Here is a 57,671-nt window from a genome sequence, read left to right on the forward strand (position 1 = left end):
ATCGTTTATTTTAGTAAACAGTAACAATAATGACGATTAAATCTATTTTTAAAGGATTAACAAAGCGTTGAACGTTAGTGGCTTTTGTTAATTTTTTTTGTTAAAATAAACATGGACGTGAATTTCACATAAAATAGTTGGAGCTAAACATGCCAGAACCTAAATTGAAACTTTTTTCATTAAGCTCAAATGAGCCACTTGCAAAAAAAATTGCTGAATCAGTTGGCGTGCCTTTGAGCGAGATATCTGTCAAGCGATTTGCTGATGGTGAAGTACAGATTAACATTGAAGAGAGTATTCGTGGCGATAACGTTTTCGTTATCCAATCGACTTCTGCTCCTGTCAATGATAACTTGATGGAGCTGTTGATTATGATTGATGCGTTGCGTCGTGCATCTGCCAATCAAATTAACGTCGTCTTGCCATATTATGGCTACGCACGTCAAGACCGCAAGGCGCGATCACGTGAGCCGATCACAGCAAAGCTTGTTGCCAATATGTTGGAACGCGCAGGAACAACTCGTGTTTTGGCACTAGATTTGCATGCTGCGCAAATTCAAGGTTTCTTTGATATTCCAATGGACCATCTGCAAGCTGCGCCATTGCTGGCTGACTATTTGATCGAGTCGGGTATTGCGGATAAGCATAACTCAGTTATTGTTTCCCCAGATCATGGTGGTATGACTCGCGCACGTAATTTAAATAATATGCTATCATTGGAGTCACCTGTTGCTGTTATTGACAAGCGCCGACCAAAACCAAATGTTGCTGAAATTGGTAGTATTGTTGGTGATGTTCAAGGTAAAACAGCGATTATGATTGATGATATGATTGACACTGCTGGGACGATCACGCAAGGTGCTGAATTAATTATGGCTCATGGTGCTAAAGAAGTATATGTTGTTGCCTCGCATGCCGTATTTTCAGGACCTGCTGTTGAGCGCCTGCAAAATTCTGTTTTCACAAAAGTTATTTTGACAGATTCTATTAATTTACCAGAAGACAAAAAATTTGACAAACTTGAGATTGTTTCTGTGGGCGAATTAATTGGTGAGGCTATTCGTCGTATTAGTAATAATGAAGCAATTTCGTCGTTATTCAAGAGTCGTTTCCATCGTCGTTCACATTAAACAAGAAATATTGTATGATTTTGACATTAAAGCCGATTTTATCGGTTTTTTTTGTGTTAAATATTACAGAATGACAGAAAAATGATATACTTAAACATAGATAAACTATTAGAAACACGTTAGGAGAACGTCCATGAGTAAAATTTTGGTTGTGGATGATGAGAAGCCAATCTCAGATATCATTAAATTTAATTTAACAAAAGAAGGCTATGAAGTTATCACGGCAGCCGATGGTCAGGAAGCGTTGACAATTTTTAACGAAGAAAAGCCGGATCTTGTTTTGCTTGATCAAATGTTGCCTGAAATTGATGGTGTTGAGGTATTACGGCAAATTCGTTCCAAATCAGAAACGCCAGTCATTATGGTAACAGCTAAGGATTCTGAAATTGATAAAGTTTTGGGATTAGAAATGGGTGCCGATGATTATGTGACTAAACCATTTTCTAACCGAGAATTGGTAGCGCGAGTGAAGGCTAATTTGCGTAGCCGTAAAGCTGTAGCGCAGGCACAAAACGCTGATGATTCGGTGGCAAACACAGAAGATATAGAGTTAGGGGATTTGACAATTCATCCTCAAGCTTATATGGTATCTAAGTCAGGACAAGATATTGAACTGACGCATCGTGAATTTGAGCTATTATATTACTTAGCACAACATATTAGCCAAGTTATGACACGTGAGCATTTATTGCAACAAGTCTGGGGATATGATTATTTTGGTGATGTCCGAACAGTAGATGTTACAGTAAGACGTTTACGTGAAAAAATTGAAGATAATCCAAGCCATCCTAATTGGTTGGCAACACGTCGTGGTGTTGGCTATTATTTACGCCCAGATGCGGAGTAAGCAATCTCTAAATCACAAATTGCTTTGCTCTGTAATCGGTATGCGTAGCATCGTGAAGAGGCTTCTTCTGTTTGATACACTAAGGAGACGGACGCAATGCGTCAGCAACTATGAACAGTAATATGAACTTTTTTAAATCTATACGTTTCCGCATCACGCTTGTTTTTGTGTTGCTGATGATTATCGCACTCGAACTTTTGGGTGCGTTTTTTGTGCGTCAAATAGAACAACAAAATTTAGCAACGTTTCAGCAGCAAATTACTTTACCAAAATATGTGACTGACCAAATCACAACAGCACTAAAAGATCGAGATGTTAATGCAGGTAACCATGCTATTCAAGATGTGTTGTCTGATTTAAATAATACAAATCTTCAAGAGGCACAGGTTATAGATAAGACAGGAACCATTCGTGGTACTCTATCCGTCTCAGGACAACAAACCATTGGTCAAAAGACAACGGACTTGAACGCACAAAAAGCCATTGCTGGGGAGCAATCTTTTTTAAAGTCACGAACAATTAATGAGAATGGTGAACGTAAGGAGCTTGTGACGACAACGCTTGGTGTCACAACGGATCGTGTTCGAGACATCACAGGCATTATTATTGTGAAGGCGAGTCTGTTACCGGTCTATCAAAATGTTAACAATGTGATGCGACTATTCGTCGTTGCAGGAATCATTGCGTTATTAGTTAGCATTATGTTAGCATTGTTTCTTGCTCGTACGTTGACACAACCTATCGCACAAATTGACGAACAAACGACTAAAATTGCGAATGGTGATTATTCTATGGTTAACCATATTTATGGATCGGATGAACTTGGTCATTTGGCGCAATCGGTTAATGAGTTGTCAACACGCGTTGAAGAGTCAACAGAGACAGTTAATGCTGAACGTAACCGTTTAGATTCAGTTTTGACGCATATGGCAGATGGTGTTTTAGCTGCTAATCGTCGCGGTGAGATAACAATTATTAATCAAGCTGCAGCAAATTTTGTTGGTGTTGATCGGGAAGAAGCAATTGGTAAAAATGTCGTCGATCTATTAAGGTTAAAAGGCAAACGTACATTACGCGATATGTTAGAGAATCTTGAAGATTTTCGCATTGATCTCTCTGATGATAGTAAAGATATACTAGTACAAGCATATGTTTCACTCATTAAACGCCAGTCAGGTTTTATTTCTGGTTTAGTCGTTGTTTTACATAATATTACTGAACAGCAACGCATTGATTCAGAGCGGCGTATGTTTGTTTCTAACGTATCACATGAATTACGAACACCGTTAACTTCAGTAAGATCATATGTTGATGCTTTGGCAGAGGGTGCCATTAATGATCCTGACATGGCTCAAAATTTTTTGGGTGTTGTACAAGATGAGACACAGCGGATGATCCGTATGATTAATGACTTATTGGCATTATCACGATTAGATCAAGGAACTATGGAAGTGAAGTTAGAAGTCATTAACTTGAACAGTCTGTTTAATTTCGTCTTAAATCGATTTGATATGATCATTGAAAACGATGCAAAAAACGCAGATACACCGAACAAAAGTTATAATATTCAACGTGAATTTACAAACGAAGATGTTTGGGTCGAAGTTGATCCAGATAAGTTTACCCAAGTGTTAGATAATATTATGAATAATGCGGTGAAATATTCACCCGATGGTGGTACGATAACTGCACGATTAATTAAAACAAAAACACGGGCTATTTTAAGTATTTCTGATCAAGGGTTAGGTATACCACGTAAAGACTTAGATAATATTTTTAATCGCTTTTTCCGTGTTGATAAGTCACGTTCACGTGCGCAAGGTGGGACAGGATTAGGATTGGCAATTTCTAAAGAAGTGGTTGAAAAGTTTAATGGGCGTATTTGGGTTGATTCCGTAGAAAATAAAGGCTCAACATTTTATATATCGTTAGCCTATGTTGATGATGTTGTCATTGAGGAGGAAGATTGGGATGCGGAATAGACGTAAATACTTCCAAGGGACACTCTTGAACATCGCCTTAGTTTTGGCCATTGCTTTTTCGGTAATTTTAACAGGATTTGTGTTCAGTTCATTTGGTAAAAATGAAGCGCCAAGTATATCTGAAAGTCAGCAACCAGAACAACGGTTGTTAGAAATGTTTCGACCAACGCAGTATATTGTGACCCAATCTAATGGTCAACAAAAGCTCGTGGTTAATGATACTGACGAAAAAATCAAGGGTATTCGACGGGCTGTCACACAGTCTACATTGGATGAGGCGCAAACCAAAACAGTCACAACCGGTCAAATAAAAAAAATTTTATCCACAAAAAAATCACAAATTTTCCGTTATCCTGATGTGATTCCTATCTCTTATTTTAATACACGGTATGAGCAACATATTGTGGCACAAAAAACTTTTAATTTTAATTATTTTGTATTACCCCTTGATCACAAAAAAGAAGGCTATTTTGTGAATACTAAGACGGATCAAGTCACGACAGTTAAAGTGAGTAAGTTGAATAGCGATCAGGTATGGCAACAGGTTAATAAATTACCAACTCATTTGACGGTTGATTTTAAAGCCTACAATGGGCGTGTCGTTCTTAATTATCCGCAAAAAATTAAGTTACCAGTGTATTCTTATTTGGTAAATCATCGTGATCCAAAAACATATGTTTCTTCGCTTTTAGGAACACTGAACCAATTAACAATTACACAAGATGATGCTGAGACGGTGTATACGAATAAATTAAATAATCAGCAGATAACCTATGACCCATCTTGGGAAACGGTTAAATTTGAAGATCATAATCCTAAAAACAAATTGCCGAAAACATATCTTGACCGATTAAATTCTAATTTTTCACAAATCAATTTATTACAGCTGGATTTAACGGATACGCGTTTTTATGAAAGCCAAGATAACGGTAAGAAAATTACATTTCGAACCTATGTTGAAGGCTTTCCAGTTTATTTTCAATCACAAAGCGGTGCAATTCATATGACCATGGACAATCATGGTAATTTGACAAGTACGTATTCTCTTAATGAACTAGGTGTGCCTGTTCCTAATAGGCAAGCGGATGTTGAGCTACCAGCAACTGAGACTGTCATTAAACAGTTAACAGATGCTGGCGTTAAGACAAGTGATTATAATTTTATTACGCCAGGGTATGAATGGTTAATTAACGAAGACAGTCAGGCAGCAGTTAACATGGAACCAACATGGATGATTGAAACACATGATGGTTGGCAGAGCGTGACATCATATTTGCGCAATCGGTAAATCCGGTTAACATAAAAACATCAGGAGGAAGATATGCAATTTAAACGACTAAAAGTATTAATGCTCGTTTTGTTTTTTTTGTTAGATATTTTTCTGCTTAACTGGTGGCGCGCAGGGCAAGTGCCTAATGAACAGGTGACAGATGCTAATGCTAATATTATTACTGAGATGAAGAAACAAAAGATTCAACTACCAAAATTTAGTACTACGGTTCACTATAGTGGTTATATTGCGGCGCAACGTGGTAATAAAGATACAATGGCATTACCATCTGGTTTGAATGTTACCACCAATCGCCAATCAGACATAGTAACTGTTAAACTCAAAACACCAGAATTACCAGAGAAAGAGACTGCCGTTTCTGAAAATAGTCAGAATCCATTGACAATTGCAAAACGGTCAGGGTATCGTTACAATTCTGTGTTAACGGCAGATAAGGCTAACTCTGACCGCGTGTATTCTCAGCGTATTAGAGGTTTACCGGTGATTGACGATAACGGAACGATGACATTTCAATATAATAAAGAAGGTAAAATCACTGGATTTATTCAGCGACAGCTTGTTAATGTGCAACGGCTTCGTGATGATCGTGCAACAATTACCGAAGAAGAAGCTATTGTGGCATTATATCGATATAACGAGTTAGATGGTGGCGATCGGTTATCTGCGGGATATTTATCATATGACAAAAGTCTAACTGTTAATGGGTATGATATTTATTTGCCAGTTTGGGCATTTGAGGCGCATAGTGGTAATGAAAAATATGTTTTAAAAATTAACGCTTTCACTGGTGATAATTTATCGGAATAATTTAATTTAATATTAATTTTTATACGTTATAATAACAATAATTCAATTAGTGGGTGATTAAAATGGCACAAAAATCATTAACAACAATCATAGTAACTGGCGCAATCGCGGGGATTATCGGCGGGGGTGTTGTTTTATATGGACAAAATAGTCTTGAAAATTTACAAACATCAACTCAAAAAGTAAATACAAAAGCGGACAAAACAGTCAAAATAGCCAACAATGCTACCGCAACGACAGCATACAATAAAATTTCTGATGCTGTCGTTTCTGTACTGAATTTCTCTAGGGATGGTAGCAATACTTATCAAGAATCATCTGAAGGATCAGGTGTTATTTATAAAAAAGCAGGCAGTGATGCTTATATTGTGACAAACAATCATGTTATTGATGGTGCTGCGCAATTACAAGTGATGCTGCATGATGGTAAGAAAGTAATTGCCACGCTTGTTGGTAAAGATGCAATGACTGATTTAGCAGTTCTAAAAATCAGTTCAGAAAATGTGAAAGCAACGGCAGAATTTGGTGATTCTAATAATATACAAGTTGGACAAAAGGTGCTTGCAATTGGCTCGCCTTTAGGCTCAGAGTACGCTTCTTCAGTCACTGAGGGAATTATCTCTGCTAAAAAGCGTTTGGTCGCAACAACTTCAGAGAATGGTCAAAATTATGGCGGGTCAACTGTTATTCAAACGGATGCTGCCATTAATCCTGGAAATTCTGGTGGTCCGCTGGTGAACTTTGCTGGGCAAGTTGTTGGTATTAATTCGATGAAGTTATCATCATCGTCTTCTGGCACAAGTGTTGAGGGGATGGGGTTTGCTATTCCGTCAGATCAAGTCGTAGATATTGTCAATAAATTAGTTAAAGAGGGCAAGGTAACGCGGCCGGCAATTGGTATCGGATTGGTTGAACTTTCTGCAGTTACTGTGGATGATCAAAAATCATTGCTTAAAATTCCGGCAAATATTACTGGTGGCGTGGTTGTAATGAGTACGACAAAAGACGGCCCAGCAGACAGAGCTGGATTGACAAAATATGATGTTATTACTGAAATTGATGGTAAAAAAGTCATGGGACAAGCTGAGTTAAGAGAAGCGCTATATAAGCATGACTTAAACGACACAGCCACCATTACTTATTATCATCATGAAACTAAAAAGACAGTGAAAGTTAAATTAACTCAAAAACTTGCAAACTAACGAATTTCGTTAGTTTTTTCTTTACCTTTTATTGACAAACTGATGAAAATAGGCGTTTTCTGATAATGTTGAAAACTAATGTAAAAATGTTGATAATCAATTGGAAACGTGAATAATTTGTTGATAACTAATATAATGTGTGTGGAAAACTACTGAAAAACATAAAGAAAGGTTAAAAATCGTAATAATCATACTTTGAAATGCGAATATTTACGGTAAAGTCGGGGTGATCTGTTTAATGTACGTGTTTAAGTCAAATAAGTGCGGGTTAAAGTGTTTAATTGTTAAATAAACGTCGTAAATATTAACGTTCTGTTTTATAATTATTTGTATCGTCAAGGGAACAAATGTGCTTATCCACAGTTGTGGATAAAAAAGTGGAAAACTGTGGATAAGTATTAATTAATAGGACATAATTTGTCCAAATAGCCGTAAAGAGGCTTTTAAAACTTATCCACAATTTTGTTTAAAAATAGAAAAAAATGTGGATAAATAATCATACGAACATGTAAATAACTGGTATAATAGCTTTACATAGTTTTTACAAACAAGTTGTTCGTGTGGATAATTGTGGATAAGTCAAACAACACAAATGTTTGCGCTATGGATAATATGATTAAGAAAGTTTAAAGTTGGCAGAATGAACATCAAATTAATTACAGTTGGTAAATTAAAAGAAAATTACCTTCGAGCGGGTATTGCAGAGTATACTAAACGGCTATCACGCTTTGCTAAAATAAACATGATTGAATTAGCTGATGAAAAGACACCTGAAAAAGCTAGTGATGCCCAGAATCAGCAAATTATGTCTAAAGAAGGACAACGTATTCAGGAAAAAATTGGCACGCGAGACTTTGTCATTGTATTAGCTATTGAAGGGCAACAATTAGCATCAGAGGATTTTTCAAAAAAAATGACTGATATTACAGTAGATGGGTACTCAGATATAACATTTATTATTGGTGGGTCACTCGGACTTGATCCAATGATTAAACAACGTGCTAATTTAAAAATGAGTTTTGGACTATTAACATTACCGCATCAACTCATGCGACTTGTCCTCATTGAACAAATATATCGTGCTTTTATGATCCAACAAGGTTCGCCCTATCATAAATGATTATAACCAATTAGCTAATCCAACTGTGTTGTTCTATAATATAGTAAACTATAATTTATTAAAAAGAGGTTAGATAATTATGAATGAATTTCCACAGGTCTTAACAATTGCCGGATCAGATTCAGATGGCTCAGCAGGTTTACAAGCTGATTTACATACATTTTTTATTCGAAAAACATATGGTATGAGTGTCTTAGTCGCCGCTGTGGCTGGAAATTCATATGGTATTCATGCATCTGAAACATTACCATTAGCGTTTATTGAGAAACAGTTTGACGTCTTATCTGATGATTTCAAGATTCGTGCTAGTAAAACAGGCATGCTATCTGATGCTACTTTAATTAAAACTGTTGTTCAAGCCTATCAGAAGTATGATTTTGGTCCACTAGTAGTTGATCCTGTCATTACTACGAAACATGGCGCGCAGCTTTTAGTTGACAGTGCGTTTCAGGCATTGAAAGAGTTACTGTTGCCTTTGGCTGAGGTGGCAACACCCAATTTTTTTGAAGCACAATTGCTGACAGGGGTGACAATCAGTTCAGAAGCAGACCAACGTGAGGCAGCTAAAGCGATTCAAAGTTTGGGTGTGAAAAACGTTGTTGTTAAAGGCTGGCATAATCAAATAGACCAATCTGAAGTGGCTGATTATGTTTTGCTAGCAGATGGCAGTGATTTTTGGTTGCGGCATCGTTATTTTGATACGACACATATTAATGGCACAGGTGATACATTAAGTGCCACAATTGCAGCCGAACTTGCTAAAGGAGAAACCGTCGAACAAGCCATTCGTGTTGGTCATGAAGTGACGACAACGGCTATCGAAAATGAGATTGCAGTTGGTCATCAGTTTGGTCCGATTAATCATTGGGCGGCGGCGAAAATATAAGTGAATGAAAGCATCAAAAAAGACGCTAATAAGGCGTCTTTTTTGATGCTTTAGTTATTTTCAACTGTTAGTATATGCTTTTCTCATACGCGATCGATAGGTGCTTTATTACGGAATAAACACGTTAACGCTGCAGCAACAAGCATTAACAAGGCAGCTACGAAGAATGTTGTTTTAATACCATGTAGTTGAATGAGCGTATCTAGAAAACTTTTGTGGGTGGCCCCATAATTCATGGCAGATTTTGTCATAATTGTTACTAATGTTGCTGTACCGAATGACGCAGCAAGTTGTCGGACAGTTGTAAACATTGCTGAACCATCAGGCATAAGTGACAATGGTAAGGCATTGAAGGCTTCTGTTTGAATTGGCATGAGGACAAGTACCAAACCAAGTTGTCGAATAAATTGGCCACTGACAATAATCCAGAATGGGGTTATTAGGGTTAAAGTGGATAGAATAAATGTACCTAGCGCGGTAATTAAGATACCAGTTAAAGTGAGGTATTTAACACCATAGCGATCGTATAAACGACCGCTCCAAGGTGATAAGAATGCGGTAATTAAAGCGCCCGGGAATAAAACAAGACCTGATATAAAGGCAGAAGAACCACGAACAGTTTGCATGTAAAGCGGTAGCATTAGGGCACCACCGTACATTGAAATCATTAAAACAACGTTAATCAGCATGGCAAGCACAAATTCGCGATGCATGAAAACAGTCATATTAAGCAATGGTGTTTCGGTTACAAACTGGCGCCAAACAAACAACGCTGTGACAAGAATACCAATAATGATAAATCCCCAGACAGTAAAATTTGACCAAGGTGTTGCACCAGCGTTTGAAAAGCCATACAGCATTGAACCGAGGCCGATACTGGATAAAATGACGCTCAAAAAGTCAAATTTGAGCATTTTTGGTTCACCAATATTTTGTAATAAAAAATAAGCGAGTATAAAATTAGCAATAATCAAAGGTGCAACAATAAAGAATAAGAAACGCCACGAAAGATTGGTTACAATCAGACCAGATAGTGTTGGACCTAGTGTCGGTGCAAAATTAAGGGCTAAGCCAATGAGACCCATGGCACCACCACGTTTGTCTGGTGTGAAAAGATTCATAACAACGACATTCATGAGCGGACCGAATACGCCAGCACCCATTGCTTGGATCATACGTCCTGTGATTAGTATTGTAAAGTTAGGTGCAAATCCTGCTATTAATGTACCAACAGCAAATAAGCCAACGGCTGCCAAGTATAATCGCCGTGTTGTTAGTCGTTGAATTAAAAAGGCAGTTAGTGGCACCATGATGCCGTTGACAAGCATATAACCGTTTGTGAGCCACTGTCCTGTGCCGGTATTGATGTGGAACTCATTCATAATATTAGGTAACGCGACATTCATTAATGTTTGGTTTAAGAAACCTAAGAATGTGCCAATCACTAATATGGTAAGAATTGACTTTTGCTTTTGTGATATATTCAAATGTTAGCCATCCTTTCTTATTAAGTAAAGTATAACAAAATATTATCAGTAATATCAGAATAAGGTGTAAATAAAAAACCAGTAAATTTACTGGTTTTTTGTCCAAAGCAATTAGATTACTTTGTTACAGGTAATTCTTCTGTTTTACCCTTTGCCCATTGTTGCAGCTTTGCGATAGCAGTTTGACGTTGCTTTTTGGCTGAGTTGTGTCCGACCTTGCGAGCACGGGCGAATGAATTAAGCGGCTTCTTTAATGCCATGATGGGTACTCCTTTTTAAAATGTTTTACATACAAGATATTATTATACGTTATATATCTCAAAAAATCAAGGTTTAAACTTCATAAGAGTTTCTAAAAATCATGAAAACTAGGGTACAATAGATATATGGAAATATGGTCTGAACAAACAATTAAAGATTTTCAACGTACGCTGCTTGATTGGTATGATAAAGACGGGCGAGCTAATTTACCTTGGCGACTGAATCATGAACCCTATCGTGTCCTTGTTTCTGAGATTATGTTGCAGCAAACACAAGTTGATACAGTTCTACCTTATTATGAACGTTTCATGGCAATATTGCCAACTGTACAGGATTTAGCGCAGGCACCAGAGGAACAAGTTCTTAAACTTTGGGAAGGTCTAGGCTACTATTCACGTGCACGTAATTTACAAAAGGCGGCGCAGTATATTACTAATGATTTGAACGGTCATTGGCCAGAAAGTGCTGATGATTTACAGGCATTACCAGGGGTTGGGCCGTATACTTCAGCTGCAATTGCCTCGATTAGTTTTGGCGAGGTCGTGCCAGCTGTTGATGGTAATGCTTATCGTGTCTTTAGTCGTTTACTTAAGATTGATGACGATATTGCTAATACAAAAGCGCGCAAGGTTTTTTATGATGCCATCTTACCGATTGTTGACCCACTACGCCCTGGTGATTTTAACCAAGCAATCATGGATTTAGGATCAAGTTATATGACAGCGAAAAACCCTGATAGTCAGGGTTCACCTGTTCGCGCATTCAATGCTGCTTTTCGTGATGGTGTGGAGTTGTCTTATCCAGTTAAAACAAAAAAGAAAAAACCGGTAAAACAACAGTACATGGCGATTGTGTCTGAAAAGCAAGGTAATTTATTATTTGAGCATCGACCTGATAAAGGGTTGTTAGCGGGATTTTGGACTTTTCCACTAGTAGAAATTAATAGTATTGATGAAATTAATGGGCAACAGCTTAACATTAAGCCGATTATTCACGTGTTCACGCATCGACGTTGGGAAATTTGGTTAGTGCGACAGCAATTGAAGCCCAGTGAAAATCAACAGTATCTATCATCAGATGATTGGCAAAAGTTATCACTGCCGACAATTCAGCATAAATTGCTTAAAGCACTGGGAGAATTAGAGTGATGTTTTTAAACCAAAAATTAAAAAAGTTGTTTTTTTGGACGATTGAGTTGCTGGCATTAGCGTTATTAATTTTGATTGTATCGGGATTTGATTTTTTAATGCGGCCAATTTCGGTATTTATATCAACGGTATTTGTACCACTATTGGTCGCGGGATTTCTTTATTATGTCTTAAAACCTATTTTAAAGCTCGTCCAAAAAATAAAAATTCATGGTTGGCAGATACCACGTCAAGCAGCCGTTATTTTAACTTTCTTATTCTTCCTATCAGTGATTGCTGGTGTTATAGTTGTATTGGTACCGACATTAGTGCGTGAAATTACAAATTTAATTACCGCACTACCAGGATTTGCACAAGATATGCAGCGATTTACGACTGAAACGATTAATAGTAAGTGGTTTGAAAATTTGAATTTATCAATTAATGTTAACCAAGTGCGAGATGCTGTTGGTAAATATGCCGCATCATTTTTGACTATTACAGCTGGCACTTTAGGATCAATTGTGTCTACTGTGACTTCTGTCACTATTAATTTAGTAACCATCCCCGTTGTTTTGTTCTATATGTTAAGTGATGGGGAGCGTTTGGTACCTGCTATCAAAAAAATGTTCCCAGAACGCCATGCAGACAAAATAACTGAATTAACAACTAAAATGGATAATACCATAGAGCGGTATATTTCTGGTCAAGCTATTGAAATGTTATTTGTTGGTGTGACCATGGCGATTGGTTATTTTATTATAGGACAACCATATGCTTGGCTTCTTGCAGTTATAGCAGGTATTACGAATATTGTGCCTTATATCGGTCCATGGATAGGTGTTATACCAGCATTACTTGTTGCTAGTACACAGTCGTGGGAGCAGTGCTTGTTTGTTTTAATTGTAATGACAGTGGTTCAACAACTTGATGGTAACTTTATTTATCCTAACGTCATTGGTAAATCATTAGCAATTCACCCATTAACCATTATGATATTGTTAATGGTGGCAGGCAACTTGTGGGGCATTGTTGGCATGATTTTAGTTGTGCCAGTCTACGCGGTATTCCGAGTGATTATTAAGTTTGTCTTTGAATTGATTTTACTAACAAAAAGTAAGGATGTGTTATAATAACCTTATAACACGATAATTGTTAAGTGAGGTTATAAAACATGACGACATTTGATTTTGAAAAAAATATTGCTGTTTTACAGGATGCCAAAGGCAAGGAAATAGAGTGGCGTGGTAGTCATTATCCAGCTTATTCAACTGGTATTTTAGTTTTTGCCCAAAGTTATTTTAAATCAGATGCTTATGATCGTTATTTTGATCGAACATTGCGCCAATATGGTTTCCGTGAAGGTATCCCAGAAGTTAAGGTAGCAGAAATTGCCAAAAAATCAGATAATTACGATCTTGTGCGCGCCTTAATGTCTGCCGTTATTCGTGGCGAAAAGTATACATCAGGTATGTGGCAGGTACTCGTTTACAATGGTATCATGCTGGACTTATTAGTACGCCAGTACCAACTTAAAACAAATATTCAATTAGCTATTGACGTATGAGCTTTTTTCAAGTAAACTAATATAGTTGCGTAATCAACAAAGATGCGGGTGTGGCGGAACTGGCAGACGCGCTGGATTTAGGTTCCAGTGCCGCAAGGCGTGCAGGTTCGATTCCTGTCACCCGTATAAGAGGATGATTGTTCTCTGGGGTATCTGGTATGATTTAGGCATACCTGAGTACTTGGCGTTGCCGACTTAGCTCAGTTGGTAGAGCATCTCACTAGTAATGAGGGGGTCAACGGTTCGATTCCGCTAGTCGGCATGATGTAAAAAGTAGTGATACATTGTATCACTACTTTTTATTTGCTAATCTAGTATGCTTTACAAACTAGTAAATGTATTATATACTGATAATATGTTAAACATACTAGTCGAAAGGTTGAAAAATGAAATCAAATACTTCTAGTCAAATGCTTAAAGGTATTTTACAAGGCGTAATGTTAATTATTTTAGAAAAAAAACCAGACTATGGTTATGGTATTAGTAAACAAATCAATCAATATGATCTATCTGATATACCGAAGGGGACAATTTATCCTTTACTGACAACGATGGAGAGACGTGGGTTAATTGAAGGGAAAATGAAGTCCTCATTAGAAGGCCCAGATCGCAAATACTATTTCATTACAAATGCAGGTATACAGGCAAAAAAAGATTTTATTAATGAATGGCAATTTCTAGAACATGCAGTGAATCAATTGATTGATGAAAGGAATCATAATGAAAACCAAGGAAATGACTGAAGCAAATAACTTACTACGTGAAAGTTTAAACAAAGAAAATAAAGTATTTTATGAAAACTTATTGTTGTATATCAGAATCGAAGGTTTTGCACGCGATGAACACAAAATAGAGACACAACTATTAAGCATATTACAGGATATTTTGGAAGCACAAAACGAAGGTGTTTCAGCAGCTGGTTATTTGGGTAAGGATCCCAAAATAGTTGCTGATGAAATATTATCTGAGATGCCACGTCATATCTGGGAAGTTATTAGAGTAGGTCTATATATGTTGTTAACGTATATTTATATTTGCTTATTACCATCCTTGATGATAGCAGAGAGGCCACTGGATGTGGGCATGTTAGGAATTTCAGGAGCTTTGTTATACATTGACATTTTGATTGGTTTTAAATATTCAGGACGAGCAATATATCAAGTCAATACGACATTAAAAAATAAATATTTACGATATTTTGTGATTTGGATAGTAGCCAGTGTTGCTATTGCACCAATTTACTTAGTGAATATATTTCTGAAAACACCATTGCGTTTAAGGTTGGATGGTGGATTGGGCATCGCTGTTATTTTATTAGCGTTAATAAGTGGACTATATTTTATCCTCCGTGCAAAAGATAAAACATTACTTTGGCCCTTTGCCGTCTTTTTAGTCAGTGCAGGGGTTATGGGAATCGTGACACGACTACCTAAATTAAATGATTTGTTACTGCATACGACAAATGGCCGATACTGGATAGCTGGCATAATAATGGTGTTGTTATTATTATTTTACCTATTAAGTTTTATAGCACTGAAAAAAATTAAAAAACAGAATCAAAGTTATTAAAAAAAGCAGGCGCTACGTTTAAAACCGTAGCGCCTGCTTTTTTTATGAATGATCACGTCTTGTCAACTTCACGACACCTTCCCAGCGTGCTGTTTGTGGGAACATATCAATACTTTGAATATACTCAACTTTGTACGCTTTCGTTAGGTCAACTAAATCACGGGCCAAAGTTGAAGCATTACATGAAATATAAACAAATTTTTCTGGTTGCGTGCGCAGAATTTCACGACGTAAGGCAGTATCTAATCCAGTTCGTGGTGGATCAACGACCAGTGCATCAGCTAACCAACCTTCTGATTGCCATTTTGGAAATAGTTCTTCTGCTGTGCCTATTTCGTAATGTGCATTTTCAATATGATTGATTTTAGCATTAATATTAGCATCATCAACTGCTTCGGGAATAATCTCCATACCGCGAACTTCCCCAACTTTATCAGCCAAGCTTAAACCAATTGTACCAACACCAGAGTAGGCATCGACTAACTTATCAGCATGGGTCAAATTAAGCGCACTTAGTGCCTCTTTGTAGACCACAGACATCTGTGTATGGTTCAATTGCATGAAGGCACGTGGCGACAACTGGAAAGTTTTACCCATAACAGTTTCTTCGATGTAATCTTTACCCCACAATTTGATTGTTTCGTCGCCCCAAACTAGGCTAGTACGGCCGGGATTAAAGTTTTGGAAAATACCTGTCACTTCTGGTAAAGCTTGATTAATGGCTGCAATTAGTGCGGTGTCGCCTGGAAAACCATCGGTGTTGGTGACAAAGGTGAGTTGTACGTCACCTGTAGTATGTGAGACACGTGCAACAATTGTTTTGACTGTGCCACGGTTTTTGTCTTCATTATAGATAGAGACAGATAATTTATCGAGCAATTCACGAATTGTGCGAAGCACTTTCATTGTTGCGGGATTTTGTGTATGAACAACAGGTAAATCTACCAGATCATGGCTGCTACGTTTATACATACCCACCCGCAATTGATCACCGATTTTTCGAACAGGGAATTGTGCTTTGTTACGATATTCGTACGGGTTTTCCATACCAATTGTGTTGCGCAAATCATAAGTAGACCAGCCTTTGGGCTGAAACTTTTCCAATGATTGGACAAGGACATCTTTTTTAAACGCTAATTGTGCAGCATAGGTCATGTGTTCAAGTTCAAAACCACCAACTTCATCAGCAAACTCATCTAATGGTTTAACACGGTTAGGGGATTTTTCACGAATTTTTAATACTTTAGCTGCGATGTATTTTGGTTGCACCTCGGTTACCTTAACGACGGCGACTTCATCTGGCAAAGCGCCAGGGACAAAGACAATTTTACGTTTAAAGTAGCCAATGCCTTCACCGTTGATACCTAAACGTTTGATCGTTAAAGGAAAATTTTGACCAACGCGAACATCAACACCTTCGCTAGTCTTTTGACTATGTCCTCCTTGTTTACGAGGATTAAATTTTTTGCCGTAGTATGGCTTTTGACCATTTGTGGTACGAGCCTTTTGTTGATAGGGTCGTTTTTTATTAGAATTTTCTGTCATGATATGTGTGTATTTACAGTGTGTGCCATATAGTAAATACAATTCCTTTCTGCATTGCAATGCCCTGGTGACGTGAGTACTTATTAAGTATAACAGCTCAAAAAATATAAAATAGTTTACATATATGAATGTTTTACACTTGTGTTATAACACGTATGTGGTATAATTGTAGTTGTAAAGGAGATGTGGAAAAATGATCAGAAGCAACAACTTTATGAACCGCAATCACGATCGTGTGCGTGGACAAACTATAAACTGGAGTGATGATGATGAGATTTGATATTAAAGCGTATTTGGATGATAATTCGCTGACAATTTACCGTGTAGCGAAAGATTCTGGGTATGGTTATACGACAATTCATAAATCATTCAATAAAACGCAATCAGATGCGACGAGTCTAAACATGCGGGATCTTGATGCATTGGCTAAGGCACAACATCAAGCGATGTGGGAGGTGCTACGTGACCTTGAGAGACTATATTTCAACTCTGATGAAAATTGACATAGGACACATATTAAAACGTATGTCATAGATGGCATTACCGACAGAGGTAATTCAATAGTAAAGGAGAATTTTAAATGGCTAACGATAACTTTTTTAATGATCCATTTGGATCAAATATGAACGATATTTTTAACAATATGATGGGTAATATGAATGGTTACAATTCTGAAAACAGGCGTTATTTAATTAATGGGCAAGAAGTGACACCAGAACAGTTTGCGCAATATCGACAAGGTGGACAGTTACCAAACGGTCAACAACAGGCCCCAACAGCTGGGAACGGGCGTATGGTAGCACCACAACAACCAGGTCAAGTTAAGCAGGAAGGTATGCTTGCTAAATTAGGTCGTAATTTAACACAAGAAGCACGTGACGGGCTGCTCGATCCAGTCATTGGCCGTAATAAGGAGATTCAGGAAACGGCAGAAATTTTGGGTCGTCGTACGAAGAATAATCCAGTGTTAGTTGGTGACGCTGGCGTAGGTAAAACTGCTGTAGTTGAAGGACTTGCGCAAGCAATTGTTAACGGGGATGTACCAGCTGCTATTAAAGATAAGGAAATTTATTCGATTGATATTTCTAGCTTGGAAGCAGGGACACAATTCCGTGGTGCTTTTGAAGAAAATATTCAAAATTTGATGAAAGAAGTTAAGACAGCTGGTAATGTCATCTTATTCTTTGATGAAATTCACCAAATTTTAGGTGCTGGATCAACAGGTGGCGAAGATGGTGGTAAAGGATTGGCTGATATAATTAAGCCAGCTTTGAGTCGAGGTGAAATCTCGGTTATTGGTGCCACGACGCAAGATGAATATCGTAACACGATTATGAAGAATGCAGCCCTAGCACGTCGCTTTAACGAAGTAACAGTTAACGCACCATCACCACAAGACACGTTACAGATTTTGAAGGGTATAGCTGCCTTGTATGAGAAGCATCATCATGTGTCGTTGCCTGACAGTGTCTTAAAAGCAGCGGTAGATTATGCGGTTCAGTATATTCCACAACGGTCATTGCCAGATAAGGCTATTGATTTGTTAGATATGACAGCGGCACATTTAAGTGCTAAAAATCCAGTCACAGACAAGGTGAGTCTGGAGAAGCAGTTGAATGATACAAAAGCAAAGCAAGAAAGGGCTGTTACTGAAGAAGATTTTGAGGCAGCGCTAAAGTACAAAAATACAATTGCTGAATTAGAAAAAAAGATTTCAGGGGCAGATGAGGCAACTAAAGTCATTGCAACTGCTAATGACGTGGCTCAGTCTGTCGAGCGGTTAACGGGTATACCTGTATCACAAATGGGTGCTTCGGATATTGAGCGTTTGAAGACGATTGGTACACGTTTGGCCGGCAAAGTTATCGGACAAGATGAGGCGGTTAATATGGTCGCTCGCGCAATTCGCCGTAATCGTGCCGGCTTTGATGAAGGTAATCGTCCAATTGGTAGTTTCTTATTTGTTGGCCCAACTGGTGTTGGTAAGACAGAACTTGCTAAGCAGTTAGCATTAGATATGTTTGGTAGTAAAGAAAATATTGTACGGTTAGATATGTCAGAATATGCTGATTTGACAGCGGTTTCAAAATTAATTGGAACCACGGCCGGATATGTAGGTTATGATGATAACAGTAACACATTGACTGAGAAGGTACGTCGAAATCCCTATTCAATTGTCTTGTTAGATGAAATTGAAAAAGCCAATCCACAAGTTTTGACGTTGCTCCTGCAGGTCATGGATGATGGTCGATTGACCGATGGTCAGGGAAATGTGGTTAACTTCAAGAACACTGTAATCATTGCAACATCAAATGCCGGGTTCTCAGATAAAAGTGACGGTGAGTTGATGGACCGTTTGGCTCCTTATTTCCGTCCTGAATTCTTAAACCGGTTCAATGGTGTGATTGAATTCTCCGCCTTGAGTAAAGATGATTTGAAGCAAATTGTGGATTTGATGTTAGCAGATGTCAATCAAACATTGGCTAAGAAATCATTGACTTTACAAGTTTCTGATGCTGTTAAGAATCAACTTATTGAATCTGGTTATGATGAGGCACTCGGTGCACGACCATTACGTCGTGTGATTGAACAACAAATTCGTGATCAAGTGACTGATTTTTATCTAGATAATCCAGGCGAAAAACAACTTAGTGCAGATTTAATTGATGGTAAAGTTGTTATTTCAGCTGTTGTGAGTCAATAAATTAAAGAGAGCCAGTTAACCTTGAGCAGGTTAACTGGCTTTTTTATGTTTTTGGTTGTGACAAATTGTTAGAGGGAATCTTAATGTCAAAAAATCTTGTCTAGACGACAATGCTTATTACCATTGCGTGTATTTAAACTTGTCTATACATAGACCTAAAAATAGCCATTTAGATTATTGTAAGCGCTTACAAATGATGTTATATTTGACGTGTAGACATCGGTAAAGGAGGACTAGTGATGAACAAATATCAGATAATCCATGATGAACTACTCAAGGACATTAATAATGGAAAGTATCCTGATAATGCCAGATTGCCCAGTGATTTTGCACTGATGAATCGTTACCATGTTGCTCGCGAGACGTCGCGAAAAGCAGTGGCTATGTTAGTGGACGAGGGTTATGTTATACGCATCAAGGGTCGTGGAACATTTGTTATTAATCAGAATCGTTATTCTTTTCCGATATCACATGTCGAAAGTTATCGTGAGTTAGCGGCACGATTAAAATTAGATGAACGGACGCAACTTATTTCAATTTCAGACAAAAATGTACCGACATATTTTGATTATGGTAAAGATGCAGTATTGCCAGCGACAGAAATTGTTCGCGTGCGTAATGTTGATAATGAGCCTGTCATTATTGATCGTGATTATGTATTAAAAACAGTTGTGCCAGAAATTAAGCACTTGTCAACATCACTGTCTTTATTTGAACTGTTTGAACAACGGTTAGGCCTAGTGATTAGTTATGCCAAAAAAACAATCACAATTGAGGCGGCTAATGCTGTTGATAAGCAACTTATGCTGGTTAAGGAACCTATGGCAATTGTGGTGATTCGTTCGGAAACCTTTTTAAATGATGGCAGAATCATTTCGTTTACAGAGTCTAGGCATCGTGCCGATCGCTTTAAAAGTGTTGAATTTTCTAGACGACACTGATTCGAATAACTATTCGAATCAATCATGCTATTGAGATAATGTGCTAGGTATGCATAGGAGAAAAGAAATGACAAATATAAAAATTTTAGCGCCTCTTGCTGGTCAACTGATACCATTAACAGAGGTTGAGGATCCGATTTTTAGTCAAAAGACAATGGGTGAAGGTTTTGGCATAAAACCAACTGGAGACCGTATTTTGGCACCAGTGACAGGCGCGAAGTGATTGCCCTGCAGGGACATGCATTTGGTTTACGGACACCCGATGGTTTAGAAATTTTAACACATATTGGTCTGGAAACTGTAAGCCTAGCGGGTAAGCCGTTTTCTTGGACAATTAAAATAGGTGATCATGTGACGGCTGGTGATCAGGTAGGTGTTGTTGATTTAAAGCAAATTAGCGCGGCAAACCTACCAACGACGACAATTGTTGTGTTTACTAATACAGCTGAAAAGCTATCAAAATTAGAAATTAACAATTACCGATCCGTCGCAACAGGTGAAAGTGTTGCTGTTGCGACAGTTAGAACAACCACAAACATGACAGAGAACACTAATAAGCCGTCGACTGGGAAGTCAGGCAATCAATATACGGATTTGGCAACTGATATTATTGCAGGTGTTGGTGGCGGACAGAATGTGGATAAGGTGATTCACTGTATCACAAGATTACGTTTTTATTTAAAAGATCATACAGCTGCTGATAAGCAAGTTCTCGAAAAATTAACTGGTGTAGCAGGTGTCAATTACGCAGAATCTTTAGGACAATATCAAGTGGTTATCGGTCCTGCTGTGACTGATGTCTATGATGAAGTTGTCGCACAGTTAGGTGACGAGGTCGTTGATAGTGAAGCAACAGATGAAGCAGTTGCTGAAACAACGGCAGCCAACAACAGTTCTAAAAACCCAATCGTGCATGCGTTCCAAGCAGTAATTGGCACAATTACTGGTGCGATGATGCCAATTATTGGTTTACTGGCTGCCGGCGGTATGTTAAATGGATTCTTGAGTTTAGTATCTAACAAGGCATCATTTTCTGCTATTTATTTTATTGATCCAGCGTCAAGTACGTTTACAATTTTACAATCAATGGCTATGGCACCGTTTTATTTCTTACCAATCTTAGTTGGGTTCTCGGCGGCACAGCAGCTTAAAAGTGATCCATTTGTTGTTGCAGCAATTGGCGCCTTCTTAGTTAAGCCTGAGTTTATTAATTTAACTAATGTACATGTTGTTGACGATAAGATTGTTCAACCAGCCCAAGCGTTAGGTAATTTGTTTGGTGTCAGTCTTAATTCAAGTTTCTTTGGGTTACCAATTAATATTCCAAGCTATGCTTATTCTATTTTTCCAATTATCTTTGCGGCGTGGCTAGCACGTCCGGTAGGTAATTGGCTTAAAAAGAAGATACCGTTGGTGTTGCGTTCAATTTTCCAACCTTTGTTGACCTTATTTATTGTTGGGTCTGTCGTTTTGATTATCGTTGGACCAGCCATTACGTTGACTTCTCAAGGTATCTCTACTATTGTAAATTGGTTATTGCACCTGAACTATCCTTTGTCCGGCTTGATCATTGGTGGTTTGTACCAAGCCTTAGTTATCTTTGGTTTGCATTGGATGGTTGTGCCATTGATTGCTAATGAAATTGCGCAGACTGGTCACTCTACTTTGAATGCAATTGTGAACTTTACAATGATTGCACAGGGTGCTGGTGCCTTGGCAGTTTGGGCTAAAACAAAGATACCATCACTTAAAGGATTGGCTGGTGCTGGTTTCTTATCAGCTATGGCAGGTATTACAGAACCAGCGATGTATGGCATTAATTTGAAGTATGGTCGTGTGTTCTGGATGGCTAACATTGGTGGCGCAGTTGGTGGTCTAATTGCCGGTTTGTTTAATTTAAATATGTATGGTTTCACCGGTTCATTGATTGGCTTTCCATCGTTTGCTGTGCCAAAGGGTCAAGAAGGCATTGCAAATAATATGTTGATATTCTGGCTTGCTTCAGCAGCAACAATTGTTGTCTCATTTGCAATGGTTTACTTCTTCGGATTTAAGGATTCAGATACAAACGAAATTAAGTCAGTTGAGAAGAAAAATGCCTTTAAAGACGCAGCTGGTAAGTAACGACTAACGTTTTAAGGAGAAAACATGACAGAGCAAAATTGGTTATTATCTTATCATGATATTGTAAACGGTGTGAAAAATTATGGTCGTGAAAGCTTATTGAGCTTAGGAAATGGCTTTCTAGGTTGGCGTGGCTCATTAGTGACAAGCACATACGGGGATGACTTTTATCCGGGATTATACGCAGCCGGCGTTTTCAACCAAACATCTACACCAGTTGCTGGGCGTTCCGTTGTTAATGAAGATTTAGTTAACTTACCAAATGTGCAATTGATGCGTATTGAAGTTGATGGTAAACCGTTAATTATTAATAACGAAACAATCATATCTTTAAATCGATACCTTAACTTCAATACTGGTGAATTGGTTGACCAGTATCGTGTTGTTGTAAATAATGAACCAGCACATTACATTGATATTGAAACAACTAAGGTGATAGATCCCATCGCCTGGCATCGTTTAGCATTAGAATTTAAAGTAACACCGAGTTATGACGTTCACTTGACTATTGCAGCAGAAATTGATGGTCAAATTGAAAACAAAAATGTTGCCCGTTATCGTGATTTTGACTCGAAAGAATTTATTGTTAAAGCCGTGACTGATCATGTGATGACAGTTCAAACGCGAACGACTGGTGTGACAGTTGCTTTAGCTTCTCAATCAAGTGGGGATAACGTGATTGACAAACACGTGTTGTCCACAGGAACAACAGTTGCAGATTATTATAACGTCTCTGGGCGAGCGAATCATACGATAACAATTCATCGAGTTATGGCTGTTGCAAGTACACTTGAAACTAAAACAGATGTTGTTAAGTTTGTTAAAAACGAGATTAGTCAAAGCACTTTCGAAGATGTTCAAAAAAATAGTCAAGACTATTGGCATAAATTGTGGTTAACAAAAGACATTGAAATTACTGGTGATGATGATATGCAACAACTCACTCGTATGAATATTTTTCACCTGAATCAGATGGCGAATCCAAATGCGAACCCGCTTTTAGACGCGTCGGTGGGATCTCGTGGGTTAACAGGTGAGGGATACCGTGGTCACATTTTCTGGGATGAAATCTTTGCCATACCTTATTATTCGGCGAATGAACCTCGTGTTGCGCGCGCAATCCTAAAGTATCGTACAAATCGTTTGTTAGCAGCTAAACGTAATGCTGTTTCTGAAAATGAGATAGGCGCAATGTATCCCTGGCAGTCGGGGATGTATGGGGATGAACAAAGCCAATTAATCCACCTGAACACTGTTGACAATACGTGGATTCCCGATAATTCACGGTTACAGCGGCATGTGTCTTTGGCAGTTGCGTACAATATGTGGGTATATCAAAAAATATCAGGTCAAGTGGATCAACTTGATCAGAATGGGTTAGAGATGTTAATCCAAATTGCGCGTTTCTGGATAAATAAGGCGAAATTAGCAGACGGTCGTTATACAATTGCTGGCGTGATGGGACCGAACGAGTTCCATGAGGCAGCGCCTGGTGCGCATGTCGGTGGTTTGAAAAATAACGCCTATACAAATTTGATGGTTGTTTGGTTATTAAATTATATTGATGACTTATCACATCAATCGGCGATTAACTTTGAAAAGGTCGCACAAAAATCTGGTTTTACAAGTGAAGAGCAAGAAAAAGCATGGCAATTACGACATCACTTAAAACTATCTATCAATAAAGATGGTGTTGTGGAGCAGTATGAGGGGTTCTTTAAATTAGCGCAACTTGATTTTTCAGCATATGAGGCAAAGTATGGCGATATTCACCGTATTGATCGTTTATTGAAATCTGAAGGAAAATCACCAGATGATTATCAGGTAATCAAACAGGCTGATTTCTTGATGTTAATATACAATTTTGGTGCAACGCAGACACGTCAGTTAATTGAACAATTGGGTTATGCGCTGCCTGATCAATGGCTAGCTAGAAACACAGCTTATTATTTAAAGCGAACGACTCATGGATCAACAACTTCACGACCAGTATTTGCTGGAATTTATCTCGCACTTGCACGACTAGGCGAAACCACATATGAAGCGGATGCCTATAAATTTTTAACCGATGCGATCCGATCCGATTATGATGATATACAAGGTGGCACGACGGCAGAAGGTGTGCATATGGGCGTTATGGGTGAAACATTAGCAGTCATTCAAAATGATTATGCTGGTGTAGACATGCGACATGAGCAGTTCACATTAGACCCCCGTTTGCCAAAGCAATGGTCAGCGTTACAATTTTCACAACTTTATCATGGTGCGCACTTAAAGATTAATATCACACCGCAAACGGTTTCAATTATGAGTGACCAAGCAATGGCAATTAAGGTCTGTGATGAAATAGTTGCTGTTAAGGCGAACGAAACTAGAAAGGTTGTTTATCATGGTTAATTTTTCAGATATTAAGGGATTTACTTTTGATTTAGATGGGGTGATTACTGATACAGCAAAGTTTCATGAACAAGCGTGGCATGATTTAGCAACAGAACTAGGTGTTGAATGGTCTGACACATTAGGTAGTCAATTGAAAGGTATTGGTCGGATGGATTCTTTGAATATGATTCTGGCTGCAGGTGGTAAGCAAAATCAGTTCAGTGATGATGAAAAAATGATGTTTGCTCATAAAAAAAATACCCATTATGTTGCACTCATACAAAGCCTCACACCAGATGATATTTTACCGGGCATAACCGCATTTTTAGGGGAAATTAGGGCTGGTGGGTTTCTTGCAAGCATTGCAAGTGCTTCAAAAAACGCCCCTCAGATACTTAAAAAGCTAGAGATTACAAATTATTTTGTTGGTATTGTTGATCCATCAACAGTGTCACATGGTAAACCAGATCCTGAAATCTTCGTTAGAGCTGGTGAACTATTGAACCTGCAACCCAAACAAATTATTGGGATTGAAGACGCGAGTGCCGGTGTCCAAGCTATTAAAGCGGCTGGACAAACAGCACTTGGCGTTGGCGCAGCAACGCAATCAGCCAAGCCACATTTATGGGTTCGTGACACAGCAGACATTTCTCTTAAGACGATAGCTATGAAATTAAGTAGTGACTGATAAATAAAATAATAATCATTAAAAATGATGTAACGCACAAGCATAGCACGAGACGTTTTGATTAAAACGTCTCGTGCTGTTTTAGTTTATAAATAGGTCATTAGGGAGATAGATTGATATATCAGTGTTTATGGATTAGTAACGCTTTATTCAACAGCATAATAAAAGGTTATTCAACACGTTACATAAGTTACATAAATTACTTTAGTTTCTTTTTGTTATTTAATTCACAAATTTAAGCTATTATAGTCTTTGAAAAGTAAAAGGAATTTATTGGAGGCTTTAAAATGAACTTTTTGAACGCGTTGGAGAAGACATTTACAAATGTAAATATTGTGAGTGCGATCACATCTACGGTTTTTATTATTTTAATTGGTTACGGCATGCGAAAAAAAGGTGTGTTTACGGATACATTCGCTAAAACATTAACCAAAGTTGTATTAAGTGTCGCATTACCTGCATTAGCATTTACATCGTTTATGCAACCTATCGATGCTAAAACACTGAGTCAAAGTACGAATGTTTTAATTTGGGGCATTGTGATGTACGTGGTTCTAATCTTTATTATGAATCCTTTTTTTACCATGTATAAAACACAAGGCGACAGGCAGATGACTTTGAAAGTTTTGTCTATTTTTGGATCAACAACATTTTTTGGATTACCTATTGTCGGTGCAGTGTGGGGAGCTAAGGGTATTCTATATGGTTCGATTTTTAATATAGGTTACCGTATATTTCTTTACTCATACGCTTATATAAAAATGTCTGGTCTAAAAATGGAATTATCAAATATTAAAAAAATGTTTCTTAATCCAATCGTTATTGCCACCTTTGTTGGTTTAATACTATGGCTTATTCAAGGCATTGTACCAACAGTTAGCGTGATAGATGTAGCCGGGAAAACACAAAATGTTGCTTTTTATCGCATTGATTTGACAGCATTATGGTTAATGAAACCCTTAACTTACTTATCAGGATTGGCTTCGCCCTTAGCTTGGTTAGCGATTGGATCAACCCTGGGGTCAATATCATTTGGAAAGGCATTTTCAGACAAAACTTCATGGTACTATACTTTTATTAAAATTATTGTTGTACCAGTTATTAATATTATTTTATTAACACTATTATCAGTAACACATATTTTACCAGTTGATCAGACAGCACTAGCCGTGATTGTCATTATGATGGCGACACCACCAGCGACAGTTGCGGTGTCATATGCTATTAGTTTTGATCGAGAGGCGTTATTGGCATCTAACACATCATTACTTGCAACATTAGCTGCCGTAGTCATGACACCCGTTTGGATTGTCGTATTAACGATTATTGCACACACTGGTTTATTTAAATAATTGGAGGATAACATGTTCAAAATAACAGCTTACGGTGTTCGAGAAAATGAAGTTGCTTATTTTCGTAAACTCAATATTTTCAATTATGATTTAAACTTGATTCCTGAAAATCTCACGCAATCAAATATTGGCACTGCAAAAGGTTCTGACGGCATACTATTACGTGCCAATAATGATGGTTCAGAACCAGTATTGCGTCAATTAAAAGATTGGGGGATTAAATATGTATTCACGCGAACTGTAGGATATGATCATATTGATCTTGAAGCAGCAGCAAAACTAGGAATTATAGTAGCACGTGTCCCTGCATATTCACCCTACGCTGTTGCCGACTTAGCCATGAATTTAGGCATTACTTTAGTTCGCCGTACGGCAATTGCCACGTCACGCGCGGCATTGGCTGATTTTAAAATTGAAACTGATTTATTTGGTCGAGAAATTCACGACTTAACAATTGGCATTATTGGCACAGGAAAAATTGGCTTAGCAGAAGCAAAACTTTATAAGGGACTCGGTGCTAAAGTTGTGGGATATGATGTTTTTGAATCTGACGTTGCGAAAGGAATTTTAACGTTTGTATCACAAGATGAACTGCTAAAAATGTCAGATATTGTCAGTTTGCATGTTCCTCATTTCCCAAACAAAAATGATCATTTTTTTAATGATCAAGTAATTAGTAAAATGAAGAAAGGCGCAATTTTAGTCAATACATCTCGAGCAGAAATAACAGATCAATCAGCAATTATTCAAGCTATCAAGAGTGGCCATTTAGGTGGGTTCGGGGCTGATGTTGTATTACGCGAAAAAGAAATATTTGGACATCAATTTGATGAGAATCATATTTTAAAGGATGAAGAAGTGACCGAATTATTAGATCTTTATCCTAAAGTGCTACTAACACCACATATTGGTTCATATACGGAAGAAGCATTAACGGACATGATTAATATTAGTTATCAAAATTTCAATGACGTGCTTATTAAAGGCACGACAGTTAATCAAGTCGCACTGACATCGGCATAGACATCACTTAAAGATTCAGGGCAACTGAATCTTTTTTATGCTATATTCAACGGTATAGGACAGATGTTAAGAGGGTTAGAATGCATAGAATTAAAAAAGTGCCATTACAATTGATTATTATCGCTATTGTTCTTTTGGCTACTGTAATTTCTTTAGGGACAACGGGTATTTTGTTACAACAAGTGATTGAAAGCAATGAGCGGCAAATTATTAATATACGGTTGAAAAATATTGCACAAATGGCTGCTAAAGACTCGACGGTTGTCAACAGTTTGTCTTCGGGCGCAAGTCAAGCGGACAGAAGTGCTGTTCAAAGCTATGCGCAGCGCCTGACAAAATCTGAAAATATTGATTTTGTTGTGGTGTTAAACAGCGATCTTGTTCGGTTATCTCATCCTAATGTGAAGCAAATTGGGAAAAAATTTAGCTCACCGCGAGATGCGGCACCGACATTACGAGGTCAATCTCATTTTTCAAAAAAAATGGGCATATTAGGGTTAGGTTATCGTTATTTTGTGCCAGTATATAGTGATACTCACAATATTATAGGTGTAGTTAGTGTGGGATTGACTGAGGATACAATTTCTCAGTCAATAAAAACAGCACGGCGTCCAATTTTAATGGGACTTATTATTGGCTTATTAATTGGTATTATCGGATCAATACTGTTAGCTAAGCGATTGAAAAAGGTACTATTAAATATGGAACCCCATGTTATTGCTAAAAAATTAGTTGAAAAAAACACCATTGAAAACAGTATGATGGAGGGGCTATTAGTTATTGATGATGACCACACAATAATTGCGACTAACAGTATGGCTAATCAATTACTACCCGATATAGGCCATGTTGGAGATAAATTAGCGGTAGCTATTTATCAAACGTTTTTTACGGTTATATCGCGTGACAATAATACCCACAGGGTGGTGTTTAATGCGCGAGAATATCTGTGCTCTGCTGCCAAATTGACATATCCTGAAGTCGGAGCACTTGTTTTGTTTCGTGATATTACTGATTTGAAAGAGATTGTTGAAGAGCTGGATGGCACCAAACAATATGCTCAAGCGTTGAGAGCACAGACGCATGAGTTCATGAATAAATTGCAAGCCATTTCTGGATTAATAGAATTAAATAAATACGATCAAGTGATGGCACTTATCCCACAATTAACCAATGATTACCATCAGAATGTTGGCTATGTGACGTCGCATATTAAAATGCCAGTAATTGCTGGGTTCCTAATTGGCAAGATTAATTATGCCAAAGAACATGAGGTGAGTTTAATATTGCGGGAAACATCTAGTATGCCAGAGTTATCTATTTCGGGTAAAGAGATAACAAATGTTATTAAAATTGTCGGAAACCTTATTGATAACGCCGTTGATGCTGTAGCATTTCAAAATACACAAACGATTGATTTATTGATACAGTATGATGAAGATGGGCGGGCATTGATTATAGAAATTATAGATAGTGGAATAGGTATGCCAATTGAACAGTATGACCTCATTTTGAGCGCTGGTTTTTCAACAAAAGGGGCACATCGTGGTTATGGTTTGGCTACAATCAATGATATTATAATGGCGCACCAAGGATTTATTGATATTAACTCGGAGCCAAATAAAGGTACAAGAATTTATATAGAATACCCATTAGAGATACGAGGAGCCTAGTGAAATGACTTACAGTGTTTTAATAATTGAAGATGACCCAATGGTTGCAGATATTATCAGCCAATTTTTAAATCAGACAGCACATGCATTATTTGCCCCTATTACAATAGTTGGACGTCTAGAAGAGGTTCAAGATCGGGTTGATTTTTCAACAATAGACCTATTATTGATAGATGTCTATTTACCTGATGGTCAAGGAACAACGTTTTTGACTGAGTTACGAAATAAACGTATTTCAGTTGCAACAATTATGATTACAGCTGCAGATGATCGCGAAACTTTCAGACAAGCAATGACAAATGGTGTGATTGATTATTTGATTAAGCCATTCCAAATGCAGCGTTTTAACCAAGCAATACAAAAATTTTTAGTTTTAGAAGAAATCGCTTTGCGAAAAGAAAAACTATCTCAGCAAGACGTTAATCAATATTTTCAGAGTGAAACAAAAAATGAACCGTTAGCTATGGATTTACCAAAGGGCATTTCTGAATTAACTTTGAAGTTAATTATTACAACAATATTTTCTTTTTCAAAGACTTTTTCCAATCAATCACTTTCTCAGCGGGTCAAGTTATCACGTGTGACAACAAAAAAATATCTAGATTATTTAGTAGAAAATGCGTTTTTAACTGTTAAAGTAACCTATCTAGATGTTGGACGTCCGTTATCAAGCTATAAGATCAATCCTTTAAAATATGAAGCGCTACGCCATTTCACAATCTGAAGGTATAGACCATGATATAATAAAATCATTAAATTTAAAGGGATATATGATGATTATTCAACAAGCTATTTTGCACATTTTGGATACAAATACAGGTAACTTGATTGCTTCTCAAGGCGAAATGTCTGTTGAAAATCCAGGCATTCATGATTATATTGAAAAATTAGTTAACAAAATATATCATGGTGATGTTAAAACTGGTCTGTTAGCTTCTGAAACATATTTACAAAGGATGCTCTCAAATCAAAATTTTCCAGAGATGACCACACAACTAGCTACCAAGTTATTTGATATCATTGCGGGTAGTGATGCAATTCAGTCAGGTGATTTATTAAGTTTCAGAGCTATAACAGATGATGGTCCAATTTTTGGTTTGATTAAATTAAACTATTCACCACGATATGCACATGCTGTGGCATATGTTGCAGATCAAATGGTGAATAGTTTAGTTTTGAATCAAACAGTACTACCTGCTGCAACGCAAAGTGTTGAAGAAGCAATTTTAGTGAATACAGAGACGAATCGCTATCATTTACTTGAAAAAAAGCATCTCATTGATGGTCAGCGTGTGGCTTATTTTTCAGAAAAATTTTTAAATATCACACCTGAAATTTCTTTGAAGGAAAACATTCAAGTGATTAAACGTACAGTTAAAAGTGTTACTGAAAAATACGATAGTATGCCGGAACATGAGACATTGGCTTTAACACAGTCAGCCATTTATGATGCATTAGAGACCGGTAGCATTGATACTGATGTGATTGCTGAAAAAGTCTTTTCAGACAATACTTCAGCCAAGGTGTTATACCAGGAAAAAATTGCTGATAAAATTGCGCATAAAGCGATATCAGTTGAAAATGTTGAAAAATATGAAAAGAAATATCGTGTTCAAAAGTTTAAACTAGATTCAGGTATTGAAATCTCTATTCCAATGTCTGTATACCAAGATCATACGAAGGTTGAGTTTGTTAACAATGCTAATGGGACAACGTCACTAGTGATTAAAGATATTGAAACGATTTTAAATAAGTTTACGAGTTAATTTTATCGAATTAGTGGTGTGATACAGAGCTGAATTGTGTTATTTATTGGTATAATAAAATGAATACGAAAGGACAGCATCAATGTTTACTACTTGTAAACGTTGATCGTGATGAAAATATGCCATATAAAGATTCCTATGTTGCTAAAATTCGTGAACGAGTTGGGCATGAATTTGAGTTAGTTATGCCGACAACAGATGTTGTGATTGAAAATGAACAGGGCGAATTATTAATGATTTTTAATCGCGATTTTCAAGGGTGGGCTTTTCCCGGCGGCTATGTTGAACCAGAAATGTCCTGGCCGGAAAATGCTGCGCGCGAAGTGTTAGAAGAAGCTGGTGTACATGCTGATGCTGATGATTTGAAGCTCATTGGTACGATATCTGGTCGAAACTATAAAGCACAGTATCCCAATGGCGATATTGCTAAGTTATATAGTAATATTTTTCTACTAGACCAGTGGGATGCCGAAACTAGCAAAATAGATGTAACAGAAATTGATGCGAAAAAATGGGTTTCACCGAAAACAATTGACCATATGCATCTCACTTTCTCAGGGCAAGCAACCTATCGTTTGTATCGTGCGTACAAAAAAAATGGGAACGCACAAGTTTTAACGATCGATCGTGAAATTCAACGTTTTTTGGATGCTCAGAATGGCGAAATCGTTGGCGTTAATAATTATCAAGATGCTTTAAAAGAACTTTCAAATGGTAAAAAGTTGACACACTGGATGTGGTTTGTGTTACCACAACTACGTGCTTTAGGACGTAGTGAACGTGCGATTTATTATGGCATTAAAGGACTGCATGAGGCACATGAATATTTAGCTGATGACATCTTAAATACGCGCTTAGAGAAAATTGTGGCAACAACATTATCTTTACAGGGAAATGATCCCATTGCCTTATTTGGTGAGATTGATGCTATCAAATTTCAAGCCAGTCTGACCTTATTTGCTCAAGTTGCTGATACAAAACTGTATCACAGTGCATTGGACAAGTACTTTAATGGACAGCCGCATGCTGAAACGCTTAAATTACTAAAATAAAAGACGCAAAGCTTCTAGAAATTAAGGCTTTGCGTTTTTTTGAAAATACATTATGCACCGGTATAGTCGGGTGCTAGTTTATTAATTGGAGGTGTGAATTCACGCATTGATTCTGCAAGGTGCACAAAGTTTGTGACCAAATGATGATTTGGTGCCTGTGTGCCGTTCTTATCTGCTAAATTAGCAATCCAACCATTGATATAATCGACCTCTGTTGGACGTCCCTTAACGAAATCTTGATACATCGAAGGAAAATGTAGTGGGTTAGCAACATTTGATACATAGTCAACTTGGGCGACCATGTCGTCGCGTGATTCAATTAGCTTGATACCGGCTGCTTCAGCTGCATCATATGCTTCGTTAATCAGTGGGCGAGCGATACCTTCTAAAAAGCCATCATAAGCCATTAATTGTCCCATTCGTGATTGGAACATGGTTGCAATTGAATTTTCTACCGCGTTGAAAAAGACTTTTGTTAGTAAAGTCCCCATAAAGTTTTCAGTATAACTTGGATTTAAGTGTGCCGCTTTAAAATCAGCTTGTAAGGCGTCCATTGTTGCAGACGGTTTTTCAGTTAGATTCGCGTAGACGGATGAACCAGCGCCCTCGTTACCCATAAAATCAACATCACCAAAATCATTTAAAACAGTAGCAATCATAGCAGTACCACCGATAATGTGTGCGTTGTCAAAATATTTTTGCAACTTTTCGATGTGTCCCATGCCATTCATAGCACCTAAAGCTGTCTGTCCGTTTTTGAACTTAGGCGCTAAGCGTTCAAGTGTATCTTTTAATTGCATTTGTTTCATAAAGAAAATCCAGACGTCTGGAGAACCTTCATATGATTCAGGTGAGAAAATATTAATCTTTATTTTGTGTCGATCTTTATGATCTCGCGACTTCCAAACGTTATGGTCTTGTCCGATGATTTTATCAAGACTGGCCTGCGTTGGTTCGATAAAGTCAACTGGTACACCAGCATTTTCTTGGAGTAAAATACCATATCGCAACCCCATCGCTCCAGCGCCAACTATTGCATATTTCATATGTATATTCTCCTTTTGATTATTAATGTTATTATTCTAATCTAATTCACATTTTAAGTCAACCGTAATCTAATTTTTTAAACTAGGAACTCGTATTAATTTACCGTATAATAATAACCATAGTGTCATTTTAACGTTGTAGATAAAGGAAGTTTAATATGTCTAAAGAAATTTATTTAACAGGTGATCGGCCAACAGGGAAATTACATATTGGTCATTATATTGGTTCATTAAAGAATCGTGTACGCATGCAAAATTCTGGTGAGTACTCACCATTTGTTATGATAGCCGATACACAAGCCTTTACTGACAATGCGCGTAATCCAGAAAAAATTCGTCAGTCATTAACTGAAGTTGCATTAGATTATTTGGCTGTGGGTATTGATCCTGCAAAAACTACAATATTTGTGCAGTCACAAATTAAAGGTTTGTTTGAATTAACGGAATACTTTATGAATTTAGTTTCTGTTGCACGTTTGCAGCGTAATCCCACTGTGAAATCTGAAATTTCACAAAAAGGTTTTAATGAAGGCATTCCAGCTGGATTTTTAACTTATCCTGTCTCTCAAGCGGCTGATATTGCGATTTTTCGTGCTACCAAGGTGCCAGTGGGCGATGATCAAGAGCCTATGTTAGAACAAGCACGTGAGCTAGTACGCTCGTTTAATAATGCCTATCAAGCTGATGTTTTAGTTGAACCGGTTGGTGTTTTTCCACCAAAGGGACAGGGACGTTTACCAGGTATCGACGGTAATGCTAAAATGTCTAAATCACTAGGTAACGGTATTTATATTTCTGATGATACAGATACAATGGCTAAAAAAATCAAATCAATGTATACAGATCCGCTGCACATTAACATCGCGGATCCTGGACATATAGAAGGAAACGTGGTGTTTACCTACTTGGATATCTTTGATCCTGATAAACAACGTGTACAGGACTTGAAAGATCATTATACAGCAGGTGGATTAGGGGACATGAAGCTTAAAAAGCACTTGATTGACGTGATGGAAGCGGAAATGGCACCTATTCGTCAACGACGTGAAGCTTATGCGCAGGATATACCTGCGGTTCTTCGTATGTTAGAAGAAGGTTCTAGGCGAGCTAACGTGGTTGCTGAATCAACTATGAAAGATGTCCGTCATGCAATGGGCATTGATTATTTCGGATAATATAAGTAAAAGGCAATAACTCTTTTGAGTTATTGCCTTTTACTTATTCGCCTGTTGTATTGTCAATATTTGTTTCCTCATCACTTGTTAAAGATGAGGATGTTGTGCTTGCACTATTATCGCCAACGGGACGTAACGAGGTTGCGATGGCTGAAAGTTCAGTTGGTATTTTACCACCATACGGTAAACCAGTTTTTTTAGATTTTAATCCCAAAGCTTTTCGCGCCAAATTTGTTGTACGTTGTTTCTCTTTTTGAGGAATGACTTCATAAGATACATTATTACCTTCAGAGTCAGGATAACTTGTGCCAATACCTTGCATGTGCTCAGTAACAATATTATTTTTGGCGTCGATATACTTACTTGCTAATGTTGTTAAATCACCAAATGTTAAGTCTGTACGAACATTTTTAGAAATCGTAGACATGAATTTTTCATTCAACAGCGTAGAAACACTCGCTGATTTTTTAATAAGGCCCTCTAAAACAATGCGTTGTCGTTTCTGGCGACCGTAATCACCATCGGGGTCATCATAACGCATACGTGAAAATGCTAAAGCAGCATCGCCATTCATACGTGTTTTTGATGCTGACCAAGTTTGACCATTGTCGTCAGAATGTTCATATTTGTTACTGTTTTTGTGAAAACGATAAAGGTTAGGACCATAATCATGAGCTGTTTCCTGACTGTAGGTAAAGTCAATTGGTGAATCGACTGAGATACCACCGACCTGATCAACCATATTTGCTAGACCGCCCATATTGACTAAGGCATAGTAGTCTATTGGAATATTTAGAAAAGCTTCAACGGTCTTGATAGAGGTAGCAGTTGAACCATATGCGTAAGCAGCATTGAGTTTTTGTGGGAAGGTATCCTCGTAACCAACAATTGATACCATGGCATCACGAGGTAATGAAATCATTGTGGTTTTTTTTGTTTTGGGGTTAATAAGAAGCAACATCATCGAGTCTGTCCGACCACGATAGGTACGTCCTAGTTCGCCCGTGTCTGTCCCATAAAGCAAGACGGATATTGGTCGTCCACTTTTAATAATATTAGACACATTACGAGATTTTGTTAGTCCGGCACCGGCATATGACTTATCAATAACGCCTTTTGTATTATTAATTGTACGCCAAACAAAGAAACTGCCAATAATTGTAACAATTGCAATGATAAAAAAAATTGTGTTACGTAATTTGTGATTAGGACTCTGGTAACGTTTTGAACGTGACTCTGGTTTAGAAGCCATTAGGGTAGCTCTCCTGATGTTTAATGATGGTAGATGTTATACAGATACAAGTATACATAGGTGGCATAAAATCAATTATTAACACTATAATTGATAGAGATAAAGACAATATTAAATTATAACTGATATTAGTAGATTTAAAAGAAACTAATGTATATAATGTTACAATTATTGTGATGAATAAACAAGAGAGTTAAGAAAATGTTAATCCAGCCTGATAAATTAAGAAAAGTACTCATACTAATTTTTAGTCTACTATTTGTATTTCTAGCGATTCAAGTGAGATTTGATATGTTGTTTATACATGTCATTGATAACGGCGCTACGTTAATCATACAAAATTTAATGCCGCGGCATTTACAGTGGTGGATTACTTTTGGTGCTTCATTTGCTCACTATTGGATTGCTTTGCCAATTATGGGTATTTTAGCGAGTTTACTTTATTTGATGAATTACAAAATTGCTATGTGGTGGTTACAAATTTTTGCGATATGTGAAGTAGTTATTGTACCACGTCTCATTAGTGATCAACGTGTTCGTCTATTCATGACGGTATGCGCTGTGATGTTATGGATGGCGATGTTGGTTGCATGTATACAAAAGTATAATATACCACTATCAAGTGGTTTAGGTTCGTTATTTTTTGGTTATTTTTGGTGGCAATTCAGTGAGGAACAGTACCGAAAACGTGCCAATCACTGGCGACGTGTATTAGAAATTGACACACTTATTTAAAAATGATATGATATTCAAGTTATCAAAGAGGTTGCAACCAACATAAATCGCGTAAATGAGCCTGCCATGGGCGTTGAGGTTACGTTAAAGGGGCGGTTGCCGAAATAACATTCTTGGCAAAATGTTATTGGGCTAATAATTAATAGTTGTTAGACTGTCACGGCAGCGTGGTGTGCTTTGAAAAGTTGATGATATAATGACTTTTTAAACCTCTTTCTATGTGTTAGAAAGGGGCTTTTTATTTGCCCCGACCAGGGAGAATTTTTCATGAGTGAACAAAATAATAGTATGAAACGTAATCTAAAAACGCGCCATGTATCAATGATAGCTCTTGGTGGTTCAATTGGTACTGGATTATTTGTTGCATCAGGTGCAACCGTTGCACAAGCAGGACCATTTGGAGCCATCGTGGCTTATTTGGCTATTGGTGTTATGGTGTATTTTCTAATGACAAGTTTGGGTGAAATGGCGACTTATTCACCAACTTCAGGTTCGTTTTCTGACTATGCAGGGAAATATGTCGATCCAGCTCTAGGATTTGCTATGGGATGGAACTATTGGTTTAATTGGGCAATTACGTTAGCAGTTGATATTGTGGCAGTTGGTTTAGTTGCCGAATTTTGGTTTCCAGATACACCGGGGTGGATTTTCTCTGCTGTCGCTTTGCTCTTTATTTTTTTAATTAACTTATTTTCTGTAGGTGCATTTGGGGAAGCTGAATTTTGGCTTTCAATGATTAAAGTCGTCACAATTATTGCTTTCTTAGTTGTTGGATTAGCTACAATATTGGGTGTCATTCATTCTGATGTTGATGTCATTAAGAATCTATCAGTAGGTAATCATGGTTTTGTTGGTGGACCTCAAGCTATTTTATCAGTCTTTGTTGTTGCTGGTTTTTCATTTCAAGGCACAGAATTAATTGGTATTACTGCAGGTGAAGCACAAAATCCGGATAAATCCGTACCAAAGGCTATCAATCAAGTATTCTGGCGTATTTTATTGTTTTATATCTTAGCCATTTTTGTTATTTCAGCATTAGTGTATTATCAAGATCCGCGTTTATTAAGTTCATCAACAGAAAATGTTGCTGTATCACCGTTTACAATTGTCTTTAAGAACGCCGGTATCGCTTTTGCAGCAAGTTTAATGAATGCCGTTATTTTAACGTCTATTGTTTCTTCAGCTAATTCTGGTTCATATGCTTCAACACGTATGTTGTATGCTATGGCACGTAAAGGCGAAGCACCCAAAATATTTGCTAAAGTTTCAAAACGCGGTGTGCCTGTTGCAGCATTAATCCTAACCACGGCTATTGGTTTGCTGGCATTTATTGCAAATACCAAAGGCGGCGCTGTGGCTTATACGTGGTTGGTCAATGCGTCTGGATTAACTGGATTTATAGCATGGGTGGGTATTGCCATATCACATTACCGTTTTCGACGGGCGTACTTGGCTCAAGGTAAGCAATTGAGTGATCTTAAATATAAAGCAAAGTGGTTCCCTTTTGGACCGATTTTTGCATTAATTATTTCAATTGGTGTGATTATTGGTCAAGACCCGGCAAGCTTCACAAAATTAAATTGGGAAAAAATTGGTGTGACTTATTTATCTGTACCATTATTTGTGATCTTGTATGTGGGATATAAGCTGCGTTACAAGACAAAAAAAATAAAGTTAGAAGATGTTGATTTGACACAAAATCGTTAAAAATTATCAGTTGGTATATTAGCTTGTTAAAGCTAATATACTTTTTTGCTATTATGAGGTTAAAAATTTTTCGGATCATTTATCAGTCAATAATTGATAAAAAAGGGTGATTATAGATTAAAATAGCAATTATTTGGTAGAATCTGATATGCTATATTTAGTAGTTAAGTAAATTGTGAGGTTTACAACATGGTAGAACCAGGTAAAGTTGCTAAAAAACCAGCAGCTAAAAAAACAACAAAACGAAAAAAATCAAAAAATCAAAAAAAGCTTGTTGTTGTAGAAAGCCCAGCAAAAGCGAAAACAATTGAAAAATATCTTGGCAGTACCTATAAGGTTGTTGCTAGTTTGGGGCATATTCGCGATTTGCCAAAATCAACTCTTGGTGTTGACGTGGATAATGACTATGATCCTAAATATATTAACATACGTGGTAAGGGTGATCTAATCAAAGGATTACGAAAAGAAGCTAAAGCCGCTAAAGTCGTTTATTTAGCAAGCGATCCGGATCGTGAAGGAGAAGCTATTTCTTGGCATTTACAACACATTTTAGGTTTAGATCCTGATCAACCCAATCGTGTTGTTTTCAATGAAATTACAAAAGATGCGATTAAAAATGCTTTTAAAACACCTCGTAAAATTAACCAAGATCTTGTCGATGCGCAGCAGGCGCGACGAATTTTAGACCGATTGGTTGGTTACTCAATTTCACCAATTCTTTGGAAAACGGTTAAACGTGGTCTATCAGCAGGGCGTGTGCAATCTGTTGCGCTGGGATTAATTATTGCGCGTGAACGTGAGATTCAAGCATTTGAGCCAGAGGAATACTGGTCTCTGGATTCTGAATTTCAAAAATCACGTCAAAAATTCAAAGCAACATTTTATGGATTTGACGCTAAAAAACAAGTGCTACCGGACAATGATAGTGTTCAAAGCGTATTAAAAAATATTGATCAATCAGCTGATTTTGATGTCATGAAGGTGAACGCTAAAGAGCGTAAGCGTAATCCACAACCAGCATTTACGACAGCAACAATGCAACAAACAGCCAATACACAATTGAATTTTCGTACACGTAAGACGATGATGGCAGCCCAACAATTGTATGAGGGCATTAACTTAGGCCGTGGTATTGGACAGATTGGCTTGATTACTTACATGCGTACAGATTCAACACGTATTTCTTCAGTTGCTCGTCATGCTGCCGCTGTCTATATTCACGATACATGGGGCGAAGAGTATTCACAGCACAAATTAGTACAAGGCAAACTACCTGAAGGCGCGCAAGATGCCCATGAGGCAATACGACCTTCCGATGTAACCATCACACCTAGCAGCATTAAAGACAAGTTAACTCCAGACCAATTTAAACTCTATTCATTAATTTGGTCACGTTTCGTTGCCAGTCAAATGACCCCAGAAATTTTAGATACAATGGCTGTGACAATTGAACAAAACGGTGTTATTTTTCGAGCAAATGGGTCTAAAACGAAATTCCAAGGATTTACAAAAGCCTATCCTGCTGCTAAAGAAAAAGATAATGCCTTACCAGACTTAGCAGAAGGTGATCGAGTTAAGTTAGCAAATATTAATCCGGAGCAACATTTTACGTTACCTCCTGCGCGCTATTCTGAAGCAGCACTAATAAAAGCATTGGAAGAAAATGGTGTCGGACGACCTTCGACATATGCGCCAACACTGGATACGATTCAACGTCGTAATTACGTTCGAATCGATGCACGTAAGTTCGTTCCCACAGAACTTGGTGAAATTGTTCAAACCATTGTTGAAAATAGTTTTCCAGATGTGACAAATATGAAGTTCACGGCGCGTGTCGAACATGAATTAGATGAAATTGAAACTGGTGATAAACAATGGGTGCCAGTGATTGATTCGTTTTTTAAACCCTTTTCGAAAGAACTTGAAATTGCGGAAACTACCCTTGAAAAAGTGGTTATGCATGATGAATTGGCAGGAATGGATTGTGACATTTGTGGTGCGCCAATGCTTGTTAAAATGGGTCGTTATGGCAAATTTCATGCATGTTCACGTTTCCCAGATTGTCGTCATACACAAACAATTGTTAAAGAGATTGGATTAATCTGTCCAAAGTGTGGCAAAGGGCAAATCATTGAACGTAAAACAAAACGACAGCGTACATTTTATGGCTGCTCACGTTATCCAGACTGTGATTTTGTATCATGGGAAAAGCCAACAGAAAAAACATTGCCAGATGGCACAACGCCTAAAGATGATGAGATGTCTGATGGGCAGCAAAACAGTCAGCAGCCGACAGACAATAAAGAGGAAGCAACATGAATCCGATTGCGATGATAAGCATTAATTTGTTAGCAGTTTATTTTGTATTTTGGTTAATTAGACCAATTAATTTTGCTAAATTTATGCCGTACACGCCGACACAAGCCATGTTTTTAAAAATTGTCATAGCGATTATTTGTGGATACTTGTTAGCTAGTTTCTTTATGTCAATGACTAATTGGGTCTTAGATATGCCGAATATGGTTAATAACTTGTCTAAATGATTTTAGAGTTGAGCTAATTTTTGAGTGTGACTAATAACTGGAAAAATATCTGCAACATGATTGACAACAATATCTTGATAGTTTATTGTTAGTAACAATATAAACGTTGAAAAGATAAGTACTTTGTATCGTCTTGATAGAGAGCTCGTGATAGGTGAAAGCGAGTAAGACGGTGGATCGGAAAATGGTCTTGGAGTTTCTCACCGATACGAGCAAACGGACACTCATATGTGTCACGTGTAAGTTAAGGACGGGTGTTTCCGTTAGCAAACAACGTATAACCGATAATTGCTACAGATGTTCTCGAAGGTAGTTAAAGGCGTACGTTTGAAGGTATATATGCGAGAGCTCTATACAAAGACCGGGTGGTAACACGTCATTTAACGTCCCGTAGTATCGATTGATACTACGGGATTTTTTGTTGCCGAAAGGTAGCGTATGCCACAAATGTTTATATCATTAATCAAAAATATCAATTTGAAAGGGGGATAACATGAAAGTACATTGTCAAATACCCACACATTTGCATGGCAACCATATTGTTATAGCTGTTTTTTTAAGGGGCAGTGGTGCCGTTGATGTTATCATGTGATGTATAGAATGAATATACATATGACTAACACATTGAAATATTATTTAGGAGAAAATACTATGACAACCAAGACATCAACGCAATACAAAAACGCACCATACATTCATGATCATGTCGGCTCATTTTTAAGACCAAATGCCTTACGTGAGGCACGTTTGAATACCCCTTTGGATCAACAATTAGCAGATGCTGACTTTGAATTACAACAAACAGCTATCAAAGATATTGTTTCAAAACAAGTTGCGTTAGGCTATCAAGCGATAACTGATGGTGAATTTTCACGTAAATGGTTTCATGCTGATTTCTTAGTTGGTTTATCGGGTGTTGATTTTTACCTATCAAAAGGCTATGGATTTGAAGGTGTTGATACAACAGCTGAAGATTTTAAAATTGGTGGCAAAGTGGCTTTCAATCCTGATCATCCATTTTTCAAATCATACCTCTATTTACAAGATTTGGTGAAGTCATACAATGATTCATCAATTCAAGCTAAACAAACGATTCCCGCACCTTCATTCTTGATTTTTGATTCAGGACGGACGAATACTTAAATGGCTATTCTGAACATTACACTGATCGTCAAGAATTTTTAGATGATGTGGCGCAAGCTTACATTGACACAGCGTTACATTTTTATGAACTAGGAAATCGTTATTTGCAAATTGATGATGTCCCATGGGCAAATATTGCACAAACGTTAGCAACTTCAAAAGATCCCGAAAAACGCGCTAAGTTTGATCAGTATGCCGAAGAAATCATATATGTGAATAACAAAATTTCTGATGCGCTGCCAGAAGACTATACATTTACAACGCATATTTGTCGTGGTAATTTCCGATCAACATGGTTATTTACTGGTGGCTATGATGCAATCTCAACATTTTTAGGACAGCTGCATGTTGATGGTTTGTTCTTGGAATTTGATGATGAACGTTCGGGTGATTTTGAAAAATTAGGAGACATCTGGCACGGTGATGAAAATAAAAAGCTTGTACTTGGGTTAGTAACAACTAAAAATAGTGATTTAGAAGATAAAGATGTGATTAAAGCACGCTTGGCTGATGCTGCAAACCACGTACCCTTGGCAAATTTGGCACTGTCTCCACAGTGTTGTTTTGCATCAACTGTTGAGGGGAATGATGTATCCAGTGAAAGCCAATGGGCTAAATTAAATTTAATTAAGGAAATTGCCCAAGAAGTTTGGTCATGAAAACACGTTGCCGAGATGAGTAAAGTGGTTGTATGTCATAGAGAATTCACGTTTGGTGCCGTACTATAAAAAGCAAAATACAATTAGTGTTTTGCTTTTTATAAGTGTAATAATGTTTAATGAATGGTGCACCTTTTTCAGAGCCTATATAACTCATGTTTCTCAAGTAAGTACTGTCAATTAACAATTATTAGTCAGTTAGAGTATTTTGAAAATAGCCAAAAACAGTGACTAACTATGGTATAATTGATTAGATTATATAGGCAAGTTGGCACAACAAGTGCCCGTTTATCAAAATAATAATTTGGAGAATAAACATGGCAAAAGATATAGGCATTGACTTAGGAACAGCCAATGTACTCATTTATGTTGAAGGCAAGGGGATCGTATTAAATGAACCCTCCGTTGTTGCGGTAGATGATAAAACAGATCGCGTATTAGCTGTCGGTTCAGAGGCTTATCGTATGGTTGGCCGTACACCAGGAAATATTCGCGCTGTTAGGCCTTTAAAAGATGGTGTCATTTCAGATTTTGATGTTACCGAGGCGATGTTGACTTACTTTGTGGACAAGCTAAACGTGAAAGGCTTTATGTCAAAGCCTAATATTATGATTTGCGCCCCAACTAACATTACAGAAATTGAACGTAAAGCAATTATTCAAGCAGCCGAAAAGGCTGGTGGCGCAAAAGTTTACCTAGAATATGAACCTAAAGTAGCTGCTGTAGGCGCAGGCTTAGATATTTTTAAGCCCATTGGCTCAATGGTTATTGACATGGGTGGTGGTACTTCTGATATTGCAGTACTGTCTTTGGGCGATATTGTCGTTTCTGAGTCAATCCGTGTAGCAGGTGACAAGATGAATTTTGACATTGTTGGTTATTTGAAACGTCGACATAATTTGATTGTTGGCGAACGAACAGCTGAAACAATTAAGATTCAAATTGGATCTGCGTTACCTGTCGATGAACCATTGACAATGGAGGTCCGTGGTCGTGACAATTTTGAGGGTATGCCCAAAACAATTACCATTCATTCTAATGAAGTTGAAGAGGCGTTGCATGATACATTACAGCAAATTGTTCGTGCTGCGCATTCTGTTTTAGCTAAACTACCACCTGAATTGGCCGCTGATATCATTGATCGTGGTATTATGTTGACGGGTGGTGGTGCATTGTTACATGGTATGGATCAATTATTAGCGGATGCACTAGAAGTACCAGTAGTTGTTTCGGATTCTCCGCTTGATAATGTTGCTAAGGGTGCTGGTGCGCTGCTTGAACACATGAAATCAAACCATAAAGGGTTATAAGAATGCGTAAAAAAAATCAAAATTTTGATGTTGATCTCGTAGAAGGCGACAAACAAATACAAGTATTGGTTGATAAAAAGCCAGTTGGGCACATTGAGCAGGCTGATCGTGGCTTTGTTGGCTACTTTGGTCAACAGGCAGTTATTAATCAAGCAAAAAATCAAGATGAAGCGCTTCAAGCTATTTTGGCAAGTTTTAATTTGTATCAATAATATTAATTATGACAAAAACCCTTATCATATTAAATGATGAGGGTTTATACATAAACGAGGTAACACCAACATGCAACAGATACCATCAAGACAAATGAGTAATCGCACATCAGCTTCAGAATTAGACTGGGGTATTATTTTAGCGCTTCTGTTATTTATGATCATTGGTTTGAGCTCTGTTTATCAAGCAGCACTACATTCACAATATGGTACAGTGCAAATGGCGGTCCGAACAACTATTGTACAAGGGTTATTTTGGGTTATTGGCGCAATAATCATATTGTTCTTGTTACGCTTTGATGCCTCACAACTTTGGCGATTAGCGCCAGTCGCTTATGGTTTGGGTGTTTTTCTGCTTGTTGCCGTGTTGATTTTCTATAATAAGCCAATGGCCGATGCAACGGGTGCTAAATCATGGTTTGTGTTAGGACCTATTTCGTTCCAACCGTCAGAGGTGGTTAAACCCGCGTTTATTTTGATGCTTAGTCGTGTTGTAGCAGAGCATAATCGTCTATACGAACAACATAACACAATGACTGATTGGCTTCTGTTGGGTAAAATGGCACTCTGGTTCTTGCCTGTTGCTGCATTAATTGCTTTACAAAATGACTTAGGAACCTTGCTGGTATTTATTGCTATTTTTGGTGGTGTTGCGCTAGTATCAGGTGTTACTTGGCGAATTTTAGCACCAGTTATCGCGGCTGCGGCAGTCGTTGGTGCGACGCTATTAGCCTTAGTTACTTCAGCTACAGGGAAAGTCATTCTAGATGCATTGGGTTTTAAGTTATACCAATTTGATCGTATTCAAACTTGGCTGCATCCTGATCAAGACACATCAGCCTCAGGTTATCAGACATATCAAAGTTTAAAAGCAATTGGTTCTGGTCAGTTAACGGGAAATGGTTTTGGTGATTTAAAAGTCTATGTTCCCGTTCGAGAGTCTGATATGATCTTTTCAGTTATTGGAGAGAGTTTCGGATTTATTGGTGGCGCGCTATTGATTGCATTATATTTTGGATTAATCTATCGATTGATTCGTGCGACATTTAAAGCACAAAATGCTTTTTATGCTTACATTGCAACTGGTGTCGTCATGATGGTGCTTTTCCATGTATTTGAAAATATTGGTATGAGCATTGGATTGTTGCCCTTGACCGGTATCCCATTACCCTTTATTTCACAGGGTGGCTCGTCACTATTGGGTAACTTAATCGGTGTTGGATTAATATTAACAATAGGTTATCAGCAGCAAAACGCTACATTTACAGAATTGACAGGATTTTCAATTTAATGACTGAACTAGAAGAATTACAACAAAAAATGATCAACTTGCGTCATAAAACGCGTGAGGGAGAAGTTTTTCAATCGCTAGGAGAAGCTATATCAGAAATCGTTGGTCATTTAGACTTATTGCCTGTAACACCTGTTCTCACGCCTAAAAATGATGATGAGATTCTGTCATATATGCAGATGTATCGACAGCAACCATCTGAGGGTGACGTCCTTTCAGATGGTTTGTCTGATGATACCAATATCTCTGACGATGTTTTGATGGCTATAGCGGAGCAATTAGCGAATCCAACAGCAAAATATCGCGATAATGGTGCTTTTGTTTTTCTAAGTGATATAATTCAAAAAAATTTAATCTCAGAAGCACAGATGTCGATGTTAGCTAATTATTTTGTCTCAGACGACCAGCTATTTGCTCACATATTTGAGCGTGCTAATGATGGTATTTATCGACGATCGTTCAGCATGTTAATGCTGTCACTCTTACTATTCATACAACGAACTAAAAAACCATTTTTGACAGATATACAACTATCAAGAATTATCGATCAAGTGGCTTTATATGCCATTTTAGAACGAGACACACGTGGCTTTATTAATACTAATGGTTGGGCACATGCTTTCACGCATATTGGCAATGTTGTATCTGAGATTATGTTGATGCCTAAGCTAGTACGTGCTGATAAATTATTTGTGTTAGCGAGTATGTTAGCTGGTTATCGTGAACTAAAGTTGCCATTAATGATGGGCGAGACAGAACGCCTTGTTGAAGTTGTGATATATGCAGCCAATGCGCATCGCTTGTATTGCGATTATGTGTTGATCACGTTAAAATTATGGCGTAAGGACTTGGTTACGCGACAAAATATTGCAACTGAGGCCAATTGGCATCAATTGTATAATCGTACGCGATTTTTTCATGCTATTATTTTAACTGGCGCACAAAATGTGCCCAAATCAATTTATGATTATGTGGAACAAACAAAAGGATATTTGACTTAATTAATATATCTTGCTTAATATTACTTAATTTTGATATAATAAAATTTGGAGTAAAACTAATGAATAAAAAACATGTGGCTTTATTATTTGGCGGTAATTCATCAGAACACGACGTATCAAAACGTTCTGCTCAAAATTTTTATGATGCGATTATGGCAACAGGAAAATATGATGTAACAGTTTTCGCTATTGCACAAAACGGTTATTTTTTGGACCCTGAAAGTTCTAAAAAAATATTAGCGTTGGCTGATGAGCAACCGATTGTGGATGCTTATATGGCTAAAGTAGACACTAGTGACCCGTTGGCGCGCATTAATGCTTTGCGTAACGGCGGTGATTTTGATATATTCTTCCCAGTTGTTCATGGTAATTTAGGTGAAGATGGGACATTGCAGGGGCTGTTTAGGTTATTAAACAAACCATATGTTGGGGCTCCTTTGCGTGGGCATGCGGTTAGTTTTGACAAAGTTTTAACTAAAGAATTGTTAACCGTTAATCACATTCGTAATACCAATTACATAGTAATTGATACTGAGACAGCTAAGGATTGGACTTGGGATAAAATAACCAATGAACTAGGTTCAGTTGTATTTGTCAAGGCGGCTAATCAAGGGTCATCTGTTGGTATTTCACGGGTCAAAAACGCAGTAGAATTTGAAACGGCATTAGCAGATTCATTCCAATACGATTACAAAGTTTTGATTGAACAGGCTGTTAAAGGACCACGAGAATTAGAAGTGGGTGTTATTGGTAACGAAGAGCCAATCGTATCAGAAATTGGGGCACACACTGTTCCTGAACAGGGTGAAGGTGATGGCTGGTATGATTACAATAATAAGTTTGTCGACAATTCAGCAGTTTACTTCGAAATTCCTGCTCAGCTACCAAAAGAGGTAACAGAAGAAGTCAAGGCAATGGCTATCAAGTCTTATAAAGTCTTAAATTTACGTGGTGAAGCACGTATGGACTTTTTGTTAGATGAAAATAATGTGCCATATCTTGGTGAGCCAAACACATTACCTGGGTTTACCAATATGTCGCTCTTTAAGCGATTATGGGACTATTCAGATATTGATAATGCAAAGCTTGTTGACATGATGATCACATATGGCTTTGAAGAATTTGAAAAGAACGCACAATTGAGCTATAAATTTGTGACTTTGGGCGAAGAAAAGATAGGGAAATTTAACTAATGGTAAAAAATAGTAGAAAAGATAATTTTGATGGTAAAGCAATTCGCGCAGCGCGTAAAAAAATGAGCTTGTCACAAGTGGAGTTAGCCGAAGGGATTACAACACAAGCTACGATTTCTTTGGTTGAAAATCAAAATCGTGTGCCTAATGCTGATGTTTTGTTGGCGATACTTGATCGACTAAACTTAGATATATCAGAGTTTGTATCGGGAGACTTTTTGACGCAAAAAGCTAAAGAATTGTTAGGTAAAGTTATTTTGCAAATGAAGCATGATGCATTATCTGAGTTTGCAGAATTTGAAAAGGCTTTAAGTCAAAACCAACCTACGATTCAAGCTTATTATATTTTAAAAGCAGCAGATGCTTGTTACAATAAGAAAGATTTTGAACAGGTTATTCATTTCACTAATTTGGCTGTTGATAAGAAAACACCATCTTTGGGTGATTTTTACTTATTCTATGCATATCGTCAAATGGCAACAAGCTATTATCTACAAGGAGATATACAAGAAGCTAAAGATAAGTTTAAATTAGCTTTTGAACTAGAACCAGATCTGCTAACAGCAAATGAATTAGAGTTTCATGGTGCATTGCAGGGGCGTCAGTACTACGCTGAATTCTTGGTTGAACAAAATGAGCTTGATAAGGCGGCTGACTTGTTAGAAGAAGGATTATTAGCTCTACGTAAGCGTGTTGACTTGTTCTGGGCACCAGATCTAGGTGAGATGTTAGGCAACATTGAGAAAAAAAGAGGCAATGAACTTGCTGCACAGCGTCATATACACTATGCACATATTGCAGCTTTCTTGTCTAATCGTCAAGTTGCAGAAGAGCGATTAGCAGCATTAGATACAGTACAATTTTAACTGTTATCGTAGAGACCATTAATAAGTCGTAATAAAAAAGCCGAAAGTTGCTTTAACTTTCGGCTTTTTTTATTGTGATGAAACACAAATTAAAAAGCCAACTACCATTCAACAAGGATGGTAGTTGGCAAATAATGAAAAATGTTTGTGTAAACTACTGAGACAGTTAATAACTGATGGATTAGCCACGAACAACTAAGACATCAACCTTAGCTGTTCGTGTAACGAATTCTGTTACAGAACCGATAACTAGGCGTTCAACGGCGTTTAAACCGGTGGCACCAATAACAATAATATCAGCATTAACTTCATTTGGTACATCCTTGGCGATCAACGCCTTGGGAGAACCATATTCAATCAAATAATCGACGTTTTTAATGCCAGCATCAAGCGCTTGTTGCTTATAGCGATCAAGTGTCTTACGTGTCTCGTCAGAAACAGCTTCAACCATTGTATCATCGAAGCTTGCGACATTTTGAAAAGCACGTGTATCAATGACGTTCAAAATTGACAAAATACCACTATCACCAGCATCTTTGGTCAATTCAATAGCACGAACGAGTGCTGCTTCTGATTCCTTAGAACCATCCATAGGCACTAAAATGTTGTTATAGTTTGCTGTCATGAGAATTCTCCTTTAGTTTGTTTATACATTAAGTATACCGCTTACATTGAAAAAATAATAGCGTTTTGCTATCTAAATTTTATTAATAAAAAAGCGCCTACAATTGTAGACGCACGGGACATGCCCGGAATACTCGTGGTACCGTTAATCGTTACGCAGGTTTTCCTCGAAATTGTCGAGGTGGTTGGTTCATCTTGTTCATCAGATTACCGAATGAAAGGGCAGATCTTTTGAATCAAAAATTCCCATCCGTGAAATAAAGGTTGTAAGGAAAAAGCTGATGATGTAACAATGCGTATACCTGGGTAATTCATTATATATTATACAGCTAAAATGTTATGACAACCAGTCTTGACATTTTAAAACAATCGCTATTTTAATCCCTTGCTTTGCTGTTGTTTTAATGAGTTATAAATATCTTTAAATGCTTGTTCAATTTTGGAATTTCCCTTTGGTTGAAAATATTTTGCTTGTTTAATACTGTCTGGGAGATACTGTTGAGGCACCCAATCATTATCAAAATCATGCGGATAACTATAATTTGTACCATGGCCCAAATCAGCTGCGCCTTTATAGTGGGAATCTTTTAAATGGTTGGGGATATCTGATGTTTTCCCGGCGTTAATATCACTTATTGCACTGTCAATGGCTAAATAAGCAGCATTAGATTTTGGTGAAAGAGCTAACTCGATAATAGCATTAGCGAAAGGAATGCGTGCTTCAGGAAGGCCTAGTGATTGGGCAGCATTGATTGCTGTAACAGCATGTTGCGCAGCAGCCGGATTAGCCAAACCAATATCTTCATAAGCGATAACGGTTAGTCGTCGGGCTAAAATCGCTAAATCGCCAGACATAATAATACGAGCAGCATAATGGAGTGCAGCATCAACATCAGAGCCACGAATAGATTTCTGTAGAGCAGAAATGACATCATAATGTGCATCACCATTTTTATCAGCAGATAAAGCTTTGCGTTGGACGGTTTCTTCGATAATAGGTAATGTAATATGAATAATGTTATCGTCATTAGCTGGCTTGGTTGATAAAACAGCTAATTCTAAGCCATTTAGTGCACTACGTAAATCACCATTAGTCGCACGTGATAAATGTGACATGGCGTTATCTTCGAGCATAACATTATATTCACCAAGGCCGTTTTTTTTGTCAGCTAGTGCACGTACAATAGCTGCTTGAATATCCGCCTCAGTAAGTGGATTGACTTGAAAAATTTGTGTTCGAGATCGAATAGCAGGTGTGACATTAATGTATGGGTTTTCTGTTGTGGCACCAATGAGAATGATGCTACCAGATTCTAAATGTGGTAATAAAAAATCCTGTTTCACCTTATTTAAACGATGAATTTCATCAAGTAATAGGACAACTGTCCCTGACATTTTCGCTTCCTCAGCAACAATTTGCAGATCTTTTTGACTGTCTGTTGCAGCGTTTAACATACGAAAAGCGTATTTCGAAGATCCAGCAATCGCTGAAGCAATCGAGGTTTTGCCAGTTCCGGGTGGACCATATAAAATCATGGAACTTAGCCGCATCGCATCAACCATGCGCCGGATAATTTTTCCTTCACCAACTAAGTGTGTTTGACCAACAATGTCTTCAATTTTAGTAGGGCGCATACGATACGCAAGAGGTTGCTGCATAATATAAAAGCGTCACTAGTGACTAGACAACTGTTAGTTGTATCATAAACAGCTTGCCTAGTCATATAGTGAACGCACTCCTTTCTATCAAGAGTAGTTAGCTTAAATAAATATGATCAATGTTGATTGCAGTGTCGGCTGCTAATAAAACAGCAATAGGATCCTCTTCATTTGAAGATTCATCCGTATGAGATAATAGTGTAAAAGGATGTTTTGTACGTGTGGCAATGGCAACATAAGTTGTAAAATTATCTTGAGCAAGTTGTTGGTTAATCAGTACTTTACCTATGCTGTGTGACTTTAAAGCTGTTTCAAATTGTGTTTGAATTTGAGTGCTATTGAGTTGTGATGTTTTTATTGCAACAATCACACGTTCGCGAAAAGTACCGAGATAGCGTCGTTGTTCATCTGGATTAATTTGTGAGTGACCGCCATGCTGGTCTTGCTGTATGCGTTCATTGATATCCATAGATTTTCTCCATTGCGTTTTGATAAGTCTATTATACGTTATATTCAAATGGCAATACAAACAAAACAAAAACGCCACCGAAAGGTGACGTTTCAATTGCATGAATTAAGATATTAACCCAAACGGTTGTAGTATTCGACAATCAACGCTTCGTTGATGTCAGCATCTAATTCTTCACGTTCTGGCAAACGAACTAATGAGCCTTCAAGTTTTTCAGAATCAAATGAAACGAATTGTGGATGTGCCACAACTGATTCAACAGCTACTTGTATAGGCACAATAGTTTTTGACTTATCGCGAACTGAGATAACTTGACCAGGTGTTACACTGAATGAAGGAATATCAACGCGCTTACCATCAACTAAAATATGACCATGGTTTACTAATTGACGAGCTTGTTGACGTGTTGTAGCCAAACCTAAACGGTAAACAAGTGAGTCTAGACGTTGTTCCAACAAGATCATGAAGTTAGTACCATGTGTACCCTTACGAATCTTACCAGCTTTGTTAAACAAAGAGTGGAATTGACGTTCAGTCAAACCATAAGTGAAACGCAACTTTTGCTTTTCACGCAATTGTGTACCATATTCAGAAACCTTGGCACGACGGCCTGCACCGTGATCACCAGGCGCGTAGGCGCGACGTGATAATTCTTTTCCAGTACCAGACAATGAAACACCTAAGCGACGTGAAATACGCCACTTTGGACCTGTATAACGTGACATGTATATGTCCTCCAAAATGTAATTTGTCGCACTTTGAGGGGTAAACACCAGATGCGTGCAGCGCCGAACTTGACGTTTCTCAGAACCAGTAGCAATGGCCTTACTAACGATTTGGGGCGTTGTTGACGCGCTTCTTTGTTTACTGCTACTCAATTAACAACTTCTTTCAATGGTAACAGAAAGTGTGTTAATAAGCAAGTTATTAAGAAAGGTGTAAACCATTTTAGATTTGTCAAAAAAATACACATATTCGGCATTACCTGAGGTGGCGTGATAGAATAGGGTTATCAATAAAACTGGGATAAAAACACATGAATTTAACGATATTAGCAGTTGTTTTAGGTATTGTTGTCATTGCATATTTGGCGATTTTTGTCATGCAGCGTACAACGATAAGCAAAGTTAACACATTTAAAACTAAAAAAGAGCAATTAGAGTCTTTGAAGGTTCGCGAGGAATTGGTTGAAGGCCGTAAATTAGCGTTAACTGGACAATCTTTGAAAGAATATCAGAGTTTAGAAAGTGCTTTTAATGATGTTAAGAATAATAAGTTTCTAAAAATTGATCAACAGGTCAACCTTGTGCTTTTTGAGGCGCGTGGGATTAATTTTATTAAGACAAGGCATGAATTAATTCGTTTGGAATCTATGGTAGATGACACGGAAAATACAATTAATTCAGTGCGTAGCGGCTTAACGGAATTAAAGAAAATTAATGAAGCGCATCGTGAGGCCATTAATGATTTGAAAAAGAAATATGATGACTTGCGCAAACGATTATTGGCTGAAAATTTTAAGTTTGGTCCAGCAAATAAAGCGTTAGACACATTCTTAAAACAGCTTGAAGCCGATTACGACGAATTTACACGCCTGACGGAAGAGGGCGATCACGCTACAGCTTCTGATATATATGAACAACTGGCCATGGAAACCACACAGATGGAAAATATGATGGCTGATATTCCAGCGTTGTTTGAAAAATTAGACACAGTTTATGTCGACCAATTGAATGAATTAGTTCAGGGTCATGCAGACTTGGTTGAAAAGGGTTATGTTTTCCCAAACGATACGCTTGAACAAGAGTTACATGCCATCGATGAACAGAGACAACAGGTATTACAATTGTTAGGCGAATTAAAGCTAAAAGAGGTTTCAGAACAAAACGGCTATATTGAGCGACGTATCGAAACATTATACGATATGATGGAAACAGAAATTAGTGCACGCAAGCAAGTGATTAAAAATGCTGATCAGTTATCTTCAACGTTATTGCGATTGCGTGAACAAAATAGTCAATTAGCATTAGAATTAGATCAGTTAGGACAAGTTTTCCAATTCAATCACAAGGAGCTAGAAACGAGACGGAACCTATTAGAGCAAATTAATGCTTTAGAAGAACAAGTTAATCACAATGACGACCTACTTGAAGCTTCTGAAATGTCGTTTAGTGAATTAAGAGCCAAACAAGATGGGCAATTACAGCATTTTTCTGAAATTGAGGCGCAACAAGTTGAAATTTGGGAAAAAATATCAGGACTTGAAAAAGCACAACATTCTGCACGACAGCTTGGTGGTGAATATCAACATCAAATTGAGGATATTAAACAAGCGGTTGAGCGTATGAACTTACCAGGATTACCGGCCAATTACTTGGAATATTTCTTTGCTGTATCTAATGAGCTAGAAAGATTGGCAAAATCTTTACAGGCACATCTCATAGACATGGACGAGGTGCAGAGACAACTTAATATTGTTTCAGCAGACATTGACACACTAAAAGAAAAGACAAATACTCTAGTTGATCAAGCAACGTTAACAGAGCAATTGTTGCAATATGCCAATCGATATCGTACGACAAGTGATCGTGTGGCCGCAGCGAGTGAACAAGCACGGATGTTCTATGAACGCGATTATAATTTCGATAAAGCAATGGACGTTTTGGGACCTGCATTAGATAGTGTTGAACCTGGAATTTATGAAAAGTTAGTTGAATCATATTTACGTCGTAAAACACCATTATTATAATAAATCACCCCGAAAACTATTTTCGGGGTTTTCCTATCAAAAGGCAAAATGAAGACAATCGAGCATTATAAAACAATCACAACAGAACGTCTGTTATTAAGAAATGTTTTGCTAACTGACGCACCACAGATGTACCAATGGTTAGGTGATGAAGCTACTGCTAAATGGTTATCTGGTACGTTGAGTCATAGCATCGCAGACGTCGAGAACCGGGCGATTAAAGGCTATTTTTGGCAAGATGTTGTAGGCACTAAAAAATATGGTATTGCTTTACGTGGTACCAATAAACTTATAGGCAGTATTGATTTTCGCCAAAAAATTGATAACAGGACTGCTGAAATAGGTTACGTTTTGACGCCGGTTCAGCGAGGACAGGGTTTCATGAATGAAGCCATAGGCAAGTTACTAAAAATTGGTTTTGATGAATTGGGTCTAAATTACATTTGGCTAAGTCATGACATTGATAATATCCAAAGTCGCCATGTGGCTGAACGTTTGGGTTTTAAACAACGAGAAACGCCAGATAGTCAAGGACATTTAATTTGGTCAATGGCACATGAATGGTATGATAATCAAAAATAAAAACGTAGTTGGAATTTTCCAACTACGTTTTTATTTTATGATAGTTTTGAATGACGGATACCATAAGCAAAGTACCAGATAATACCCAGAACTAACCAAACACTAAATAATTCTAGTGTTTCTACAGGTAATTTTGTAATCAGTAGTAAACTGATCACGCCTGCAACAAGTGGGACTAAAGGATAACCGGGTACTTTAAAGCCATCATGTGATAAATCTTTTCGACGGCGCAATATTAGGATGCCGAAGTTAATAAACATGAAGGCCAATAATGTGCCAGCATTAATTAGGCTAGCTAATGTGTTCAACGGGATTAGGCCAGCAAAAATGGATTCAACAATCACAGCAAGAATTAATGCGTTCACTGGTAACCGTGATCCTCCTGATATCTTACCCAAGCCACGTGGTAGTAGGCCATCACGACCAAATGAGTAGGTGAGTCGCGATGACGCATAAACCAGCGCTAGAATAGCGGTGAACATACCAACAAGAGCCCCTACGGTAATAACAACAGAGAATTGTGTTTGGTGAATAGCTTGTAGAGCAAACGCAGCAGGGTCATCAACGCCAAGTTTTTTGTAGTTCACGATACCTGTTAGAACGATTGAGAACAGGACGTAAAGTAAGGCTGAAATAATAACTGTGCCGATAATACCACGAGCCATTGTTTTTTGTGGGTTTTTCACTTCGGCAGCATGTGCGGCAATTGTATCAAATCCGAGAAAGGCAAAGATAATACTGGCAGTAGCTGCCCATATACCATTTAAACCACCAAAACCAGAATGGAATTCTTTAGGATAAAAGGGGACGTAATTTGTATGTTTAATGAAAAATGAGCCACCGATAATAAATAAGGCGAGAATGACAACTTTTAAGATTACAGCACCATTTTCAATTTTTTTGGAAGCATTTAAACCGCGTGATAAAATAACAGTAACTAGCAAGATGATTAAGACGGCAAATAAATTAACAATACCACCTTCCATTGGACCGGCGAGTAAAGACTTTGGTATATGAATACCAAATGTGATTAATAGATTATTCAGATAAGCAGAAAAACCAGTAGCAATAGCGGAAACGGCTAGAAAATATTCCAAAATTAAAGACCAACCAAGTAACCAGCCAATAATTTCGCCATAAACAACTGTACCATAAGAATACGCGGATCCAGCAACAGGCATGGCGGATGAAAATTCAGCAAATGCCATACCTGATAACCCTGAAAATATAGCGGCAATTAAGAATGCAACAGATACGGCCGGTCCTGCATTCTGCGCAGCTTCATGGCCTGGTAAAATAAATATACCGGTACCAATGACTGTGCCAACGCCTAAGCCAATCAAATCTCTTGTTGTTAAAACACGTGTCATATGAGAATCTGCTTGTATATAACTATCAACAGATTCTCGTTTAAATGCTCTCGAAAAGATGGACATAAAGTTTCTCCCATATTATTTTAATTTAATCATAACTATTATTTTAACAATTTAGGTACTGAATGTCTAACTTTGAATGGCAAGATACGTTACAATAGAAAAAGTAAGGAATGAAGGTAAATGAAAAACAATAAGGTCTTTGTAATTACAGGCGCAACTGGTGTCGGTAAGACAACAATTGCACGATATTTACAAGATAATTATCGTATGCCACGCGTTATTACCCATACAACGCGTGCACCTCGTGATAGAGAAATGGATGGCGTGTCCTATTATTTCGAGAACGAGGTTTCTTTTGAAAAGAAACACTTTCTGGAACGTGTGACATATGCAGGTTCACAATATGGTTCTTCTTATGAAGGTCTTGAGCTAGCGTGGCAAAAAAATCCATACATTACTATCGTATTGGACACTGCTGGTGCAATTACCTACGCCAAAGAGTTGGGGGAGCAAGCGATCATTATTTTTGTGACTGTTACTAGCCCTGACGTTTTAGTGGAACGGGTACAAGTGCGCGGGGATGATCCTACTGCTGTTAAGCAACGGGTCTCGTCACCTGAATTCTTGCGTGATGTCACGTTACCAACTGCATTGCAACATATCGCCTATGAACTAGAGAATGATGACTGGTCACGTACTAAGGTCCGGCTTGATCTATTAGTCAATGATATTATGAACGGGCGTAGCATTCCTCAAAAGTGACCGCTTTTGAGGAATGGTACATAGTTCAATTTTATGCTAGAACTACTACGTTATAATTTTTATTTGACAAATACATTAAAAAATATTATAATTATCTCATAAAAAAATTGAAGGTTTTTAACAAATGACAAACATGTGTAAAAAAAATTCAAATCAATTTTACTTTTGGTATTTCGGGTAGCCCTCTGATTACCAAAAGCATTTTGCAGTGGTATTTAGATGGTAACAGACATCGAATGCCGCAGTGAGTTCAGCTATAGAACTAACGCACATTCGGAATGGTCCGTATGTGCGTTTTTGTTAGATTAGAATGTAGGAGAAAAAATATGCCCGTAGCAAAACAAACACTATTATCAGGATTGAATCATAATTTGGCGCGTGTGCAACCAAGTGCCATTCGTGCTTTTGATAATGAAGTCAGCGCGATTCCTGGTATTTTAAAGTTAACACTTGGTGAACCAGACTTTAATGTGCCAGAGCACATCAAACAGGCTGCTGTAAAGTCAATTTTAGAAAATGATTCACACTATGCAGCTTCAAATGGGACACTGGCGGTTCGTCAAGCGGCAACGCATTTCTTAAAGGATCGTTATGATGTCACCTATGATGCAGAAAGTGAGATCATTGTAACAGTTGGCGCCACAGAAGCCATCTATACTGTACTTACGTCGCTATTAAACAAAGGTGATAAGGTCATATTACCAACGCCAATTTTCCCCCTATACATTCCTATTACACTGGTTGGCGGTGGCGAGCCGGTATTCGTTGATACATCAAGTAACGATTTTGTTTTG

53 protein-coding genes, 2 tRNA genes, 1 riboswitch and 1 other annotated feature (1 of these 57 cut by a window edge) are annotated in these 57,671 nt (G+C 37.6%); of the genes, 45 read left to right on the forward strand and 10 right to left on the reverse strand.

The features are described 5' to 3' along the window. Positions 1-149 precede the first annotated feature (149 nt). From LKI_RS04780 to thiD, 8 genes are all read left to right on the forward strand, one after another. Complete coding sequence (locus tag LKI_RS04780) at positions 150-1,130, forward strand: ribose-phosphate diphosphokinase (protein WP_013103041.1); 981 nt, start codon at positions 150-152, stop codon at positions 1,128-1,130. A gap of 133 nt (positions 1,131-1,263) precedes the next feature. Then, a complete protein-coding gene (gene yycF / locus LKI_RS04785) occupies positions 1,264-1,977 on the forward strand; it encodes a response regulator YycF (protein WP_013103042.1) in 714 nt (237 codons plus the stop codon). 110 nt (positions 1,978-2,087) lie between these two features. Further along, positions 2,088-3,959: a cell wall metabolism sensor histidine kinase WalK gene (gene walK, locus LKI_RS04790; RefSeq protein WP_041762695.1), complete on the forward strand. Its 1,872-nt coding sequence runs from the start codon at positions 2,088-2,090 to the stop codon at positions 3,957-3,959. Continuing rightward, positions 3,949-5,247, forward strand: coding sequence for a two-component system activity regulator YycH (yycH, locus tag LKI_RS04795; RefSeq protein WP_013103044.1), 1,299 nt, complete (start codon positions 3,949-3,951; stop codon positions 5,245-5,247). The genes walK and yycH overlap by 11 nt, the downstream gene beginning before the upstream one ends. A gap of 33 nt (positions 5,248-5,280) precedes the next feature. Next, positions 5,281-6,057: a two-component system regulatory protein YycI gene (gene yycI, locus LKI_RS04800; RefSeq protein WP_013103045.1), complete on the forward strand. Its 777-nt coding sequence runs from the start codon at positions 5,281-5,283 to the stop codon at positions 6,055-6,057. Between the two features lie 62 nt (positions 6,058-6,119). Then, the gene (locus LKI_RS04805; RefSeq protein ID WP_013103046.1) at positions 6,120-7,259 is read left to right on the forward strand and encodes a S1C family serine protease; all 1,140 of its coding nucleotides are present in this window, start codon (positions 6,120-6,122) and stop codon (positions 7,257-7,259) included. Positions 7,260-7,899: 640 nt separating this feature from the next. Beyond that, a complete protein-coding gene (gene rlmH / locus LKI_RS04810) occupies positions 7,900-8,379 on the forward strand; it encodes a 23S rRNA (pseudouridine(1915)-N(3))-methyltransferase RlmH (protein ID WP_013103047.1) in 480 nt (159 codons plus the stop codon). Positions 8,380-8,458: 79 nt separating this feature from the next. Then, complete coding sequence (thiD, locus tag LKI_RS04815) at positions 8,459-9,265, forward strand: bifunctional hydroxymethylpyrimidine kinase/phosphomethylpyrimidine kinase (protein WP_013103048.1); 807 nt, start codon at positions 8,459-8,461, stop codon at positions 9,263-9,265. An 83-nt stretch (positions 9,266-9,348) separates the two neighbouring features. Here thiD and LKI_RS04820 read toward each other — a convergent pair whose 3' ends face one another. After that, positions 9,349-10,752: an MDR family MFS transporter gene (locus LKI_RS04820; protein ID WP_013103049.1), complete on the reverse strand. Its 1,404-nt coding sequence runs from the start codon at positions 10,750-10,752 to the stop codon at positions 9,349-9,351. A 116-nt stretch (positions 10,753-10,868) separates the two neighbouring features. Beyond that, complete coding sequence (locus LKI_RS10990; RefSeq protein ID WP_013103050.1) at positions 10,869-11,012, reverse strand: hypothetical protein; 144 nt, start codon at positions 11,010-11,012, stop codon at positions 10,869-10,871. Positions 11,013-11,138: 126 nt separating this feature from the next. Between LKI_RS10990 and mutY the strand changes: the two genes are divergently transcribed. The 7 genes from mutY (at position 11,139) to LKI_RS04855 (ending at position 15,276) form a co-directional block, all read left to right on the forward strand. Next, a complete protein-coding gene (gene mutY / locus LKI_RS04825) occupies positions 11,139-12,161 on the forward strand; it encodes an A/G-specific adenine glycosylase (protein WP_013103051.1) in 1,023 nt (340 codons plus the stop codon). Beyond that, the gene (locus LKI_RS04830) at positions 12,161-13,273 is read left to right on the forward strand and encodes an AI-2E family transporter (RefSeq protein WP_013103052.1); all 1,113 of its coding nucleotides are present in this window, start codon (positions 12,161-12,163) and stop codon (positions 13,271-13,273) included. Before mutY ends, LKI_RS04830 begins: the two co-directional genes overlap by 1 nt. Before the next feature lie 41 nt (positions 13,274-13,314). After that, positions 13,315-13,707 (forward strand): hypothetical protein, encoded by a 393-nt coding sequence (locus LKI_RS04835; RefSeq protein ID WP_013103053.1) that lies wholly within the window; start codon positions 13,315-13,317, stop codon positions 13,705-13,707. A gap of 44 nt (positions 13,708-13,751) precedes the next feature. Next, positions 13,752-13,833: transfer RNA gene (locus tag LKI_RS04840), tRNA-Leu, on the forward strand. Between the two features lie 63 nt (positions 13,834-13,896). Continuing rightward, positions 13,897-13,969: transfer RNA gene (locus LKI_RS04845), tRNA-Thr, on the forward strand. A 124-nt stretch (positions 13,970-14,093) separates the two neighbouring features. Further along, complete coding sequence (locus tag LKI_RS04850; protein WP_013103054.1) at positions 14,094-14,450, forward strand: PadR family transcriptional regulator; 357 nt, start codon at positions 14,094-14,096, stop codon at positions 14,448-14,450. Then, positions 14,428-15,276, forward strand: coding sequence for a membrane protein (locus tag LKI_RS04855; RefSeq protein WP_013103055.1), 849 nt, complete (start codon positions 14,428-14,430; stop codon positions 15,274-15,276). Before LKI_RS04850 ends, LKI_RS04855 begins: the two co-directional genes overlap by 23 nt. Before the next feature lie 42 nt (positions 15,277-15,318). On the opposite strand, the gene rlmD is transcribed toward LKI_RS04855, so the two are convergent. Then, positions 15,319-16,821, reverse strand: a complete 1,503-nt coding sequence (gene rlmD / locus LKI_RS04860; RefSeq protein ID WP_013103056.1) for a 23S rRNA (uracil(1939)-C(5))-methyltransferase RlmD — start codon at positions 16,819-16,821, stop codon at positions 15,319-15,321. A gap of 269 nt (positions 16,822-17,090) precedes the next feature. Here rlmD and LKI_RS04865 point away from each other — a divergent pair, with 269 nt between their 5' ends. From LKI_RS04865 to LKI_RS04925, 13 genes are all read left to right on the forward strand, one after another. Next, positions 17,091-17,324 carry a hypothetical protein gene (locus LKI_RS04865; protein ID WP_013103058.1) on the forward strand — a complete coding sequence of 78 codons (234 nt, stop codon included), beginning with the start codon at positions 17,091-17,093 and terminating at the stop codon, positions 17,322-17,324. A gap of 77 nt (positions 17,325-17,401) precedes the next feature. Continuing rightward, complete coding sequence (locus LKI_RS04870; RefSeq protein WP_013103059.1) at positions 17,402-19,525, forward strand: AAA family ATPase; 2,124 nt, start codon at positions 17,402-17,404, stop codon at positions 19,523-19,525. A 239-nt stretch (positions 19,526-19,764) separates the two neighbouring features. Further along, positions 19,765-20,466 carry a trehalose operon repressor gene (treR, locus tag LKI_RS04875; RefSeq protein WP_013103060.1) on the forward strand — a complete coding sequence of 234 codons (702 nt, stop codon included), beginning with the start codon at positions 19,765-19,767 and terminating at the stop codon, positions 20,464-20,466. A gap of 67 nt (positions 20,467-20,533) precedes the next feature. Then, positions 20,534-20,689 carry a PTS glucose transporter subunit IIA gene (locus LKI_RS11185; RefSeq protein ID WP_013103061.1) on the forward strand — a complete coding sequence of 52 codons (156 nt, stop codon included), beginning with the start codon at positions 20,534-20,536 and terminating at the stop codon, positions 20,687-20,689. Next, positions 20,686-22,590 (forward strand): PTS sugar transporter subunit IIABC, encoded by a 1,905-nt coding sequence (locus LKI_RS04885; protein WP_013103062.1) that lies wholly within the window; start codon positions 20,686-20,688, stop codon positions 22,588-22,590. The genes LKI_RS11185 and LKI_RS04885 overlap by 4 nt, the downstream gene beginning before the upstream one ends. Positions 22,591-22,614: 24 nt before the next feature. Continuing rightward, positions 22,615-24,987 carry a glycoside hydrolase family 65 protein gene (locus tag LKI_RS04890; RefSeq protein ID WP_013103063.1) on the forward strand — a complete coding sequence of 791 codons (2,373 nt, stop codon included), beginning with the start codon at positions 22,615-22,617 and terminating at the stop codon, positions 24,985-24,987. Then, positions 24,980-25,657 carry a beta-phosphoglucomutase gene (gene pgmB, locus LKI_RS04895; protein ID WP_013103064.1) on the forward strand — a complete coding sequence of 226 codons (678 nt, stop codon included), beginning with the start codon at positions 24,980-24,982 and terminating at the stop codon, positions 25,655-25,657. Before LKI_RS04890 ends, pgmB begins: the two co-directional genes overlap by 8 nt. Before the next feature lie 287 nt (positions 25,658-25,944). Continuing rightward, positions 25,945-27,009: an AEC family transporter gene (locus LKI_RS04900; protein ID WP_013103065.1), complete on the forward strand. Its 1,065-nt coding sequence runs from the start codon at positions 25,945-25,947 to the stop codon at positions 27,007-27,009. 12 nt (positions 27,010-27,021) lie between these two features. Continuing rightward, a complete protein-coding gene (locus tag LKI_RS04905) occupies positions 27,022-28,032 on the forward strand; it encodes an NAD(P)-dependent oxidoreductase (protein WP_013103066.1) in 1,011 nt (336 codons plus the stop codon). Positions 28,033-28,112: 80 nt separating this feature from the next. Beyond that, positions 28,113-29,705, forward strand: coding sequence for an ATP-binding protein (locus tag LKI_RS04910; RefSeq protein WP_013103067.1), 1,593 nt, complete (start codon positions 28,113-28,115; stop codon positions 29,703-29,705). A gap of 4 nt (positions 29,706-29,709) precedes the next feature. After that, positions 29,710-30,429: a response regulator gene (locus LKI_RS04915; RefSeq protein ID WP_013103068.1), complete on the forward strand. Its 720-nt coding sequence runs from the start codon at positions 29,710-29,712 to the stop codon at positions 30,427-30,429. Between the two features lie 49 nt (positions 30,430-30,478). Beyond that, complete coding sequence (locus tag LKI_RS04920; protein ID WP_013103069.1) at positions 30,479-31,471, forward strand: nucleoid-associated protein; 993 nt, start codon at positions 30,479-30,481, stop codon at positions 31,469-31,471. A gap of 119 nt (positions 31,472-31,590) precedes the next feature. After that, a complete protein-coding gene (locus tag LKI_RS04925; RefSeq protein ID WP_041773590.1) occupies positions 31,591-32,523 on the forward strand; it encodes a DUF1810 family protein in 933 nt (310 codons plus the stop codon). A gap of 50 nt (positions 32,524-32,573) precedes the next feature. On the opposite strand, the gene LKI_RS04930 is transcribed toward LKI_RS04925, so the two are convergent. Next, on the reverse strand, positions 32,574-33,569 hold the full coding sequence (locus tag LKI_RS04930) for a ketopantoate reductase family protein (protein ID WP_013103071.1): 996 nt from the start codon (positions 33,567-33,569) through the stop codon (positions 32,574-32,576). Positions 33,570-33,727: 158 nt separating this feature from the next. Between LKI_RS04930 and trpS the strand changes: the two genes are divergently transcribed. After that, on the forward strand, positions 33,728-34,744 hold the full coding sequence (gene trpS, locus LKI_RS04935) for a tryptophan--tRNA ligase (RefSeq protein ID WP_013103072.1): 1,017 nt from the start codon (positions 33,728-33,730) through the stop codon (positions 34,742-34,744). A gap of 43 nt (positions 34,745-34,787) precedes the next feature. Here the strand turns inward: trpS and LKI_RS04940 are convergent, their stop codons facing one another. Beyond that, positions 34,788-35,996: an LCP family protein gene (locus LKI_RS04940; RefSeq protein ID WP_013103073.1), complete on the reverse strand. Its 1,209-nt coding sequence runs from the start codon at positions 35,994-35,996 to the stop codon at positions 34,788-34,790. A 291-nt stretch (positions 35,997-36,287) separates the two neighbouring features. On the opposite strand from LKI_RS04940, the gene LKI_RS04945 reads away from it, so the two are divergent. The 12 genes from LKI_RS04945 to LKI_RS04995 all read left to right on the forward strand — a co-directional run bounded on the left by LKI_RS04945 (position 36,288) and on the right by LKI_RS04995 (position 48,656). Then, positions 36,288-36,731 carry a phospholipid phosphatase gene (locus LKI_RS04945; protein WP_242651990.1) on the forward strand — a complete coding sequence of 148 codons (444 nt, stop codon included), beginning with the start codon at positions 36,288-36,290 and terminating at the stop codon, positions 36,729-36,731. Between the two features lie 17 nt (positions 36,732-36,748). Further along, positions 36,749-36,917: riboswitch (Lysine riboswitch) on the forward strand. 81 nt (positions 36,918-36,998) lie between these two features. Next, a complete protein-coding gene (locus LKI_RS04950) occupies positions 36,999-38,438 on the forward strand; it encodes an amino acid permease (protein WP_013103075.1) in 1,440 nt (479 codons plus the stop codon). A 189-nt stretch (positions 38,439-38,627) separates the two neighbouring features. Beyond that, positions 38,628-40,757: a type I DNA topoisomerase gene (gene topA / locus LKI_RS04955; RefSeq protein WP_013103076.1), complete on the forward strand. Its 2,130-nt coding sequence runs from the start codon at positions 38,628-38,630 to the stop codon at positions 40,755-40,757. Further along, positions 40,754-40,981, forward strand: coding sequence for a DUF1146 domain-containing protein (locus LKI_RS04960; protein WP_013103077.1), 228 nt, complete (start codon positions 40,754-40,756; stop codon positions 40,979-40,981). The genes topA and LKI_RS04960 overlap by 4 nt, the downstream gene beginning before the upstream one ends. A gap of 97 nt (positions 40,982-41,078) precedes the next feature. Next, positions 41,079-41,375 (forward strand) — a binding site (T-box leader). Positions 41,376-41,632: 257 nt separating this feature from the next. Then, positions 41,633-42,124, forward strand: a complete 492-nt coding sequence (locus LKI_RS11205) for a uroporphyrinogen decarboxylase/cobalamine-independent methonine synthase family protein (RefSeq protein WP_013103079.1) — start codon at positions 41,633-41,635, stop codon at positions 42,122-42,124. A gap of 47 nt (positions 42,125-42,171) precedes the next feature. Continuing rightward, positions 42,172-42,783: a uroporphyrinogen decarboxylase/cobalamine-independent methonine synthase family protein gene (locus LKI_RS11210; protein ID WP_013103080.1), complete on the forward strand. Its 612-nt coding sequence runs from the start codon at positions 42,172-42,174 to the stop codon at positions 42,781-42,783. Positions 42,784-43,100: 317 nt separating this feature from the next. Next, positions 43,101-44,093 (forward strand): rod shape-determining protein, encoded by a 993-nt coding sequence (gene mreB, locus LKI_RS04970; protein WP_013103081.1) that lies wholly within the window; start codon positions 43,101-43,103, stop codon positions 44,091-44,093. A gap of 2 nt (positions 44,094-44,095) precedes the next feature. Continuing rightward, the gene (locus LKI_RS04975; RefSeq protein WP_013103082.1) at positions 44,096-44,305 is read left to right on the forward strand and encodes a DUF2969 family protein; all 210 of its coding nucleotides are present in this window, start codon (positions 44,096-44,098) and stop codon (positions 44,303-44,305) included. Positions 44,306-44,375: 70 nt separating this feature from the next. Beyond that, entirely contained in the window at positions 44,376-45,596 is a 1,221-nt protein-coding gene (locus LKI_RS04980) for an FtsW/RodA/SpoVE family cell cycle protein (RefSeq protein ID WP_013103083.1), read from the forward strand. Then, complete coding sequence (locus tag LKI_RS04985) at positions 45,596-46,597, forward strand: DUF2785 domain-containing protein (protein WP_013103084.1); 1,002 nt, start codon at positions 45,596-45,598, stop codon at positions 46,595-46,597. The genes LKI_RS04980 and LKI_RS04985 overlap by 1 nt, the downstream gene beginning before the upstream one ends. A 59-nt stretch (positions 46,598-46,656) precedes the next feature. Next, the gene (locus tag LKI_RS04990; RefSeq protein WP_013103085.1) at positions 46,657-47,790 is read left to right on the forward strand and encodes a D-alanine--D-alanine ligase family protein; all 1,134 of its coding nucleotides are present in this window, start codon (positions 46,657-46,659) and stop codon (positions 47,788-47,790) included. Further along, positions 47,790-48,656, forward strand: coding sequence for a helix-turn-helix domain-containing protein (locus LKI_RS04995; RefSeq protein WP_013103086.1), 867 nt, complete (start codon positions 47,790-47,792; stop codon positions 48,654-48,656). The genes LKI_RS04990 and LKI_RS04995 overlap by 1 nt, the downstream gene beginning before the upstream one ends. A 181-nt stretch (positions 48,657-48,837) precedes the next feature. Here the strand turns inward: LKI_RS04995 and LKI_RS05000 are convergent, their stop codons facing one another. The 4 genes from LKI_RS05000 to rpsD all read right to left on the reverse strand — a co-directional run bounded on the left by LKI_RS05000 (position 48,838) and on the right by rpsD (position 52,133). After that, a complete protein-coding gene (locus LKI_RS05000; protein WP_013103087.1) occupies positions 48,838-49,281 on the reverse strand; it encodes a universal stress protein in 444 nt (147 codons plus the stop codon). A gap of 371 nt (positions 49,282-49,652) precedes the next feature. Continuing rightward, positions 49,653-50,939, reverse strand: coding sequence for a replication-associated recombination protein A (locus LKI_RS05005; RefSeq protein WP_013103088.1), 1,287 nt, complete (start codon positions 50,937-50,939; stop codon positions 49,653-49,655). Positions 50,940-51,036: 97 nt separating this feature from the next. Then, positions 51,037-51,408 (reverse strand): YueI family protein, encoded by a 372-nt coding sequence (locus tag LKI_RS05010; RefSeq protein ID WP_013103089.1) that lies wholly within the window; start codon positions 51,406-51,408, stop codon positions 51,037-51,039. Between the two features lie 113 nt (positions 51,409-51,521). After that, positions 51,522-52,133 carry a 30S ribosomal protein S4 gene (gene rpsD, locus LKI_RS05015; protein WP_013103090.1) on the reverse strand — a complete coding sequence of 204 codons (612 nt, stop codon included), beginning with the start codon at positions 52,131-52,133 and terminating at the stop codon, positions 51,522-51,524. A 311-nt stretch (positions 52,134-52,444) separates the two neighbouring features. Between rpsD and ezrA the strand changes: the two genes are divergently transcribed. Both ezrA and LKI_RS05025 read left to right on the forward strand, forming a co-directional pair. After that, positions 52,445-54,157 (forward strand): septation ring formation regulator EzrA, encoded by a 1,713-nt coding sequence (ezrA, locus tag LKI_RS05020; RefSeq protein ID WP_013103091.1) that lies wholly within the window; start codon positions 52,445-52,447, stop codon positions 54,155-54,157. 48 nt (positions 54,158-54,205) lie between these two features. Then, the gene (locus LKI_RS05025) at positions 54,206-54,739 is read left to right on the forward strand and encodes a GNAT family N-acetyltransferase (protein WP_013103092.1); all 534 of its coding nucleotides are present in this window, start codon (positions 54,206-54,208) and stop codon (positions 54,737-54,739) included. 35 nt (positions 54,740-54,774) lie between these two features. Here LKI_RS05025 and LKI_RS05030 read toward each other — a convergent pair whose 3' ends face one another. Further along, entirely contained in the window at positions 54,775-56,175 is a 1,401-nt protein-coding gene (locus LKI_RS05030; RefSeq protein WP_013103093.1) for an APC family permease, read from the reverse strand. A gap of 120 nt (positions 56,176-56,295) precedes the next feature. Here LKI_RS05030 and LKI_RS05035 point away from each other — a divergent pair, with 120 nt between their 5' ends. Then, positions 56,296-56,877, forward strand: a complete 582-nt coding sequence (locus LKI_RS05035) for a nucleoside/nucleotide kinase family protein (RefSeq protein ID WP_013103094.1) — start codon at positions 56,296-56,298, stop codon at positions 56,875-56,877. Between the two features lie 326 nt (positions 56,878-57,203). Then, positions 57,204-57,671, forward strand: the beginning of a protein-coding gene (locus LKI_RS05040) for an aminotransferase class I/II-fold pyridoxal phosphate-dependent enzyme (protein ID WP_013103095.1). 729 nt of this gene lie beyond the right edge of the window; 468 of the gene's 1,197 nt are visible here — the first part of the coding sequence; it begins with the start codon at positions 57,204-57,206; its stop codon lies beyond the right edge, outside the window.

This window comes from Leuconostoc kimchii IMSNU 11154 (genome assembly GCF_000092505.1).
In the GTDB taxonomy this organism is placed as follows: domain Bacteria; phylum Bacillota; class Bacilli; order Lactobacillales; family Lactobacillaceae; genus Leuconostoc; species Leuconostoc kimchii.

What these genes read in the sequence shown, in the direction of transcription:
- LKI_RS04780 (WP_013103041.1), top strand. Translation starts at nt 150, where the DNA reads ATGCCAGAACCTAAATTGAAACTTTTTTCATTAAGCTCAAATGAGCCA.
- yycF (WP_013103042.1), top strand. Translation starts at nt 1,264, where the DNA reads ATGAGTAAAATTTTGGTTGTGGATGATGAGAAGCCAATCTCAGATATC.
- walK (WP_041762695.1), top strand. Translation starts at nt 2,088, where the DNA reads ATGAACAGTAATATGAACTTTTTTAAATCTATACGTTTCCGCATCACG.
- yycH (WP_013103044.1), top strand. Translation starts at nt 3,949, where the DNA reads ATGCGGAATAGACGTAAATACTTCCAAGGGACACTCTTGAACATCGCC.
- yycI (WP_013103045.1), top strand. Translation starts at nt 5,281, where the DNA reads ATGCAATTTAAACGACTAAAAGTATTAATGCTCGTTTTGTTTTTTTTG.
- LKI_RS04805 (WP_013103046.1), top strand. Translation starts at nt 6,120, where the DNA reads ATGGCACAAAAATCATTAACAACAATCATAGTAACTGGCGCAATCGCG.
- rlmH (WP_013103047.1), top strand. Translation starts at nt 7,900, where the DNA reads ATGAACATCAAATTAATTACAGTTGGTAAATTAAAAGAAAATTACCTT.
- thiD (WP_013103048.1), top strand. Translation starts at nt 8,459, where the DNA reads ATGAATGAATTTCCACAGGTCTTAACAATTGCCGGATCAGATTCAGAT.
- LKI_RS10990 (WP_013103050.1), bottom strand. Translation starts at nt 11,012, where the DNA reads ATGGCATTAAAGAAGCCGCTTAATTCATTCGCCCGTGCTCGCAAGGTC.
- mutY (WP_013103051.1), top strand. Translation starts at nt 11,139, where the DNA reads ATGGAAATATGGTCTGAACAAACAATTAAAGATTTTCAACGTACGCTG.
- LKI_RS04830 (WP_013103052.1), top strand. Translation starts at nt 12,161, where the DNA reads ATGTTTTTAAACCAAAAATTAAAAAAGTTGTTTTTTTGGACGATTGAG.
- LKI_RS04835 (WP_013103053.1), top strand. Translation starts at nt 13,315, where the DNA reads ATGACGACATTTGATTTTGAAAAAAATATTGCTGTTTTACAGGATGCC.
- LKI_RS04850 (WP_013103054.1), top strand. Translation starts at nt 14,094, where the DNA reads ATGAAATCAAATACTTCTAGTCAAATGCTTAAAGGTATTTTACAAGGC.
- LKI_RS04855 (WP_013103055.1), top strand. Translation starts at nt 14,428, where the DNA reads ATGAAAACCAAGGAAATGACTGAAGCAAATAACTTACTACGTGAAAGT.
- rlmD (WP_013103056.1), bottom strand. Translation starts at nt 16,821, where the DNA reads ATGACAGAAAATTCTAATAAAAAACGACCCTATCAACAAAAGGCTCGT.
- LKI_RS04865 (WP_013103058.1), top strand. Translation starts at nt 17,091, where the DNA reads ATGAGATTTGATATTAAAGCGTATTTGGATGATAATTCGCTGACAATT.
- LKI_RS04870 (WP_013103059.1), top strand. Translation starts at nt 17,402, where the DNA reads ATGGCTAACGATAACTTTTTTAATGATCCATTTGGATCAAATATGAAC.
- treR (WP_013103060.1), top strand. Translation starts at nt 19,765, where the DNA reads ATGAACAAATATCAGATAATCCATGATGAACTACTCAAGGACATTAAT.
- LKI_RS11185 (WP_013103061.1), top strand. Translation starts at nt 20,534, where the DNA reads ATGACAAATATAAAAATTTTAGCGCCTCTTGCTGGTCAACTGATACCA.
- LKI_RS04890 (WP_013103063.1), top strand. Translation starts at nt 22,615, where the DNA reads ATGACAGAGCAAAATTGGTTATTATCTTATCATGATATTGTAAACGGT.
- pgmB (WP_013103064.1), top strand. Translation starts at nt 24,980, where the DNA reads ATGGTTAATTTTTCAGATATTAAGGGATTTACTTTTGATTTAGATGGG.
- LKI_RS04900 (WP_013103065.1), top strand. Translation starts at nt 25,945, where the DNA reads ATGAACTTTTTGAACGCGTTGGAGAAGACATTTACAAATGTAAATATT.
- LKI_RS04905 (WP_013103066.1), top strand. Translation starts at nt 27,022, where the DNA reads ATGTTCAAAATAACAGCTTACGGTGTTCGAGAAAATGAAGTTGCTTAT.
- LKI_RS04910 (WP_013103067.1), top strand. Translation starts at nt 28,113, where the DNA reads ATGCATAGAATTAAAAAAGTGCCATTACAATTGATTATTATCGCTATT.
- LKI_RS04915 (WP_013103068.1), top strand. Translation starts at nt 29,710, where the DNA reads ATGACTTACAGTGTTTTAATAATTGAAGATGACCCAATGGTTGCAGAT.
- LKI_RS04920 (WP_013103069.1), top strand. Translation starts at nt 30,479, where the DNA reads ATGATTATTCAACAAGCTATTTTGCACATTTTGGATACAAATACAGGT.
- LKI_RS04925 (WP_041773590.1), top strand. Translation starts at nt 31,591, where the DNA reads ATGCCATATAAAGATTCCTATGTTGCTAAAATTCGTGAACGAGTTGGG.
- LKI_RS04930 (WP_013103071.1), bottom strand. Translation starts at nt 33,569, where the DNA reads ATGAAATATGCAATAGTTGGCGCTGGAGCGATGGGGTTGCGATATGGT.
- trpS (WP_013103072.1), top strand. Translation starts at nt 33,728, where the DNA reads ATGTCTAAAGAAATTTATTTAACAGGTGATCGGCCAACAGGGAAATTA.
- LKI_RS04940 (WP_013103073.1), bottom strand. Translation starts at nt 35,996, where the DNA reads ATGGCTTCTAAACCAGAGTCACGTTCAAAACGTTACCAGAGTCCTAAT.
- LKI_RS04945 (WP_242651990.1), top strand. Translation starts at nt 36,288, where the DNA reads ATGTTGTTTATACATGTCATTGATAACGGCGCTACGTTAATCATACAA.
- LKI_RS04950 (WP_013103075.1), top strand. Translation starts at nt 36,999, where the DNA reads ATGAGTGAACAAAATAATAGTATGAAACGTAATCTAAAAACGCGCCAT.
- topA (WP_013103076.1), top strand. Translation starts at nt 38,628, where the DNA reads ATGGTAGAACCAGGTAAAGTTGCTAAAAAACCAGCAGCTAAAAAAACA.
- LKI_RS04960 (WP_013103077.1), top strand. Translation starts at nt 40,754, where the DNA reads ATGAATCCGATTGCGATGATAAGCATTAATTTGTTAGCAGTTTATTTT.
- LKI_RS11205 (WP_013103079.1), top strand. Translation starts at nt 41,633, where the DNA reads ATGACAACCAAGACATCAACGCAATACAAAAACGCACCATACATTCAT.
- mreB (WP_013103081.1), top strand. Translation starts at nt 43,101, where the DNA reads ATGGCAAAAGATATAGGCATTGACTTAGGAACAGCCAATGTACTCATT.
- LKI_RS04975 (WP_013103082.1), top strand. Translation starts at nt 44,096, where the DNA reads ATGCGTAAAAAAAATCAAAATTTTGATGTTGATCTCGTAGAAGGCGAC.
- LKI_RS04980 (WP_013103083.1), top strand. Translation starts at nt 44,376, where the DNA reads ATGCAACAGATACCATCAAGACAAATGAGTAATCGCACATCAGCTTCA.
- LKI_RS04985 (WP_013103084.1), top strand. Translation starts at nt 45,596, where the DNA reads ATGACTGAACTAGAAGAATTACAACAAAAAATGATCAACTTGCGTCAT.
- LKI_RS04990 (WP_013103085.1), top strand. Translation starts at nt 46,657, where the DNA reads ATGAATAAAAAACATGTGGCTTTATTATTTGGCGGTAATTCATCAGAA.
- LKI_RS04995 (WP_013103086.1), top strand. Translation starts at nt 47,790, where the DNA reads ATGGTAAAAAATAGTAGAAAAGATAATTTTGATGGTAAAGCAATTCGC.
- LKI_RS05000 (WP_013103087.1), bottom strand. Translation starts at nt 49,281, where the DNA reads ATGACAGCAAACTATAACAACATTTTAGTGCCTATGGATGGTTCTAAG.
- LKI_RS05005 (WP_013103088.1), bottom strand. Translation starts at nt 50,939, where the DNA reads ATGCAGCAACCTCTTGCGTATCGTATGCGCCCTACTAAAATTGAAGAC.
- LKI_RS05010 (WP_013103089.1), bottom strand. Translation starts at nt 51,408, where the DNA reads ATGGATATCAATGAACGCATACAGCAAGACCAGCATGGCGGTCACTCA.
- rpsD (WP_013103090.1), bottom strand. Translation starts at nt 52,133, where the DNA reads ATGTCACGTTATACAGGTCCAAAGTGGCGTATTTCACGTCGCTTAGGT.
- ezrA (WP_013103091.1), top strand. Translation starts at nt 52,445, where the DNA reads ATGAATTTAACGATATTAGCAGTTGTTTTAGGTATTGTTGTCATTGCA.
- LKI_RS05025 (WP_013103092.1), top strand. Translation starts at nt 54,206, where the DNA reads ATGAAGACAATCGAGCATTATAAAACAATCACAACAGAACGTCTGTTA.
- LKI_RS05030 (WP_013103093.1), bottom strand. Translation starts at nt 56,175, where the DNA reads ATGTCCATCTTTTCGAGAGCATTTAAACGAGAATCTGTTGATAGTTAT.
- LKI_RS05035 (WP_013103094.1), top strand. Translation starts at nt 56,296, where the DNA reads ATGAAAAACAATAAGGTCTTTGTAATTACAGGCGCAACTGGTGTCGGT.